We start from the raw sequence: 54,687 nt of genomic DNA on the forward strand, positions 1-54,687 counted from the left end.
CTGAGCTCCTTTCCCCCTTTTCCCCAGGCCCTACGACGGCTGTTTTTGTTTTTTATTTTTTAAATCCATAAGAACCAAACAGCCGAACAGAGGCTCCCGAACCATTGGCCATTGCACTTCCCCTCAGCCTGTGAAACCGTGGGACACCTCAGCGCGCTCAGGTCTTCAGGACGATGAAGGTGGTCTGTTCACAGTCCGAACTGAATAGCGCTCTGCAATTGGTGAGCCGTGCAGTCGCCACACGCCCCACGCACCCGGTTCTGGCCAATGTCTTGCTCACCGCCGATGCCGGCAGCAACCGCCTCAGTCTGACTGGTTTTGACCTGAGCCTGGGAATTCAGACGTCTCTCGCCGCCAGTGTGGACACCAGCGGGGCCATCACACTGCCGGCCCGTCTGCTGGGAGAGATCGTGTCTCGCTTGTCCAGCGATTCTCCGGTCACCCTCGCCGTAGACGATTCCGGTGAGCAGGTTCAGCTCACCAGCCTCAGCGGCAGCTATCAGATGCGCGGCATGAGCGCTGACGACTACCCCGATCTTCCGATGGTGGAGAGCGGCATGACGCTCAAGCTGCAACCTGAACGGTTGGTGCAGGCGCTCAAAGGCACCCTGTTTGCCAGCAGTGCTGATGAAGCGAAGCAACTGCTCACCGGCGTGCATCTCAAGTTCAACCAGCGAGCTCTGGAAGCGGCTGCCACCGATGGTCACCGCCTTGCCGTGCTCAATGTTGAAGATGCCCTGCAGGATGCAGCCGTGACCGATGCGGTGGACGACGAGGGGTTCGACGTGACGCTTCCATCGCGCTCACTGCGGGAGGTGGAGCGGCTGATGGCGTCCTGGCGGTCCGATGAACCGGTCAGTTTGTTCTGTGATCGCGGCCAGGTGGTGTTTCTTGCGGCCGACCAAATGGTCACCAGCCGCACCTTGGAAGGTACCTATCCCAATTACGGCCAGCTGATCCCCGATGGTTTCACCCGCACCTTTGGAATGGACCGTCGCGCTCTGATCGCTGCTTTGGAGCGGATTGCTGTTCTCGCTGATCAACACAACAACGTTGTGAAATTCAGCAGTCAGCCCGAGGACGGTGTTGTCCAGATCAGTGCCGATGCGCAGGATGTGGGCAGTGGCTCTGAATCGCTTCCCTCCAACTTGGAGGGTGACGCCATGCAGATTGCCTTCAATGTTCGCTATCTGCTGGATGGCCTGAAAGCCATGGGCTCTGATCGGATTGTTCTCCACTGCAACGCGCCCACCACGCCGGCTGTGCTTCGTTCCGAGGAAGCGTCCGAAGCCTTCACTTATTTGGTGATGCCTGTTCAGATTCGTTCCTGATGTGTCGCTACCGGATCAGCTGCTCCTCAGTGATCTTCTGAGTCATACGGTTCGTTGTGATCTGGGTCTGGATCACGGGCCTGGGTTCATGGCCTGGATGCATCCGCCGGTGCATCGGCTTCTGGGCTGGGTCAGCCGTCCATCGGCCCTGCGCATGTCACGGGATGTCTGGCGTTTGAACCAATGTTGTGGTTTGAGCGATCAACAGGTGTTTGTGCGTGGCGAGCCGGCGGTCACCGATCAGGTGACCCTTGAGCGCTTGCCCACGCTGATGGATGCGGCCTTGCTGGACCGTGACGGTGAGCGGATCGGCAGCGTTGTGGACCTTGATTTTCGACCTGCCGATGGCGCGATTCTTCACTACCTAATCGCCCGCAGCGACCCGCGGTTGCCGGGGAGTTCCCGATGGCGTTTGGCTCCCGATCGCATCCTTGATCAACAACCGGGTCAGATCCAAACCGGCCTGATGGGATTGGACGATCTGCCCATGGCTCGCGCCAGCGTTCGGCACGATCTGCTCCAACGCACTCAACACTGGCGGGACCAGCTCCGTTCCATGGGTGATCGGGCCGGTGATCGCCTGGAGGGTTGGTTGGACGACTCGCCCATCGATGAGCTGCGATCGGAAAGCGTGCGCTTCAGATCCGACGACGAGGATGAACCAAGAGAGGTGTCTGGACCTGAGGTCTGGGACGATGAAAGCTGGGACGAGACTCCCTCCCGCCGCCGTCACGAGGACGAAGATCCCTGGGTTTGACGGGCGGTCGGCAACACTGGGGGGAGGTGCTCCGCGATTCGTGGTTTCCTCCCCTGCGTACGACATAGCTGCAGCCCTGAAGCAGGAAGGGCTCAAGCCCAGTGACTGGGATGAGATCTGTCGGCGTCTCGGCCGCGAGCCGAATCGAGCCGAACTGGGCATGTTCGGCGTGATGTGGTCCGAACACTGCTGCTATCGCAATTCCCGGCCTTTGCTGAGTGGCTTCCCCACGGAGGGACCACGCATCCTTGTGGGACCCGGCGAAAACGCTGGTGTGGTGGATCTCGGTGGGGGCCATCGGTTGGCCTTCAAGATCGAAAGCCACAACCACCCCTCCGCCGTCGAACCCTTTCAGGGGGCAGCCACAGGGGTGGGCGGCATCCTGCGTGACATCTTCACGATGGGGGCCCGTCCGATCGCGCTGCTGAACGCTCTGCGCTTCGGCCCTCTTGAGGATCCCGCCAACGTTGGCTTGATGGAAGGCGTTGTGGCCGGCATTGCCCATTACGGCAACTGCGTTGGTGTCCCGACGGTGGGTGGCGAGGTGGCTTTTGATCCCTCCTATTCCGGCAATCCGCTGGTGAATGCCATGGCCCTTGGCCTGATGGAGACCGAGGAGATCGTCAAATCCGGTGCGATCGGGGTCGGAAATCCTGTGGTGTATGTGGGCAGCACCACCGGTCGGGACGGCATGGGGGGAGCCAGCTTTGCCAGTGCTGAGCTCAGTGCCGATTCCTTGGACGATCGACCCGCCGTTCAAGTGGGCGATCCGTTTCTGGAGAAAGGGCTGATCGAAGCCTGCCTTGAGGCCTTCGCCAGTGGTGATGTGGTGGCCGCGCAAGACATGGGCGCCGCTGGTCTCACCTGCAGCTGTTCGGAAATGGCCGCCAAAGGGGGCCTGGGGGTGGAACTGGATCTGGACCGTGTTCCGGCCCGTGAAACCGGGATGACGGCTTACGAGTTTCTGTTGTCGGAATCCCAGGAACGGATGTTGTTCGTGGTGAAGGCCGGCCGGGAGGACGCCTTGATGCAGCGCTTCCGTCGCTGGGGCCTGCAGGCGACGGTTGTGGGCAAGGTGCTCCAGGAACCGATTGTGCGGGTGTTGCATCACGGTGCCGTCGCCGCTGAGGTGCCGGCCACAGCTCTTGCCGATGACACTCCAATCGAAAAACATGCCCTGTTGCAGGAGCCCCCGGCGGACCTTCAGGCGCTCTGGAGTTGGACCGAGCAGGAGCTTCCGGAGCTGAGTGATGCCCCAGCAGCTCTGCTGCAGCTTCTGGACGATCCCACCATCGCGAGCAAGCAGTGGGTTCACCGTCAGTACGACCAGCAGGTGCTGGCCAACACGGTGGTGTCGTCCGGTGCCGCAGATGCCGCTGTGGTGCGCCTCAGACCCCAGCAGGGTGATGGGTCCATGGCGGCCTCCAACCGCGGTGTGGCCGCCACGGTGGACTGCCCCAATCGTTGGGTTGCTTTGGACCCTGAACGAGGAGCACAGGCGGCTGTTGCTGAAGCGGCACGCAACCTGAGTTGTGTGGGGGCGGAGCCCCTGGCGGTGACCGACAATCTCAATTTCCCGTCACCGGAAACACCTAAGGGCTTCTGGCAGCTGGCGATGGCCTGTCGGGGGATCTCCGATGCCTGCCGTGCTCTCAACACCCCCGTGACCGGCGGCAATGTCTCCCTCTACAACGAGACCAAACAGGACGACGGCACGATGCAACCGATCCATCCCACGCCGGTGATCGGCATGGTTGGCGGCGTTGATGACATCAGCCGTGTGACCGGCTTGGCTTGGCAACAGCCCGGCGATGCGATCTTCCTCATCGGTGTTCCGCCGCAGGATGTTGCTGATCCCAGCCTTGGTCTGGCGGGCAGTGCCTATCAGCAGCAGATTCTTGGGTCCCTGGCAGGACGTCCGCCGAAGCCTGATCTCGCTGCCGAAGCCGCAGTGGGAAAACTGGTGCGTGAGGCGATTGCTCAGGGTCTGTTGGCCTCCGCCCATGACTGCAGTGATGGCGGATTGGCTGTGGCCTTGGCTGAATCCTGTATCGCTTCTGAATTCGGCATCAACGTGACGCTGACCACAGGTTCGGCCCGTTTGGATCGGGTTCTGTTCGCCGAAGGCGGCAGCCGGGTGATTGTGTCTGTCAACGCAGCCTGCCTGCCTGCATGGGAGCAGTTGATCGGATCCAATCCAGCGCTCCCCGTCACCCCGCTTGGCAGCGTCACCGCGGAGGCTCGATTGGTGATTCGATCCGAATCGGATGTTCAGCTCGATCTCGAGGTGCAACGCTGTGCCGCCGTTTTTCGTGATGCGCTGCCCCGACGGATGCATTCGGAGTGATTGAGTCAGGCGTTGCCTGACGGTCGTTTCTCTTCCTTATCTCTCTGTCTACGGATTCATCATGTGCGGCATTATCGGAATGTTCTGTGTTGACTCAGTCAACCAACAGATCTACGACAATCTGCTTCTGCTTCAGCACCGTGGGCAGGATTCGGCAGGGATTGTCACGATGGACAATCACACTTTCCACGTGCACAAACAACGGGGACGTGTGCGTGAAGCCTTTCGCACCCGAGACATGCGAAAGCTTTTGGGCAATGCCGGGATCGGTCACGTTCGCTATGCCACCCGTGGTGCCGCTGCGTCCGAAGAGGAAGTTCAGCCCTTCTATGTGAATGCCCCCTATGGCATCACTTTTGTTCATAACGGCAATCTCACCAATACGCATCAGCTCGAGCAGGATCTGTTCAAAATTGATCGTCGTCACACCAATTCGACCAGCGATACGGAGATGCTGGTCAATGTGTTGGCCACGGAGATTCAATCTCAGCTCACAGGCCGTGATCTGACTCCAGATCAATTGTTTGATGCGGTGTCATCCCTGCATCACCGCGTTCAGGGTTCTTATGCCGCCATTGCTCTGATTGCCGGTCATGGAATGCTGGCGTTTCGCGATCCCTATGGAATTCGCCCTCTGATTCTTGGTAGGCGTCTGTCTCAACAGGGCCGAGAAGAGTGGATTGTCGCCAGTGAATCGTTGGTGATTGAAAACAGCGGCTACGAGATCGTTCGCGATGTGGATCCTGGTGAAGCCGTGTTCATCGACGTTGATTCCAACTTGCACCAGCGTCAGTGTGCCGACTCGCCTCGGTTGATTCCCTGTGCATTTGAGTATGTGTATCTCGCACGGCCGGATTCCGTCATGAATGGCATCTCGGTGTATGAGTCACGGTTGCGGATGGGTGATCGTCTTGCTCAAACCATTGCCGAAACGTTGCCGGCTGGTGATATCGATGTTGTGATGCCGATTCCTGATTCAGCAAGGCCGTCGGCGATGCAGGTGGCCAAGCAATTGGGTCTTGATTACCGCGAAGGTTTTTACAAGAACCGCTACGTCGGTCGAACCTTCATCATGCCGGGACAGGCTGAACGTAAGAAATCTGTGCGGCAGAAACTCAATGCTCTCGGTACTGAATTTGCTGGAAAGAATGTCTTGATCGTCGATGATTCGATTGTTCGTGGCACAACATCCCGCGAGATTGTTCAAATGGCACGCAGCGCTGGTGCCAACAAGGTGACGTTTACCTCGGCGGCGCCACCGGTTCGCTATCCCAATGTTTACGGGATCAACATGCCGACGCGGGCGGAACTCCTTGCCCACGGCCGAACCAATGATGAGATTTCAGATGTTCTCGGCGCCGATCATGTTGTTTATCAGACCGTTGAGAACTTGCTGGAAAGCATTGTTGAGAACACTGAAATTAAAGATCTCGAGATGTCTTGCTTTGATGGCCACTATGTGACCGGCGGAATCGACGAAGACTATTTCCAATGGCTGGAACAGAACTGCAGCTCCTGATCAGGGTTGCGGTTGGATGGGGTCGATCACATCAACGATGGTCTCTCCCTTCTGAAGAGACGCCTGCTCCGTGGGTTTGTCTCCGGGTTTTGAGACGTTGATGTTTTCCGGATCCAAGCGCCCGTGACGATCCTTGCTGGTGCGCACACCAACAAGACCGCATCCAGTGCTGATGCCCACCAGGCGATCAGATTCCGCATCAATCTGTACCGCCATGCTGCCGAGATCGCCCCGCTGGTTGTAGCGAAGGCCTGAGCAGTCGATTCGCACGATTACCCCCTGCCTGGTGATCAGCATCAGTGGTGTCTGTTCCGTGCAGACGGCTCCAACGATCTGTTCCCCGGGGAGCAATCGCATGGTCATGGGTCCCTGTGCCAATCGACCCATCAACGGAAGTGAATCTTCAGTGACTCGCAGTCTCAGCAGGCGACCGATGTCGCTGATCAACATCAGTGTTCCCTGATCGCGGCAGATCACTGCACTGTTGAGCTCGACGCCCTCTTTCAACTTGAGAACGCTGGTGGCTCGACCGGAAAGGTCCACCACTTCGCTGAGGGGGAGCCGCTTAAAGCGTCCATCGCTGCTGAGCAAGCCCAGACTCAGGTCGTCGATGTTCTGGCTGGGCAGCGACAGCAGCGAAACGATGGGGTCCCCGTCGAGGCCCGTGGGCAGGAATCGGTCAATCGGGCCGGGTTGCTGTCCAGCAAATTCCCAGCGCACCTGGGCGATGCGTCCCCCCGCACTTACTGCCAACAGTCTTGGTGGTGGCTCGATCGGCAGAATCACCCGTGCCGGAGATGGTGCATCACCAATGGGGCAAGGATCATTGAGGTGCAGTCGGCCCAGCACCTGGGGGGTGACGATCTTCACTTGGCCATCGGCCTGGATCAGCACCCGACCATCTCCGGGCAGTGCAGCTAGGGCCTGCTGACGCAGAAGTTCCGTGTTCGGCCGTTGGCTGGCCGCCCGTTCGGCCATCAGGGCATCACCGCCCTCCACCAGGCGGGTTCGACGCGGGGTGCTGAAGCGTTTTTTCAACGCTTTGAGCTCTGTCACCATCGCGTCCAGCAGCTGATCCCGGTTGTTCAGGAGCAACTTCAGGCGTTGACGTTCCGCTCGAAGCTCATCCAGCTCCTGGCGCAGGCTTTCCTGTTCGAGTCCGGTCAGGCGCCTCAGGGGCATGGCCAACACCGCATCCGCCTGCCGTTCGCTGAGGTCGAGGCGCACCATCAGGCTGGCGCGGGCTGAGGCGGCGTCATTCGCCTCCTGAATCATGGCGATCACAGCCTGAAGGTTGTTCAGGGCTGTGATCAGTCCTTCCACCACCTCAAGCCGGTCTTCGGTCTTGCGCAGGGCATGACTGGTGCGCCGGATCAGGGTCAGTTCCCTGAAATCGAGGAAGGTCTGCAGCAGTTGGCGCAGTGACAGTTGCTGGGGTTGTCCATCCACCAAGGCGAGAAGGATGGCTCCGAAGTTGCTCTGCAGTGCCGTTCGTCGTTGCAGATTCTTCAGCACCTTCTCGGGATCTGCATCGCGACGCAGCTCCACCACCACACGCATGCCTTCGCGATCGCTTTCATCGCGGATGTCTGCAATTCCGCCGATTTTTCCGTCGTTGACGGATTCCGCCAGCTTTTCAATCCAGCCAGCTTTGCTGAGTTGGTACGGCAGTTCCGTGACGATCACGGCATTGCGCTTGTGGCGTCCTTTGCCGGGTTGCACCTCTTCGGTGTGGGCGACCCCGCGCATCGGGATGCTGCCGCGTCCATGCAGGTAGGTGTCCCGCAGGCCCGAACTGATCAGCACTTCACCGCCCGTGGGGAAGTCGGGCCCCGGGATCAGTTCCAGCAGTTTCTCGTCACTCAGCTCCGGCTTGCGGATCAGGGCGATCAGGCCATCCACCACCTCTCCCAGATTGTGTGGAGGAATGCTGGTGGCCATGCCAACGGCGATGCCGGAGCAGCCGTTCAGCAGCAGGAAGGGAAGCTGGGCCGGAAGAACAGTGGGTTCCTGTTGGGACCCGTCGAAGTTCGGCGCAAAATCAACCGTGTCTTCACCGATCTCCTCAAGCATCGCCTGATGGGAGATCGGCGCCAAGCGGGTTTCGGTGTACCGCATGGCCGCCGGTGGGTCATCGTCCACCGAGCCGAAATTGCCGTGGCCGTCGAGCAGTGGGTGACGGCTCGAGAAGCTCTGAACAAGCCGCACCAAGGCGTCGTAGACGGCCTGATCACCGTGGGGGTGGTATTTGCCAAGGACGTCACCAACAACCCTGGCGCATTTCCGATAGGGACGGTCTGGGGTGAGCCCCAGTTCCTGCATCGCGTACAGAATCCGCCGTTGGACAGGCTTGAGACCATCGCGGGCATCGGGCAAGGCCCGACCCACGATCACGCTCATGGCGTATTCGAGATAGGAGCGCTGCATCTCCTGATGCAGGGCGATCGGTTGAACGCGCTCCTCAGCCATTCGGTCTGTCGCTCTCCGACCGGAAGGCGCTCAGCCTACAGATGATCACTGGCTTTCTTCCACGTTGCGTTCGCTTGGGCCCGTTCCACGCTGTTGGTGAGTTCCGGTTCGCTGAGCAATTGTGCCGTCGCCTCACGGATCCGAACACCCCAGAGCTGTTCTGCCTGGTGCAACGGCAAGACGTAGTTGGGGTTCTTGGCCAACGCTGTGGAAGCCAGCTGGATCGCCTCGGCCTGCTCACCCCGTTGATGCAGCGCTGCGGCCAGGGCCAGCATCGGTTCCGCGTTGGCCTCCAGCTTCAACACCCGGCGCCAGCGCCGCACTGCTTCCTGACGTTGGCCCATCTCGAAGAGAACGAGGGCTTGGTTGTTCAGGGCTTCCCAGAAGTCCGATTTCAGTGCTGTGGCTTTTTCGAAGGACTCCAGGGCCAAAGGGAGCTCGTCCTGCATGATCCTGGCGTTGCCGAGGTCGAAATAGGCCGCGGCATTGTTCGGATCCAATTGGAGTCCGCGGGCAATTAAAGGCACAGCGTCTTCCGGTCGCTCTGCTCGCAGGGCGATGGCTGCTTCGGCAAACCAGAGGCCGGCCTTTTCAGGATTCAGCTGTTTGGCGCGGGCCAGAGACCGGCTTGCATCCTTGAGGTTGTTGTTGCGGAGTTGAGCCTCCGCCAGGATCGACCAGAACCGTTCATCATTGGGGTTGAGCCGGACCGCCAGAGCAGCGAGTCGCGCTGCATCCTTGGCTTGCCCCAGCTGAAGCAGCTGCGCAGCGGTCCGTCCGATGCCGATTGAAGAACCTTTGAGCTCCTCTTCGCTGGGCAGGTAGATGTAGGGAATGAGGGCGTTGGCGGCCGGGGCGCCGAACCAACCCCCCAGAACGACCAGTGCTGCCGCCAGCGTCCGACTGAAGCGAATTCGACGCAGCACTGGAGTGAAGGTGGAGTCGCTAAAGCGTAGGTGTGGGATCTGCTTGTGCTGCAGCGGCGTTTCGCCGCCACATCCAGGGTTTGATTCGTCGTAGGGCCGACCCCCGCAGGTTCTGGTCCCAGACGCTGTCATCCCAGGTCTGGATGTCCTCCTTGTGCAGATTCAGCAGCCATGGGCGTGGCTGCACCTCTGGATCGCTGCTTTGGGGCAGGGTTCGATGGTTCCAGGGGCAGACGTCCTGGCAGATGTCACAGCCCGCCACCCACGGTCCAAGGGCGGCGCGAATGCTCTTCGGTAAGGCGTCCTCTCGGTTTTCGATCGTGTGAAAGGCCAGGCAGCGCCTTGCATCCACCACAAAAGGTTCGCGGATCGCATCTGTGGGGCAGGCATCGATGCAGGCGGTGCAGCGTCCACAGAGGCTGCGGGCTGGTGGGTCGGCGTCCAGAGGCTCTGTGGTCAGCAGATGGCCAATCACCATCCACGAGCCCCGTTCGGGGTGAATCAGATTGCTGTGTTTGCCGATCCAGCCCAGGCCGGCTTCCTCGGCCCAGGCCTTGTCCAGCAGCGGCGTGGAGTCAACACAGGCGCGCCAGCCACAGTCGGGCCGCTGTTCCGAAAGCCAACGACCGATCCGTCGCAGCCGCTGATCCACAACCCGGTGATAGTCCCGCCCCCAGCCGTAGCGGGCGACTTTGAGGGAGCCGGGGGAGGGTTGAGCGTCGACGTAATAGTTGAGGCCAACGGCGAGCACGCTGTTGGCTCCGTTCAACAGAAGTCTTGGGTCTTGACGTCGGGGGGCCGCCATCCAGGCCATGTCGGCCTGATGGCCATGGTCCAACCAGCGCTGCAGAGCTTTGGTGCGCAGTTGCAGCCTTGGGCTTCCTGGGATCCTGGCAATGCCAACGGGATTGAAGCCCTCTTCAGCGGCGCGGCGCTTCAGAGCCTGACTCAACAGCGTTTGTTGACCGGTGACATGCCCTTGCATCGACCTTAATCTTGGTCGCTCATCAACATTTTCTTCGTGACCGGCACTGAGACAGGACGGTTTGCTCCCTTACTGCGCTGGCTTGGTTTGACCCTCGTGGTGATCCTCGTCCTGCAGATGCTTGCTGTTCTTGTCGGTGTCGACTGGAGTGCGGATGCTCCTCGCCCGCAGGTCACCGGACCGCTGGTGGCCCTTGCTCCTCTGGGATTTGCCGGTTTGTTGATCTGCTTGATCGGGTCACGGCTCGATCAGCCTCAGCAGCAGCGCACTCCTCTTCGCCTGCTGATCGCCGTTCTGTCAGGTCTGTTGGCCCTCGGCATGGTGGTTGCAGTTCCCATGTCCCTCGATGGAGGTGCTGGTGACGTTGCCCGCCTGCGCAATCTTGAACAGGGCCGCGAAGCTTTGAAGGATGCCCGAGCCTTCCGCGCCGATAAAGCACAGGTGACGTCCCTGGGCGAGCAGCTGGCCCAGGCCGGTCAACTCGCTGCCGATGCCACCGATGAAGACAAGCTACGGGCGGCCGAAAAGATGGTGGACGATCAGATCGCCCAGATGGAAGCGCAACTCAAGACCGTTGAGGCCGGTCAGGCCCGTGAATCCCAGCAGCGGTTCATCGGTGGAACCATCACTGCTGTGGTGCTTGCGATTGCATTTGTGCTGCTTGCCTTCACGGCACTGCTCTGACCGCTGGTTAGGTTGGTCAAACTTCATTCAAAGCTGGGCGCAGTAGCTCCTTGGTCCAGTCCAATCCCAGACCCGATCTGCCACTGTCCGCAAGGCTTCGGCAGGATCTGAAAAACGACCTGATTGCAGGGTTGCTGGTGGTCATCCCGCTGGCGACAACGATTTGGCTGTCAACGATCGTCAGTCGCTTTGTTCTGGCGTTCCTGACCTCGATACCGAAGCAGTTCAATCCGTTCATCACCCTGAATCCACTGCTTCAGGATCTGATCAATCTGGCTCTCGGTCTCACGGTGCCTCTGATGGGCATCCTTCTGATCGGCCTGATGGCCCGAAACATTGTGGGTCGCTGGCTGTTGGAGTTCGGTGAAGGCACCTTGAGCCGCATTCCCCTGGCTGGATCGGTTTACAAGACGCTGAAGCAGCTGCTTGAGACCTTTTTCCGCGACAACTCCTCCCGCTTCCGCCGTGTTGTTCTCGTTGAGTACCCACGGGAGGGATTGTTCAGCGTTGGTTTTGTCACCGGTGAAGTGGGGCCTTCACTTCAATCCGATTTGAAGGAGCCGCTGTTGAGTGTGTTCATTCCCACCGCTCCGAATCCCACCACCGGTTGGTACACCCTTGTTCCAGCTGGATCCGTCCGAGAGCTTGAGATCAGCGTTGAAGAAGCTTTCCGAACGATCATTTCGGCCGGCATCGTCAACCCCGACGATCGGGAGGCGCCCGTGAATCGGAGTTTCTCCAGCCTCATGGCCCAGTTACGGGCTTCTGCATCTCCTTCCAGCTGAGTCATGGCCACACGATCCCTTACACGCGAGCTGGCCTTGCTGGTGCTTGGTCAAGTGCCGGAACAGAAGTCAGCCTCAGTTGCTGACCTGGCCCTTGATTCCATCCTGGACCAAGCCCTCGACACCCTGACCCAGCACTGGCGTGAGTCGCTTGATGCCAGTGCTGCCGAGCTCGATCAAGCGCAGCAGTCTCTGCTGGACAGCGAGTTACAGCAGGGCGAACCAGGAACCCATGACACCGTCCGTACCCATCTGCGCGACTCTTTGAGTTCCGCTGAACAGGTGCTGAATGGTTTGTCCGCCAGTCTTGAGTTGCCTCGGCTGTTGCTGCTTGGCGACCAGGAGCAGATTCGCCGCGGCGCCATGGAGCGGGTTCAGAAGGTGCTCACCCAGCGCGAGGGCATCGATAAACGGTTGGATCAGGTGATGGAGGGCTGGAGACTGACCCGGCTTCCGCGGATTGATCGAGACATCCTCCGGTTGGCTGTCGTTGACCTGGAAAGCCTGCGTACTCCCGCTCCGGTGGCGTTCAACGAGGCGGTTGAGCTGGCCAACCGTTACAGCGATGAGCAGGGTCGCCGGATGATCAATGGTGTGTTGCGTCGCTTCCATGACGCTCAATCGAAAGCATCGGTCTGATGGTGTTCAACTGGTTCGAACGACAGGCTGAGGAGTCACCGACGCCGGAACCGACGCCCACCCCCGCGCCGACGCCGGAACCGATGGCTGGTGGGACTGATGCCCCCGTTTCAGCGGCGCCGGAGCCGACTCCAGCTCCTGCAGCTAGTGAGGAAGAGGATGAGGCTCTGGTTTGGGCCCGTGAGGCCTATGCCCGGCTGAAGGCTCAACAACAGGCCGCGGCCTCTGTCGCCGAAGCGGCCCCTCAGCCCACCCCTGCGCCCAGTCCAGAACCAGCGCCTACACCTTCACCAACCCCAACTCCAGGACCGGCACCGTTACCAACGCCGTCCCCGCTCCCGAGTCAGCCACCAAATCCCACACCGACTCCAGCACCAGCCCCCGGACCGTCGCTGCTGGAGCAGGCCGCGGCTCAACGCCAGCAGCGTCAGCAGGATCTTGATGAACGGGCTCTCGAGGCTCCCCCTGCACCCACGCCGGCTCCCACCCCTGTGCCAGCTGTCGAGTCAGAAGAGCCGCAGCTGGGTGACTTTGATCAGGATTTCACCTGGTCTGCCGAAGTGCTTGCAGCCCAGGGCCGTCAGGTTGATCAGGTTTCCCTTGAAGAAATCGATTGGTTGGGTCGGCTCCGCCGCGGCCTTGAAAAGACCCGTCAGGGCTTTGTTACCAGCCTGCTGGAGAATCTCGGTGACGATCCGCTGACGCCAGAGGTTCTCGACGATCTCGAAACCCTCTTGCTGAGGGCGGACGCTGGCGTCCAGGCCACCGATCAGGTGCTGGATGCCCTGCGACAGCGGATGAATGAGGAGGTGGTCGATCCTGCCGAGGGAATTCGCTTCCTCAAGGAACAGCTGCGTGGCCTGTTGGATGCCCCGATCCAGGCCAGTGGTGTTCCTCTGCTGGCGCCCGAACGGGATCGCCTCAACATCTGGTTGATGGTGGGGGTGAATGGGGTTGGTAAGACCACCACGCTTGGAAAACTTGCCAACCTTGCTGTTCGCAGCGGCTATTCAGCTCTGATCGCGGCCGCCGATACCTTCCGGGCTGCAGCTGTCCAGCAGGTTGAGGTCTGGGGAGAGCGCAGTGATGTTCCAGTGGTGTCCAACCCCAGCAGCAACGCCGACCCCGCTGCCGTTGTCTTCGACGCGATTGGTGCCGCTCGCTCGCGCAAGTCTGATCTGCTGTTGGTGGACACCGCCGGACGCTTGCAGACCAAGCACAACCTGATGGAGGAACTCCAAAAAGTCAGAAAGATCATCGACCGTTTGGCGCCGGAGGCGAAGGTTGAATCCCTGCTGGTTCTTGATGCCAGTCAGGGTCAGAACGGGCTTCGCCAGGCCATGGCCTTTGCCCAGGCGGCAGGTCTTACCGGCGTTGTGATCACCAAACTCGATGGCACGGCCCGTGGCGGTGTTGCGCTGGCGGTGTCGTCTGAGGCTGGATTGCCGATTCGTTTCATCGGCGCTGGGGAAGGGATTCGCGATTTGCGCCCCTTCAACAGTTTTGAATTCGTTGAGGCTCTGCTGGCTGGACGCTGAAGCGTTGCTACCTTGCGGACCCTGGGGGTGCGAGGTTGAGCAGCAAGCCGCCCGGACGTCATCCCAGCTCTGCGCAGCGGACCGGGACCCCCTCGCCTGAGGCGATGGCCTCGTTGCGTCAGCTGTTTGACAGCCTCAGCAGCGAACAGCGCCGCAATCAGGATCTGTTGGTCTCCCTGGGGTTTGCCCTCCGCAGCTTCACCAACCTCCAGCGCTTTCTTGAGCTTGTGCCTGTGGTGGCCTCGCGTCTAGTGGGTGTTGAGGGGGCCTTGCTTGTTCCGTTTCAGTCGGATGGTCGCCTCTGGCGTGATCAGCTGCAGGGGACTCCAGCTGAGCCGTCCCAGGACCTGCTGCGGCGTTTGGCAGCCTTTGAACCCGGCTCTGCCGTGGGCTTCGGCAGCGACGATCAGCAGCTGCTGGCGCTCGACCGGCTGGTGCAACGCTGCCTTCCCAAAGCGGCTTTGTTTGCCACGTCTGTGACGGCTCGTGGTCGGACGCGGGGCCGCCTTTACGTGTACGCCCGTAACGGCTCGATGGTCTGGACCGAGGTGCACCGTCGGCACGTTCAGTTGGTGGCGGATCTTGCTGGCGTTGCGATCGAAAACGATCAGATGCTGCAGGACGCCCGCCGGCATGAGCGGGTGGATCGACAACTCAGCATCGGTGCAGAGATTCAGGCCCAGTTGTTGCCGGACCGTTGCCCCGTGATCGAGGGCGTTGATCTGGCCGCGCGCTGTCGGCCTGCATTTCAGGTGGGCGGTGACTACTACGACTTCATTCCCACCCGTCCGGAACTCATCGGTCGACGCCGTGAGCGGGGTCGCTGGGCCCTGGTGATGGGTGATGTCATGGGCAAGGGTGTGCCCGCTGGTTTGCTGATGACGATGCTGCGCGGGATGCTGCGCGCGGAGGTTCTCAGCGGTCTGCCACCGGATCGGATTCTTCACGACCTCAACCAGCTGGCGCAGGAAGACCTGGCGCAGTCGCACCGGTTTGTGACGCTGTTTTATTCCGACCTGGATCCGCGCACGCTGCGGCTGCGTTATGCCAATGCGGCCCACAATCCGCCCCTGCTTTGGCGCGCCGAGCGACGGGTGATCATGCGGCTCGATGCGGCTGGGCTGCTGATCGGTCTCCAACCCGAAGCTGAGTTCGCCCTTGGCGAGATTCGCCTTGAACCGGGAGACGTGTTGCTCTACTACACCGATGGCGTCACCGAAGCACCGGGGATCACGGGCGATCGTTTCGACGAAGCGCGGCTGATTCGTGCCCTTGAAACGGCCTGTCGCAGTGGTCAGGGAGCGCAGGGAATTCTTGAAAGCCTGTTTGAACGCTTGGACCGTTTTGTTGGTCCGGATCGTCAGCTGGAGGACGACGCGTCGCTTGTGGTGCTGAAAGTTCCGGAAGCGGTCACGCTGCCAAGTGTGCAGGGACGGTCAATCGCCTGACAAGCTGAGGAAATCGACGGATGAATTGATGGCTGGTGGGGTGACCGGTGGTGCAGCAGGCACCTGGAGCGATCGTTTTGAGCAGGGTCTGCATCCCTTCATCGAGGCGTTCAACGCCTCCATCGGTTTTGACCTGACCCTTCTTCAGGAGGATCTCGATGGGTCGATCGCCCATGCCCGGATGCTCGCCAGCGTGGGAGTGATCACGGAAGCGGAGGCTGAGCAGTTGGTGGAGGGTCTGGAGACCGTTCGTGCTGAGGCGGCATCCGGCAGTTTCCAGCCCGGCCTGGCAGATGAGGACGTTCATTTCGCCGTGGAACGCCGGCTGATTGCCTTGCTCGGTCCCGTGGGCAAGAAGTTGCACACCGGACGCAGCCGCAACGATCAGGTTGGGACTGACCTCCGCCTCTGGCTGCGGCGACGGCTGGATGGCTTGGATCAGGATCTGCAGCGGTTGCAGGGGGCGTTGCTGACCCAGGCGGATCGCCATCGCCGCACCATGATTCCTGGGTACACCCACCTGCAGCGGGCCCAGCCGCTCTGTCTCGCCCATCACCTGCTCGCCTATGTCGAGATGCTGGAGCGCGACCGTGAGCGACTTCAGGATGTGCGGAAACGCGTGAACATCTGCCCGCTTGGCGCTGCCGCCCTGGCGGGTACGCCGGTTCCGATTGATCGCCAGCGCACCGCGAAGGAGCTCGGTTTTTCAGCGGTTTATGCCAACAGCCTCGATGCGGTCAGTGACCGCGATTTCTGCGTTGAGTTCTCCGCTGCCGCCTCCTTGGTGATGGTGCACCTCAGCCGTCTGGCGGAAGAGGTGATCGCCTGGGCGTCCGAGGAATTCGGCTTCGTGCGGCTCAGCGACCGCTGTGCCACGGGCAGCAGCCTGATGCCTCAGAAGAAGAATCCCGATGTGCCTGAGTTGGTTCGGGGCAAGACCGGACGGGTCTTCGGACATCTCCAGGGATTGCTGACCATGATCAAGGGTCTTCCGCTGGCATACAACAAGGATTTTCAGGAAGACAAGGAGGCGCTGTTTGATGCTTACCGCACAACCCGTAATTGTGTTGAGGCGATGGCGATTTTGTTTGAGGAAGGCCTTGATTTCAGGGTCGAGCGCCTCAATGAAGCGGTGGAGCAGGATTTCTCCAACGCAACGGATGTTGCCGACTATCTGGTGTCTCGCGGTGTTCCATTTCGCGAGGCTTATCAATTGGTCGGTGCTGTCGTCCGGCGCTGTCTGGAGCAGGGATGTCTTTTGCGGGACCTTGATCTGAGTGCCTGGAAGGAACTCCACCCGGCCTTTGAGGCGGATCTGCACGACGCCTTGGCTCCCCGTGCTGTTGTGGCCGCCCGTCGCAGTGAAGGGGGTACAGGATTTGAGCGTGTTGATGAACAGCTTCAGCGCTGGTTACAGCGTTTCAACGGAACTCAGCCGGTGGGATGACTCTCACCCATAACCGGGTCTACGCTTATTCAGCCAGAGGTATGTCACTTCGTTCCGGAGTCATGGCCCGATGGCAATGTTCAAGGCCTCATCGGTCCACTGTTTCGTACCCGGTCCACGCATAACGTGAGCATTTTTGTCGGCAACCTTCCCTTCCGCGCTGAGCAGGAAGATGTGATCGAACTGTTTGCCCAGTTCGGTGAAGTGACCAACTGCGCGCTGCCCCTCGAGCGGGATACAGGCCGCAAGCGTGGTTTTGCCTTCATTGAGATGGCCGATGAGTCCACCGAAGAGGCAGCGATTGAGGGGCTTCAGGGTGCCGAACTGATGGGCCGTCCTCTGCGGATCAACAAAGCGGAGCCTCGCGGCAGCGCTCCCCGTCGTGGTGGCGGCGGTTATGGCGGCGGCGGCGGTGGTGGCTACGGCGGTGGCGGTGGCGGTTATCGCGGTGGTGGCGGCGGCTACGGCGGTGGTGGTGGTGATCGTCCCTCCGGTGCACGGGGCTGGGAAGATCGCAGCTATGGCGCCCGCGATAACGCTGGTGAGGGCAACGCCTACGACGAAGGGCGCAGCCGTCGTCGCCGTGGATCGTCCAGTGGCGGTGGCGATGACTATTCCGGTTACGGCGGAGCTGAGGGCTGACCTCAGCCGTTGATCAGAGGCCTGCATCCTTGAGCTGCTGCCCGGCATTGAGCAGCACATCCAGATCGGCCCCGGGGCGCTGGGCTTTCTCCCCCAGCTCCCGGCGCCAGTGCCGTGCACCCCGGACGCCTTCCACCAGTTGCACCAGGTGACGGCAGAGGTCCCAGATTCGTCCTCCTCGCTCCAGGTGAGCGGCCGCATGGGGAAGCAGCCCATTCACAACGTCTGACGCCAGGATCTGGCGTGATTCCTCCCCGAAAATGAGGGCATCGACGCTGGTCCAGCGCAGGGGATGGCTGTAGGCCGCTCGGCCCACCATGGCGCCATCGCACCCTTCCAGTGCCTGAAGGCAGTCTTCAGGGGATTCCAGCCCCCCGTTGAGTTCAATCACCAGGTCGGGGCGGCGTTGCTTAAGCGCCACCACGCGCTCATGCTGCAGCGGAGGAATCGTCCGGTTCTGCTTGGGATCGAGGCCCTCCAGCCAGGCCTTACGGGCATGAACAGCGAAGCGGCTGGCCCCCGCCAGCGCCACCCGATCCACGAAGTTCGTCAGCAGCGCATCGCTGTCCAGATCGTCAATGCCGATCCGATGCTTCACGGTCACGGGGAGTCCCCCTGCGTCCACCATGGCTTCCACGCAGCGGGCGACCAGATCCGGTTCTGCCATCAGGCAGGCTCCGAAATTTCCGGCCTGCACCTTCTGGCTGGGGCAACCCACATTGAGGTTGATCTCGTCGTAGCCCCAGTCCTGCGCCAGTCGTGCCGCTTCGGCCAGCAGGGCTGGGTCGTCCCCCCCCACCTGCAGGGCGATGGGATGCTCCACCGGATCGAAGTCCAGCAGCTTGTTGCGTCGCTTGCTGTGGTGCAGCGCCTGGGCCACCACCATTTCGCTGTAGAGCAGCGCCCTGCGGCTGATCTGCCGCATCAGCACCCGGAAGTGGCGGTCGGTGCAATCCAGCATCGGGGCCACACTGAAGCGGTAGGCAGCGGTGGATCCGGAGGCAGTCATCAATCCATTAGAACCGCCCGAGATTCCCTCTTCAGCACCGATGAGCTTGAGTGCCGCCGTTCTGTCCCGTCGATCGCTGTTGTTGGCGGCAATGGCCGGGGTGTTTGGCAGTCTCTGGAGACCTCAGCCTGTGCTGGCAGCGTCGAAAGCGGCTGATTCCTCATGGGATCTCAATGCCGACCAGTGGCGTGAGCGGTTGTCTCCCCAGGCCTATGACGTGTTGCGCAATGAGGGAACGGAACGCCCGTTCACCAGTCCGCTCAATGGGGAGAAGCGTTCCGGCACGTATCACTGCGCTGGTTGTGATGCAGCCTTGTTTTCGTCGGAGGCCAAATTCGACAGTGGCACCGGCTGGCCCAGCTTCTGGCAGCCCCTGCATGGAGCCATCGCCACGAAAGTAGATTTCAAACTGATTCTGCCGCGCACGGAATACCACTGCAGCCGTTGTGGTGGGCATCAGGGCCATGTGTTCAATGACGGACCGCGACCCACCGGCAAGCGCTATTGCAACAACGGTGTCGCCCTCCGCTTCCAGCCCGCTTGATCTGATCGTTGTTGGCGGTGGTCCTGCCGGCTATATGGCGGCGATCACTGCAGCCGAGCAGGGGGTTCGGCGGGTGCTGGTGCTGGAAGGTACCCCTGAGCCCCTCCAGAAGGTGCGCATCAGCGGTGGTGGTCGCTGCAATGTGACCCATGCCTGCTGGGACCCCCGTGAACTGGCGACCCATTACCCCCGTGGCAGTCGACCCCTGCGGGGTCCCTTCAGTCGCTTCGCCTGCGGCGATGCGATCGCCTGGTTTGACGAGCACGGGCTCACGCTGGTGGAGGAACCCGATGGACGGATGTTCCCGCAGCAGAACCGCTCCGAGGCTGTGATTCAGTGCCTGCAGAAGGCGGCAAGGGCGTCGGGTGTCCAGCTGCGCACGAAGGCGATGGTTCAGCAGGTGCGCGTTCACCCCGAGGGGGGGTTTGTACTCGAGGGCCGCGGCCTCGAGCCTATGCATGCACGCTGCTTGATGTTGGCCACGGGGGGGCATCCCAGTGGCCGAAACCTGGCGGAAGCCCTTGGCCACCAGGTGGTGCCGCCGGTGCCATCACTGTTCAGCCTCGCCCTGCAGGCACCCGCCCTGACGGCCTGCAGTGGCATTGCCATCGATGATGTGGGCCTTGATCTGAAACTGGGCGATCAGCGTTTCCGTCAGACAGGGCGGGTCCTGATCACCCACCGTGGTCTGAGCGGGCCCGCCACGCTCCGCCTCTCCGCCTTTGCGGCCAGGGCCTTGCATGCGAGCCATTACGAAGGTGAGCTCAAAGTGGATTGGAGTGCAGGTCTGGGCCGTCAAGGGGTGGAGCAGCGGCTGCAGCAGTGGCGCCAAGAGCAGGCCAAGCGCACCCTCGCGGCCGCCAAGCCCTTCGAGCATCTGCCACGGCGGCTCTGGCAGGCTTTCTTGACCATGGCTGAGGTGGAGCCGGATCGGCGTTGGGCCGATTTGCCGATCAAGGCGGAGCGTCAATTGCTGGAACTGCTTTGCGCGCAGCGTTTGTCGATCAAGGGGCGTGGGCCCTTCGGAGAGGAGTTCGTGACGGCTGGCGGTGTCGATCTCGGTGAGGTGAATTTGGCCACGATGGAGAGCCGTTGCGCTCCCGGTCTCTACCTGGCGGGTGAACTGCTGGATGTGGACGGGGTGACCGGTGGTTTCAACTTCCAGGCCTGCTGGAGCGGCGGCTGGTTGGCGGGCCAGGCCATCGCCGCAGTGCTCACTGGATCTGATCAAACACGGTGAACATCGGCAGGTACATCGCCAGCAGGATTGATCCCACGATTCCGCCCACCACCACGATCATCGCGGGTTCGAGCATGGAGGTGAGTGCTTTCACCATGGCCCCGACTTCGTCTTCATAGAAGTCCGCCACTTTGCTGAGCATCTTGTCCATCTCACCGGTTTCCTCGCCGATGGCCAGCATGTTCAGGGCCATCTCCGGCAGCACCTTCTGACGGATCAATGCATTGCTGAGCAGAACGCCCTCCTGCACCATGCTCCGCGAGGCAAGGATCGCATCGGAAATGATCGCGTTGCCGGCGGTTTCGCTCGAGATCTCCATCGACATCAGGATCGGCACACCGGCCCGCGTGAGCGAACTGAAGATTCGGCAGAACTGAGCTGTCGCTGTCATCAGAATCAGTTCACCGAAGAGCGGCAGTTTCAGCATCAGGCGGTCGATCGTTCGACGACCGCTGTGGGTGGCGTAGAACCGGCCAAACAGCCAGATGGAAAGCAGGATGGCTCCAGCTGCGTAGAGCGCTACAGGCGATCGCAGCAGTTCACTTAGGTCGACGAGCAGTTGGGTGAAGGCCGGCAGCTCTGCGCCCAAGTCCTCAAAGATCCCGGCGAAGGTTGGGATCAGAAAGATGGTCATTCCTAGGAACACAAGGATGGCGATCACCAGCACAGCCACGGGATAGCCAAGGGCTCCCTTGATCTGGTTCTGCAGTTTGGCGTTGTCTTCCAGCAACTTGGCCAGTCGCTTCAGGGCTTCATCCAGCACGCCGCCGGCTTCTCCGGCCTCCACCATGGCAATCGTGAGCTGATCAAACACCTTGTTGTTGGCTCTCATGGCGGTTCCCATGGCCACCCCTTGATTCACTTCCGCGCTCAATTCGCTCAAGGCCCGCTGGAACAAAGGCAACTTCTGCTGAGTTGCCATCAAGTCCAGTCCTCGAACGATTGGAACTCCTGCATCCACCAGCGCTGAGAGTTTGCTGGCCCAGACCGCTTTCTCCTTGACACCTGGAGGACGTTCCAGCAGACGTTCAAGGGTTTGCAGGGCTGAGCTCTTCTTTGCAGCGACTCGCGTCTGAGTTTTTGACTCGGAAAGAATCGATGTTGTTATCTCTTTTGTGTTGAGTTCTGTTGGCCTTTTTTGTCTTTCTGCTGGTTCAAGTTTGAGCACGCGCTGACCGCGTCGTCGCAACTGTCGACGGGCGGCAATCTCGCTGACCGCGGTTAATTCAATGGTCGTTTTTGTACCGTTTCTGAGCTGGCATGTGGCGACATAGTGCTGATCCCTTGGTTTGACTTCGCCGGATATGTCGGGTCGTTTGATCTGAATATCGAGAGGTTTTAAGCCACGTCTTCTTAAAAAGTTTTTTGCATTCAGAGGTGATTTGGATTCAACGACCAGATCATCAACCGTGCCATCAGCTTTTCGGACTTTGACGTTGAAAGTCGGCATTGGAAGCTTCAGTTCGTCAGCAGGCGTTCCAGTTCCGCCGGTTTGGAGGCTTTCCCCATGGCTTCCGCTTTGGAGACTTCCCCCCGATTGACGAGGTCTGCCAGGGCTTTCTCCAGCGTCTGCATGCCCTGCTCTCCCCCCGTCTGGATCTGGGAATAGAGCTGGGCTGTTTTCCCCTCGCGGATCAGGTTGGCGGTCGCTGGGGTGTTGATCAGGATTTCCTGCGCCATCACGCGACCGAACTGCCCCTCCGCAGGGTTCTGACGCCGGCAGAGGGTCTGGGAAAACACGGCCACCATGCTGCCCGAAAGTTGCACACGGATCTGCGTCTGCTGTTCCGGTGGGAAGACGTCGACCATGCGGTCCACGGTCTGGGCCGCTGAGCTCGTGTGCAGGGTTCCGAAGACGAGGTGTCCGGTTTCGGCAGCACTGACGGCCAGTTGGATGGTCTCGAGATCCCGCATCTCACCCACCAGGATCACGTCCGGGTCTTCCCGTAGGGCGGCGCGCAGGGCGTTGGCGAAGCTGCGGGTGTCTTCGTTTAGTTGGCGTTGGTGCACCAGGCTTTTGTCGCTCTGGTACACGAATTCGATCGGGTCTTCGATCGTGAGGATGTGTTCGCTGCGGGTGTGGTTGATGTGATCCAACAGAGCCGCCAGGGTTGTGGTCTTCCCTGAGCCTGTTGGACCCGTCACCAGCACCAGGCCCCGGGGCCGCGCGCTGGTCTCCAGAACCACTTGCGGCAAGTCCAGCAGTTCAACGCTGGGAATTGTGCTGCCAAGGGCCCGCAGGCAGGCGGCATAGCTGCCTTTCTGGCGGTAGACGTTCACGCGGAAGCGGGCAACGCCCTTGAGTCCGTAGGCGCAGTCCAGTTCCCAGGTCTGCTCCAGCGTCTTGCGCTGGCTGTTGTTCAGCATCGAGAAAATCAGCTTGTTGCAGTCCTCTTCGGCCAGCGGCCGGTCCGTCATCGGACGCAGTTCCCCACTGAAGCGTCCGTAGGGCGGCTGACCGGTGGCGATGTGCAGATCACTGCCACCGCCCTGCACCAGTTGTTCCATCAGGTCTTCGATCATCAGATCCATGACCGGCTCCTCAGTGGCGTGGTGTCAGGCAATAGGGACACTCAAGCCAGCCTTCCTGCAGGCCGGCTCCGCATCCTTCACAGGTCATTGTGCTGAGGGCACGGGCTCTGCGCTCGGATTCCAGTCCTGAATCCGTCAGCACCATCCGCCCCACTTCCTCCAGTGTGGTCTCGCCCTTTCTCACCAGTTCGAGGCTGTAGCCCAGCAGGGTCACCATCCCTGATTCCAGGGCCAGCTGGCGGATCACATCGGTGCTGGCGCCCTTGGAGATGGCAGTGGCCATGTCCTCCTGAATCCGCAGCACTTCGTAGACCCCGACGCGTCCCTTGTAACCGCTTCCCTTGCAGTGAGCGCAGACCGGTTCGTCAGGGCTGTGATGGTGGGCCTTGAAGAAGGTGACATCCGCTTCCCGGCTTGCCATGAGGCCGAAGCGGCCCAGTTCACGTTCATTCGGCCGGTAGGGCTCGCGGCAGTGAGGGCAGACCCTCCGCAGTAAGCGTTGCGACACGATCCCGATCAAGGAAGCCGACACCATGAAGGGCTCCACGCCCATTTCATCCAGGCGGGCAATCGTGCTTGGGGCATCGTTGGCGTGCAGGGTGCTTAGCACCAAGTGACCGGTCAGGGCAGCCTCAATGGCGGTCTTGGCGGTTTCGAGATCACGGGTTTCTCCCACGAGCAGAACGTCCGGGTCCTGGCGCATGAACGCTCGAAGAGCTGTGGCGAAGTCGAAGCCTTTTTCACGGTTCACCTGGCATTGGGTGATGCCCGGCAGGGTGTATTCGATCGGGTCCTCGACCGTGGAAATGTTGATGCCCGGATCGTTGCGCTCGGCGAGGAGTGAATAGAGGGTGGTCGACTTGCCGGAGCCTGTTGGGCCAGTGACCAGGATCATTCCGAAGGGCTTGGAGCCCAGGTCGCGGACCAAGGCCAAGGCGTCGGAATCGCTGATCAGTTTGTCCAGTCCCAATTGGGTCGCTCCACTGTCCAGCAGGCGCAGACAGACCTTTTCTCCGAAACGGCTGGGCAGGGTGTTGACACGGAAATCAACCACTCGGTCGCGGTATTTGCGCCGAATGCGTCCGTCCTGCGCTTGTCGACGTTCAGCGATATCGAGATCCGCCAGGATTTTGAAGCGGGATGTCACTGCGGGAATGAGCCGGCTGGGCAGCGGCTCCACGTATTGCTGAAGCACACCGTCCTGACGGAATCGCAGCCGTAACCCTTTCTGCTGCGGTTCTACGTGGATGTCGCTGGCATTCACCGACATGGCTTGGAGCAGGATCCGATCCACCAGGGTCACCACCGGCGAGGCTTCCGCATCCTTCAGCCGCGTCTCCAGGTCAATGGCTTCCTGGGCCTGCTGGCCCTCCTCGTCTTCATCGTTCTCGAGCACCCCATCGGTGTTGAATCCTTCGAGAAAGGATTCCGTGCTGACGTTTTCAGGGTTCGTTTGTTGGGTTCCGGTGGTTTCTGTTGAAGCAGGAGCGGGAGCCTCCTCAACCTGCGGCGGTTGGATGACGTCCTCACCCAAAGCCCATTGCAGATCCGCTTCGATGGCGGGGTGCAGGCGGATTGTGCGGTGTTGGTCCGGCAGCTGATCGATCAGCTGCTGCCATTCCTGGTCTCGCCACTGGCTGGGGATCGCGATGTCCAGGTGGTCAGCACCGATGGCGATCGGCATGGCCTGCAGTGCCCGCCATTGATCCGGGCCGACGTCCGGGAGGGCGTCGTTGAGCAGGTTGCGGCTTGCCAGCAGTTGCTCTGGGCCTGGAACCGGTTGCTGCAACAGCAATTCAAGGGCGAAACGCTGCCGTGCCGTGTCGCCGGCATCGGGGGTGGGCAGCGTCAGAGTCATGGATGGCGACCGAGGTGCGGGCTTCCGCAGCTTGTGGGAGGTCAGCGTTGCCCTTCAACATGTCTAAACAGAAATCCCTGAGCGGTCAGCATGAGCGGCGACTCCTCCACCCCAGAGCAGGACCAGACCGTTGCGTCCGGTGCTGTTCCAGCCACGCCGGAGTCCGCTCCTGATGCGCCCGAGGCGACCTCTGAACAGGCTCCTGCAGCGGTGGATCCGGCGGATCGAATGCAGCAGCTCGAGCAGGAATTGAGCGCGTTGAAGCAGGAGCATGAGACGCTCAACAGCCAATACATGCGCATTGCGGCGGATTTCGACAACTTCCGCAAGCGCCAGAGTCGCGATCAGGACGACATGCGTCAGCAGCTGGTCTGCTCGACCCTCACGGAAATTCTCCCCGTCGTCGACAACTTCGAGCGGGCCCGTCAGCAGCTGAATCCTGAAGGGGAGGAAGCTCAGGCGCTGCACCGCAGTTACCAGGGTCTGTACAAGCAACTGGTGGAGGTGCTGAAGCAGCAGGGGGTGGCCCGGATGGAGGTGGTTGGCCAGGAGTTCGACCCCAACCTGCATGAGGCCGTGCTGCGGGAGGAAAGCAGCGAGTTCGCTGAGGACGTGGTGTGTGAGGAGCTCCAGCGCGGATACCACCGCGATGGGCGTGTGCTGCGCCACGCCATGGTGAAGGTGTCGATGGGTCCAGGACCAACCGATCCGGCGTCAGCGCCTGCTGAGGCCGCAGCGGCACCGGATCAGACGGCGGAGGAGGCCTGATGGCCGACTTCTACGACCTGCTCGGCGTCAGCCGGGATGTGGATCCCGACAGCCTCAAGCGGGCTTATCGGCGCATGGCGCGTCAATACCACCCCGACATCAACAAGGATCCGGGAGCTGAAGACCGTTTCAAGGAAATCGGCCGCGCCTACGAGGTGCTCAGTGATCCCCAGACCAGGGCCCGTTACGATCAGTTCGGTGAAGCCGGCCTCGGCGGTGCGGCCGGTGCCCCCGACATGGGGGACATGGGCGGATTCGCGGATCTGTTCGAGACGTTTTTTCAGGGCTTCGGTGGACCCGGGGGTGCTGGAGCTGGTCGGCCGCGGCGTCAGGGCCCTCAGCAGGGGGATGACCTTCGCTACGACCTGACGATTGATTTTGAGCAGGCGGTGTTCGGTCAGGAGCAGGAGATCAAGATCCCGCATCTGGAGACCTGCGACACCTGCGGCGGCAGCGGTGCCAAGGCGGGCAGTGGACCCACCACCTGCGGCACCTGCGCTGGTGCCGGGCAGGTGCGCCGTGCCACCCGGACTCCCTTCGGCAGCTTCACCCAGGTCGCCGAGTGCCCCAACTGTGGAGGCACGGGCCAGGTGATTTCCGATCCCTGCGGGTCCTGTGGTGGCCAGGGTGTCAAACAGGTGCGCAAGAAGCTCCGGATCAACATTCCTGCCGGGGTGGACACCGGAACACGGCTTCGTGTGACCGGTGAAGGCAATGCCGGACCCCGGGGAGGCCCGTCCGGTGACCTCTACGTCTTCCTCACCGTTCGCAATCATCCGCGCTTGCAGCGGGATGGCTTGAACATCTTCTCGGAGGTCAAGGTCAGCTACCTCCAGGCGATTCTTGGCGACACCATCGAGGTGGAGACGGTGGATGGCAGCAAGGAGCTGGACATCCCCGCCGGCACCCAGCCCGGCACGGTGCTCACCCTGCCGAACCTGGGCATTCCCAAGCTCGGGAACCCTGTGGCACGGGGTGATCAGCGCGTGACGGTGACCGTTGACCTGCCGAAGCGGATCAGTGATGTGGAGCGCGAGCTCCTGGAGCAGTTGGCAGGTCACCATTCCGCCCGCGGCAAGCAACACCATCACCACAACAGTGGTCTGTTCGCTCGCTTGTTCGGTCAGAAGGGATGAGCAGGCGTTCCCTGGATCTGCGGGGAACGCCCTGTCCGGTGAATTTCATTCGCTGCAAGCTCACCCTCGAGCAGATGAACAGCGGCGACTGTCTGCAGGTCTGTCTCGATCGGGGTGAGCCTGAGGCCATGGTCCTTCCAGGTCTGAGGGATGCAGGCCATCGTGTTGAGTGCATTGATCAAACGCCGGATGCCGTCACCATCGAGGTGATCTGCGGTGGCTGACACCGCCCGTTCGGTGGCATCCGGGATGGTGGTGGCGCTCCAGGCCAACTATCTGGAGGTTGAACTGGATGTCGCACCTGATGGATGCCCAGGGCGGCTGCTCTGCACCCGCCGCACCCGGCTCAGCCATCGGGGTGAAGCCGTTTACGTTGGCGATCGGGTTCGCGTTGAGGCCATTGATCCAGGCCAGGGGCGTGCCGTGGTGGCAGAGGTCGAGCCACGCCACAGCTTTCTCACACGCCCACCGGTGGCCAACGTCTCTCTGGTGGCTGTGGTGTTGGCGGTGGAACAGCCCAGCTTTGACCCTGATCAGGCCAGTCGCTTCCTGTTGACGGCGGAACGGACCGGGCTGGAGGTGATCCTGCTGCTCACCAAGACAGACCTCCTCTCAGCTGCAGCCCTCGAGCGGCTTGTCACCCGGTTGCAGGGGTGGGGCTATGACCCGCTGGCGCTGTCCAGTGCAGCCGGAACCGGCATTGATGCTTTACAGCAGCGTTTGGCTGGCGCGCAGCTGTCGGTGCTCTGCGGGCCTTCCGGGGTGGGCAAGAGCAGCCTGCTGAACCAGTTGCGTCCTGACCTTCAACTGCGCACGGCTGCGGTGTCTGGCCGACTGCAGCGCGGGCGCCACACCACCCGCCACGTGGAGCTGTTTCCCCTGGGTCCCAGGGCGAGGGTGGCCGACACCCCCGGCTTCAACCGCCCCGATCTTCCGGAGGATCCCCAGGAACTGGGGGTCCTTTTTCCGGAGTTGCGGCAGCAACTCGATCCCTGGCCCTGTCGCTTCCGCGACTGCCTGCATCGCGGTGAGCCCGGTTGCGGTGTGTCCACGGACTGGGAACGCTATGCCCTGTACCAGGCCGCATTGATCGAGCAGAGCAGCCTCAGCCGCCCATCCCGGGGAGGTTGAGGTTCAGGCCACCGGTGAGTTCTTCCATCCGGCCTTTCATCGTGGCTGTGGATTGCTCATAGGCCGCCTGCAGGGCTTCCAGGGTGGCCGTTTCGCTGGCCTGTTGTCCTTCCTGCAGCAGGGCTGGGTCCAGACGCACCCGCAGGGGTTGCTGGTTGCCCGACAGCCAAACGCTGGCACGGCCATCGCTGCTCTTGCCTTCGATCTCCATCCCGTCCAGTTCGTCCTGCAGGGCCTGAGCGTTCTGTTGAATCTCCTGGGCCTTCTTGAAGGCTTCGGTGAGCTGGCCGAAATTGGGGAGTCCGAACCCTGCCATGGCGATCCTGTGGGAGCCGGAAGGTTAAGCCGCCGAAGCGAATCCCAGGCGCTTCACTTCCGGGTGCAGACGAATTCCGTGCACGGCTTCGATGCGGTTCTGCACCAGCTGGATCAACTGGGCGATGTCCTTCGCCTGGGCATCACCAGTATTGACGATGAAATTGGCATGCACGGTTGAGATTTCGGCGCCGCCGATTCGGGTTCCCTTCAGCCCCTGCGCTTCGATTAGCCGTCCGGCCTTGAGCGGTTCCGGATTGCGGAAGACGCTGCCGCAGCTGGGTTGTTGGTAGGGCTGCGTGGTGGTGCGGTGACTGAGGTTCGCAGTGGTAACCCGCTTCAGTTCATTCGGATCATGACCGGGCTGCAAGCGGAACCGCGCCGACAACACCACGAGGTTGTCGTCTTGAAGACGGCTGTGCCGGTAGGCGAAGTCCAGTTGATCCCGCTGCAGCTCAAAGCAGTTGCCCCCCTCCAGAGGCATGACCCGCACGGACTCCAGCCATTCCGCTGTGCAGCCTCCCTGGGCTCCTGCATTCATCACAGCCGCACCGCCAGCGGTTCCTGGGATGCCAACCGACCACTCCAGGCCATGCAATCCAGCGCGTGCAGCGCGTCTTGCCAGTGACGGGATCGGTTCGCCGGCGAGCACCTCCACGGTCCCCGTGGTGGCATCAAGCTGCAGCCCCTGAAGTTTGCGCAGACAGAGCGAGAGCCCCGGCAGGCCGTCATCGTGAATCAGCAGGTTCGACCCAGCGCCGATGACGCGGCAGGGCATGCCCTGGTGAGCGGCCCATTGGATCCAGGCCTGGGTCTCTTCAAGGCTGACGGGTTCCGCGAGCCATTCAGCGGCTCCTCCCACCCGCCAGGTGGTGTAGTCGGCAAGGCTGACTCCGGCCTGGGGCAGGCGGTCATCCGATGGGGTCATGACGTCAGCCTTGACCAGAGCCCATTCACATCGCCAGCGCCCATGGCCAGAACGAGATCCTCTTCGCGGCTGTGCTGGATCACCAGGTCGGTGAGTTCATCGAGAGTCTCCGCGACGGCGATCTCAAGATCCGGCTTCAGATTGCGGACCCGTTCTGCCAGGGCATGGCTGCAGATGCCGTGCAGGGGTTGCTCTCCTGCGGCATAGACGGGAGCCAGCAGCAGCAGATCACAGTTCTGCAGGGCTTGGGCAAAGCCATCGAGGAACTGCCGGGTGCGGCTGTAGCGGTGCGGTTGGAACACCGCCAGCAGCCGTTGCGGTGCTGTGGGGAGTGGACTGCGGCCACTGCTCACCATCAGGCGGGCCATTTCCAGGGTCGCCTTCACTTCGCTGGGATGGTGGGCATAGTCGTCAACGATGTGACGTCCCTTCCAGGTGCCCCGGAGATCGAATCGGCGTCCGGGTGCTTTCAGTCCCGCGAGTCCCTCCACCAATTGGTCAAAGGGGAGACCTTCCATCCGGCAGGCGGCCAAGGCCCCTGTTGCATTGCTCAGGTTGTGCAGCCCGGCCATCGGCAGGGTGAAGTCGCCAACGGGGTGGCCGGCTTCATAGAAACGGGCAATGCATCGATCGCCTTCAAGGCTCAAGGGCAGGGCGGCGAAGTCAACGGATTCAGCGCTCTGGTTGGACCACCAGGCCGTTGGCTGGAAGTGTTCCTGAAGGATCGGGCAGTCGTGATTGGCCAGCAGGCGTTCGCAACCGCCGGCAAAGCGCTTCAGGGTGGAGATCAGCTCGTCGAGGCTGGCGTAGTGATCGGTGTGATCCAGCTCCAGGTTAGTGATCACGCCGAGGCTCGGGCTGAACTTCACCAGGGACCCGTCGGATTCATCCGCCTCGGCCACGAGCAATTTCCCCTGGCCGGAATGGCCGTTGCTGCCGAGGCTGGGAACGATGCCTCCAATCACAGCGGTTGGGTCCTGATCGGCCTCCAGCAGCAAGGTGGTGATCAAGGTGCTGGTGGTGGTCTTGCCGTGGCTGCCGGCGACTGCAATGGAGGGTTGTTGCTCGATCAGAGCCGCCAGGAGATCGGAGCGATGCCAGATCTGCAGCCCCTGCTGCCGGGCCCGCTGCAGTTCCGGATTGCTCTCGGGGATGGCTGTGCTGATCACCACCACCGGCGAGCCAGCGGCAGTTGCTTCCGTGACGGCATCAATGCAGGTGGCGTCCTGCTGACGGAAGACCTTTACTCCGAGGGTCTTCAGCTGTTGTGTTGTCGCATTGTCACGCGGGTCCGAGCCGCTGACCAAGTGACCGCGGTCAACGAGAATCCGGGCTAAAGCCGACATACCAATTCCGCCGACACCGATGAAGTGGACTGGTGTCTGACGGTCGAGCAGGCGCGGCAACGGAGGGCTTCAGTCGGAAGAAAGATAAGTCAGTTGCCGCTGCTTGTCTGCCGTGTTGAGGGACGGATCAAGCGAATTTAATTTGGCCTTGGGCAAGGTATTTCTGCTGATTTCTGTATGATCGGCGCCCAAAACCTTGCGCGGCTTTGCCGCTTCTGCCATGACCCTGCGCGTTGCGATCAATGGATTCGGCCGGATCGGTCGCAATGTTTTGCGGGGATGGATCAGCCGGGGCGCTGACACCGGCCTGGAAATCGTGGGGATGAACTCCACCTCCGATCCCGCCACCAGCGCTCACCTGCTGACCTACGACTCCATCCTTGGACGTCTTGATCCCTCCGTCGACATCAAGACCACGGACAGCTCGATGTTCGTCAACGGTAAGGAGATCAAGTTCTTCGCTGACCGCAATCCCCTCAACTGCCCCTGGAAGGAGTGGGGCGTTGACCTGGTGATCGAGTCCACCGGTGTGTTCAACACCGATGAGAAAGCCAGCATGCACATCCAGGCTGGCGCCAAGAAGGTGATCCTCACCGCCCCTGGTAAGGGTGATCGCGTCGGCACCTTCGTTGTGGGCGTCAACGACGACCAGTACCGCCACGAAGACTGGGACATCCTCAGCAATGCCAGCTGCACCACCAACTGCCTGGCACCGATCGTCAAGGTTCTGGATCAGAACTTCGGCCTCGACTGGGGTCTGATGACCACCATTCACAGCTACACCGGCGACCAGCGGATCCTGGACAACAGCCACCGCGACCTGCGCCGCGCCCGTGCTGCAGCTCTGAACATGGTTCCCACCACCACCGGTGCAGCCAAGGCCGTGGCTCTGGTTTACCCCGAGGTGAAGGGCAAGCTCACCGGCTTCGCCATGCGCGTTCCCACCCCGAACGTCTCCGCCGTTGACCTCACCTTCGGCCCCTCCCGCGCCGCCAGCGTCGACGACATCAAGGCCGCTATCAAGTCGGCTTCTGAGAACGGCATGAAGGGGATCATCAAATACAGCGATCTGCCCCTGGTGTCCACCGACTACGCCGGCACCAACGAGTCCACCATCTTTGATGCCGACCTCACCTACGCCATGGGTGACAAGGCTGTGAAGATCCTGGCTTGGTACGACAACGAGTGGGGCTACAGCCAGCGTGTTGTTGACCTCGCCGAGGTGGTGGCCAAGAACTGGAAGTGATCGCCAGCTGACCGCTTTTTTGATCCCTCCCGACTTGGGGGGGATTTTTTTTGGTCAGGCACGGTCGCTTGGGGGGCCGCTCAGGGCTGGCGAAAGTGATCAAATCCGCTTGTGTCCACTGGCTCGTGGTTGTGGGCCCAGCGGATGACGCCCGCTTCAGCATTGATCTGGCCAATGCGCTGGCTTTCGGGGATGCATCGCTGCCAGACATCGGCCCAGGCCTCGGGAAGGCTCAGCACCAGCTCAAAGTCCTCTCCTCCGGCGAGGCACCAATCCGTCCATCGAGCTCCCTCAGGCCAGCCTTCGGTCGTTGGAAGTTGGTCGTTCTGCAGCACCGCTCCGCAGCCGCTGCTGCTGCAGAGACCTGCGACGGCAGAGAGCAGTCCGTCGCTGCTGTCGGTTCCTCCAGCCCGCCAGGGCAGATGCTTCGGTTTGCAGGCCAGCAGCTGTTGGACTTCTTTCAGCCGTGGTGTTGGGCGTTGGTGGCGTGTGATCGCCTGGTCCCGCAGGGTTGAGCACAAAGCAATGTCACGCACGTTTGGATCGTTCTGGAGGAGGGCGAGGCCCAGTCGGCTGAGCCCATGGGGCCCACTGGTGACCAGCACATCGCCAGGGCGGGCTGCGTTGCGATGCAGACGCAGGGGTCCGAGACGGCCGAGTGCCGTGATCGAGAGCAGCCTCTGTTCTCCTTTGGAGCAGTCACCGCCCAGCAGAACGCCGCCGTACTGCTCCAAGGCGGTACTGATGCCTTGATACACCCCGTCGACCCAGTCCCAACGGGTGTGGCCTGGGGCGACCAGGGCCACAGTGATTCCATCGATGTCGACGGCACCACTGGCGGCCAAATCGGACAGGTTGGCGGCAACGGCGCGCCAGCCCACATCCATGGCCGTTGTGGTGGCATCGCTGAAATGGATGCCATCCACCAGAACGTCGGTGTTGATCAGCAGCGGCCGGGCGTCGGCGGCCAGGGCTGCAGTGTCGTCACTGAGCTGATCGGGCGGAGCGAAGCGAGCCAGCCGCCTGAGCAGTTCCGCTTCAGTCAGCTCCGCCAGGGTTGGGCTCATGCGTGGGCTTTGAGCTGCTCCGCTCCCTCCACCACCTTCACGGCGGTGATCCGGTCATCGACGCCCAATTCCTCCAGAACATCGAATCCCTCCACCACGTAGCCGAAGGCTGCATTGCGGCCATCCACGAGGTTCAGGCCAGCCGGGGTGAGCTCCGCTTCGTAGAGAAACATGAAGAACTGGGAGGACCCGTCATCGAGGGCCTGGTCCGAATGGGCCCAGCCAAGGGTGCCCAGGGTTGCGAACGGAAGGGTTGGTGTGGCCATGAACAGGCCCACGTCTTCAAAGGTTTCGTTGTAGATCGTGTCGTCTTCGCCCGGCACGCGGATCTCCAGGGGTACATGGCGCTCCTGCTTGGTCTTGGGATCCACGTAGCCGATCTCTGGTCCTTCCGGATCACCGCTCTGAAGCACGTAGAAGTCTTCGGCCCGGATGAAGGGCAGTCCGTCATAGAAGCCCTTGAGGGCGAGATCCACGAAGGCGCCTGCAGTGAGTGGGGCGTTATAGCCATCCACCACGGTGGTCAGCTCCCCCTGGGTGGTGCTGATGTTGAGGGTCGCTCGTCCCTGCAGCCGTGGCAGGGCATCGAAGTCTGCGGGGATCTCCCGTTCAAAGCCGTCGGGCACCAGCAGGGCCTCCACATCACCGATGAAGCTCAGCGTCCGGCGTCGATCGGCGATGAAGCCTGGTTTATCGGTGGCTTTGACCTTCTCTTTGAGGTCTTCAAGGCCCTGATCCACGCGCTCAAACAGTGCTTCAGCCGTACCGCGCTTGGTTTCAGGGACCGCGTTCAGGATGGTGTCGCGGCGGGTGTTGAGCAGCGCTTCACTGCGTGACACCGTTTTGCCGAGGGCTGTCCAGCGTTTGGCCCGCAGATCGTCACTGGTGAGTTCCAGCCGATGCTGCAGTTCTCGGATGTCGTCCTGATCGAACGGAAGCGCGTCTCGAAGAATCGCGGCAGGGTCCTTCACAGCATTGCCCTGGGGCAGGGCGGCCCAGGCAGGGGCGGCGATCGTGATCAGAGCAAAGCTGATCAGAGCAGCAAGGACGGCGTTCAAACGCTGATGGACCAAGGGGGAACCCCAGTGCTGACGGGACTTTGGCACAGCCGTATAGTCCGATGAACCGTTCGGTGGGAATGATCTCCAGTAACGACTTCCGCACGGGCACCACGATTGAGATCGATGGGGCCGTTTGGCGCGTTGTCGAGTTCTTGCACGTCAAGCCCGGCAAGGGATCTGCCTTCGTGCGCACCAAGCTCAAGGCGGTGAAGTCCGGCAACGTGGTGGAGAAAACCTTCCGCGCCGGGGAGATGCTTCCCCAGGCGATGTTGGAGAAATCCTCGCTTCAGCACACCTACATGGAAGGCGAGGACTATGTCTTCATGGACATGGCCACCTATGAGGAGACCCGCCTCAGCGCAGACCAGATCGGTGAGAGCCGCAAATACCTCAAGGAGGGCATGGAGGTGAACGTGGTGTCCTGGAACGACACCCCCCTCGAGGTTGAACTGCCCAACTCCGTGGTTCTGGAGATCAAAGAAACCGATCCTGGCGTCAAAGGCGACACTGCCACTGGTGGCACCAAGCCCGCCATTCTTGAGACCGGTGCACAAGTGATGGTGCCGCTCTTCCTTTCTGTGGGAGAAAAGATCAAAGTGGACACCCGCAACGACAGCTACCTCGGGCGCGAAAACGGATGACCATGCAGCTGGATCACGAACAACTGCACCGCTTGCTGGAAGCGCTCGGGGAGAGCGATATCCAGGAGTTCCGGTTGGAAGGGGATGACTTCCGTCTGGAAATCCGTCGGAACCTTCCGGCCCAGGCCGTCATGGCCCCGGTCATGCCCGCCCCTGTTGCTGCTGCAGCACCAGCGCCCGTTGCGTCCGCCGAGCCCGCAGCAGCGCCGCCTGCATCCACCGCAACCCGGAGTGACCTGCTCGAAGTCACGGCTCCCATGGTGGGGACCTTCTACCGCGCTCCCGCTCCGGGCGAACCCGCTTTTGTTGAGGTGGGCAGCCGCATCAATGTCGGCCAAACCGTCTGCATCCTTGAGGCGATGAAGCTGATGAACGAGCTGGAGTCTGAGGTTGGCGGTGAAGTGGTGGAGATCCTGGTGGACAACGGCACCCCCGTTGAATTCGGTCAGGTGTTGATGCGGGTCAAGCCGGCCTGAGTCAGCTCAGGTCCCAGGCGGCCTGAAGGGCTGCCGTCGTGCTTTCAGGGCTGGCAATACCTTCGGCCGCAATGTCGAAGGCGGTGCCGTGGTCGGGGGAGGTGCGTAGGAACGGCAGTTCCAAGGTGGTGTTCACCGCAGCGTCGAAGGCCAGCAGCTTCACGGGAATGAGCCCCTGGTCGTGATATAGGGCCAGGATCCCGTCGGGCCCTGGCTGGTTTGGTGTCTGCCAAGCCCGAGCAGCGCTGATCCAGCAGGTGTCGGGAGGAATGGGTCCCTCCAGCTGGACCTGAGGATGGTCCTTTCGCCATTGATCCAGCAGCGGCAGCAGCCATTCGGCTTCTTCGTGGCCCAGCTGACCGGCTTCACCGGCATGGGGATTCAGGCCGGCAATGCGTAGACGTGGTGTGCTCGTGAAGCGTCGACAGAACCCCTCCAGCACGTTCAGTTTGTGGTGCACCAGGTCTGGGGTCAGCGCCTCAGGGATCTGGTTCAGGGGGATGTGGGTGGTGGCCAGCAAGGTGTTCAGGCGCCAGCCGCTGGTGGGAGAGACGGCGGTGAACAGCATTGAGGAGCGCTGGCGTCCAGCCAACTCAGCCAGCCGTTCGGTCTGCCCGGGATAGCGATGGCCGGCCGCATGCCAGAGGTGTTTGGCAATGGGGGCGGTGACCAGGGCGCGGGACCCTCGTTCCTGCAGCAGTTCGACGGCGCGGGTCAGCCAGCGAAACCCCGCATCGGCCCCGCTGGTGGTGGGTTGTCCTGGCTGAACGCTCGCCTTCAGCGGTTGGTCGTCGATTCTGAGGGCTGAAGGGTCGGTAAGGGGGTGGCTCGTTTGCCGCTGCAGTCGCGCGTGGGTGCTGATCAGCGTGCGTCGGCAACCCACCAGCAGGGGTTGGAGCTCCGGGGGGAGCGTGGGTGAGGCGAGGGCCTTCAGCACCACTTCCATGCCGATGCCCGCGGGATCGCCGAGAGCGATCACCAGCTCATGCCTAGGGTTCGTGGAATCGAGAGGGCCCATCGCTGTGCTGCGCTTGCTGCTGCTGGGGTGTCTGTTGGTGGGATTGGCCGCTGGTTTGAGCAATGGCTGGATCGAACTGCACCTCTCCCGTTTTCTTGAGGATGTGGGGCTTTCCCTGCCGGAGGAAGGCGAGGGTTTCGATGTCAACCGTTGGCTGATCGAGGGGGAGAATCCAGGTCAGGCGAATTGAGTTTGTCCTGGTTCAGGCAATCCTGCAGCCCAACGCGGTAGTTCGGGTGCAGCAGTGCATAACCGAGCTCGTGGCAGAGCTTTTGGTTGCTGACGCGGCGGTTCTCGCTCCAGAACGACTGAGCCATCGGACTCATGCTCTCCACGATCTGGTCGAACGGTTCGAGCGGTGGCAGAGCACAACCCAACAGGTCTGCGGCATGCCGCATCAGTTCGGCGGTGGGAGCGGGCAGGTCATCCACCACATTCACGATGCTCCCATTCCCTGGGCTTGCTGGAGCTCGTTGTTCAGCGCGATGCATGAGGTGCCAGCAGGCCCCTGCGATGTCTTCGACATGGATGCGGCAAAACACCTGGCCGGGCTTGTCGATCAAGCGCGCACGACCTTGCTCCAAGCCGTTAAGCACAGATCGGCCCGGACCATAGATGCCTGGCAGACGCAGAATCTGGATCGGCAGACCTGAGCGCAACCAAGCTTTTTCGCAGTTGAGGCGGCGCATGCTGCGGTCCAGCCCCGGCGCCGGGTCGTCCTGTTCCGACACCCAACCGCCCTGACGATCGCCGTAAACCCCTGTGGTGGAGAGATAGCCCGCCCAGCGCAGCGGCAGGTTTCCGAGCGTTGGCAGCAGCTTCAACAAGACTGGATCGTTGCCTTCGCGATCCGGGGGGATGGTGGACAGCAGATGGGTCACGCCGTCCAGGGCAGCAGGATCGAGCTGGTCCTGACCGTTGCTGTCGAAGAGCAGATCAGCCTCGGCAGAGTCGAGGGAGCGGCGGGTGCAGAGCACCGGTGTTCCTAGGGCTCGGGCCAGGCTGGCCAGACAACGTCCGCTGTATCCGCCGCCCAGCACCAGCAGCTTGGCGTCAGCCGCCAGCGGCTGCGACCGCTTGACAAGATCAGCAAGCATCAGTACACCTGTATTAGATCAAATGTACTGTCGTGACGTCGTCGTCTCTCCATCGCTCCCGCTCCGGATCCATTGTGCTCCGGGCCATCCTGACGGCTGCCCTGCTTGCCGGTGCTGTGGTGCTGGCTCCTGAAGACCCTGGTGTTCAGGCCTCCATCTGCCAGCGTCACCACTCCTCGGATGTCTGCCGGGTTTGGTGAGCTTCAGGCAGCCTGAGCTGCGATTGAGATGTCGTCCGGCTCGTTGATGGGGTGATCCGGTTGGGCCCACTGCAGCAGGCGGACGGCGAGTCGCAGGTCGCCATCCATCCAGGCCCGGATCGCCATGGCGCGGCGTGGGTCATAGAAGCGCTGTCGCCGGTACCAGTCGAAAACGTCGGCGTCGGATTTGCGGCCGTTGCACGACAGACACGCCGGCACGCAGTTTTTAGTAACGCTTGAACCCCCTTTGGCCTGAGGGTGAATGTGATCAATTGATTCGGAAGGTTTTCCGCAGTAAATACAACTTTTGCCGGTAAAAGTGTGAAGAGACTGTCGCCATCTTCGAACGCGTAATTTGGGACAGAGTTCGTCGAGAAAAACTGCGTCCCTGCTATGCATCCGAATGCATCGGTTATGGGAATTCTGCCTTGAGCGAAAAGCCCGTCAATGTGTCGAGCGCTGCATTTTCGATAATTTTTTAGCCTGTGATGTGAATCTTGATCTCAATGCTTGCGCGCTGATCTGGGTTCACTAAAGTGATTGTTTGTGGGGGCCTGTTGGTGCCGCCAAAGCCCACATTGACCTGTTGCCTGGACCTCTCTCCAGCAGGACTGATCCGGGTGGTCAGCCCCTTTGATGCGGTGACCCAGTCCCAGTTGCGGCGGATCAAGCCCCGCGGGCGTTGGAACGGCGGTGGCCAGGGGTGGGATTTCCCCTTGGCTGCAGCCGATGCGCTTCAGCAGGCCCTGGGGCGCCGTTTTCCTGTCACCTCCGCACTGCAGCAGTGGCTCGACTGGTGTCAGCAGCCGCTGCCGCCGCTGCCACCGCACCGGACCCTTGTGGCCGCAGCGGATCTCGACGAAGTCCTGCAGGATGGTCGTCGGCCTCTGCGCCATCAACGCTCCGGGGTCCGCTGGCTCCTGGCCCGTCGCGGCGCAGTTCTGGCGGATGAGATGGGGCTGGGGAAGACCCTTACAGCTCTGTTGGCGGCCCGTGCCCTGATGCGCTGCGCTGAGCTGCGGTTGCTGGTGGTGGCTCCCGTCGGCCTGCATCCCCACTGGCGCCGGGAATCAGAGATTCTCGGGGTTGAGCTTGAGTTGGCGAGCTGGGCTCGGCTTCCCGACACCCTGCCACCAGCGGGAACGCTCCTTGTGGTGGATGAAGCGCACTATGCCCAGTCGCTTCAGGCGCAGCGCACGGCTGCCTTGCTGCGTCTGGCCCGTCATCCCCGTCTGAGGGCGATCTGGATGCTCACAGGAACCCCGATGAAGAACGGTCGCCCGTCCCAGCTGTATCCCCTGCTGGCGGCGATGGATCATCCGATTGCTCGTGATCAACGCCAGTTCGAAGAGCGGTATTGCCAGGGGCACTGGCGGGAGGGTCGATCCGGCAAACGCTGGCAGGCGTCCGGCGCCAGTCAGTTGGAGGAGCTGCGGCGTTTAACTCGACCGTTGATCCTGCATCGCCGCAAGCAGCAGGTGGTGGACCTTCCTCCCAAGCAGCGGCGTCTTCACCCCGTGGCGCTGTCGGAGGCTGAGCTCACGGGTTTCGACCATCGTGTCGAGCTGGTGTTGGATGACTACCGCCGTCGGGCTCAGCTCGGAGAGGTGCGACGGGATGCAGAGCACCTGGCTTTGCTCACCTCCATGCGCCAGATCGCTGCGGAATTCAAATTGCCGGCGGCCCAGCAGCTGGTGGAGTCACTGCGCCGGCAAGGCGAGGCTGTAGTGCTGTTCAGTGGCTTTGTGGCCCCATTGCAGCTGTTGCAGCAAACCCTTGGTGGCGAGTTGTTGACCGGTCGCCAGCGCCCTGCTGAACGCCAGGAGAGTGTGGATCGGTTCCAGCAGGGTCAGAACGATTGTCTGTTGGCCACCTTCGGCACCGGTGCCCTTGGCTTCACCCTGCACCGGGCCCGTCATGTGGTGTTGCTGGAACGCCCCTGGACCCCGGGCGATCTCGACCAAGCCGAAGACCGCTGTCACCGTCTAGGAATGGGAGATGGCCTGACCTGCCATTGGCTGCAGCTCGGCGCAGCCGACCAGTTGGTGGATGGCTTGTTGGCGAGCAAGGCGCAACGGATCGAGGTGTTGCTGGGGCCGCGGCGCTTGTCGCTGCAACGTCAATCACTCCCCGCCATGGTGCGGGATTGTTTGCAATTGCTCTGACGCACCTGGAGTTCGTGCTGCAGCATCGGGTCGACCGGCTGGCTCGACCGCTCCAGCAGCGAAACTGCTATCGCGACGTCGTCGCAGGCTTTGGCTTGATCGCCAAGCAGGGTCAAGACAAGGGCGCGGTCGCGATGCAGATCGGCCTGATCCGGTGTCTGCTCGATGGCCTCATCACAGCGTCTAACGATCAGCTCAAGCTCATCCATGCGGAAGCCACCGAGGCAACTGGAGACGAGTGGCGTCGGTGTGTTGGCAGGCGTCGCGGGTTGCTTGCTCTGGCAGCCAGCCACCAACACGGCAGCCAGAAGCATCAGCCCCAGAAGCCCTGAGGGCTCAGTAGCTGTAGCGCGTGGTGTCGTCGCTGCTCTCGATGCTGCTTTCGGTATCGGATGAGGAGTTTGCAAGGGCGGCAGCGGTGGCTGGTTGAGTGTTCCCGCCGAACAGATCACCAAGGAACTGGCCACAGTCGGGGAAATTGCCGGGGTCCTGGACGACGGCTTCCGTAATCATCACCGAGGCATGCTCCGGGGATGTTTTGAACACGCCGCTGCGCTGCCGCTTGATCACGGCGTAGGCGGCATTCCAGCTCACCTCGTGGTCGTTGCCGCTGGACCGCATGAAGCAATAGATCTTGGCCCCCTTCTCTTCGGTGGCTTCGGCCGCTTGCAGGGGGGAGGTCATGGTGCTGAGAGCGCCGATCAGGGCCGCGGCGGAGAGAACCAGCGATGACCTGATGGGACCCATGACGTCAGTTGTGGATTGATCCCAAGGTATCGATCAGCTTCCAGCTGTCGAGGGCACGATCAGCCGCACCACCAGCGGCAGCACGAGCAGCACGGTGATCAGCCGCACGGCATGGAGGGCGGCCACCGCGGCACCGACGCCGAATTCGGCACCGACCAGGCTCATGCCACTGATGCCACCCGGGGCAGCCCCCAGCAAGGCCACGACGGGATCAATGCCGAGCAAGCGGCTGGTCCAGAGGCCGACGACCAGTCCTGTCAGCACCAGCGCCAGGGTGATCAGAACCGCTGGTTTCCAGAGAAGTTGCAGTTGCTCTAGGGACGCTCGCGTCAGGCCAGTTCCGATCACGGTGCCGATGCCGATCTCCAGAACCGTGCGCGTTCCCGCTGGCCATGTGGCTGGTTCCAGCTGGCCGCTCATGCTGACGATGCCAGCACCCAGCAAGGCCCCTGCCAGAGGTGCGGCGGGAATGCCGCTGAACAGAGCCAGCAGTCCGATGGCGGTTCCAGCCAGCAGGTACAGCGCCAGCGTTGCCAAGGAAGGCATCGGTCTCGATCGCGTCATGTCAGCTTGATCTTGAGACAGCGGCGCTCCTGTGTTGTCATCAGCGCAACCATCAGCTTTCGGTGATGACGTCCTCCGTGTCTTTTCGGATCACCCGCACTGCGGAAGATCTCGCGCAAACCATCACGGCTCTGTCGCAGCGTTTGGTGAAACTGGAACAGCGTCAGCAAGCGATTGAGCTGCAACTGCGCCAGCAGCAGCAGAATCTGAATGCTGTTCCAGACAAAGAGATCTCCACGCTCGAGGGCGTTGAAGCTCTGCTGCGGGAAACGCGGGAGCTGTTGGAGAGCACAGCTCCGATCCCAGAGCCTGAAATGGCTGAAGAGTCTTCCCAGAACCATGCCTGGGGTCAGGAGGCCGAAACAGAAACGAGCCGCGATGTCGCGTAGGGGTGGCGCGCGGTGCCAAAATAAAAAGAAAGGCAACTATGGCGACCACCATCCCTGCCTCCAATGCTTGTGCCTCTCGCACCTTGCATGGCATGACCATCTGGACCCGGTCAGGTTTCCTTGAAGGTGGTCATCAGCTCGAGAAGCTGGAATTCGCGCTCGCCCTCGCTGAAGCCAAAGGCGATCAGCTTCGTTGCTCGCAGTTGCGCGACCGAATTGCCGATCTGGGGGGCAATGCAGAGGAACCGGGTACCTGATCGGAACCCAAGCAATCGACGGGGTTGAACGGTAATCGTGCAGATCGCGTGTGGGATGGCCTAAGTATCAATTAGAGCTACTCTTTTGTTGACAAGGGAATTCGAACGTTGACCCTGACGCTTACGAAAACAAAACAATCGGAGACGGCTGCACAACAACGTCAGGACCATGAATCGGCAGCTCAGGCTCTGTTCATCAAGGCCCGCCACTGCGCAGAAGATGGCCGCATCAATGAGGCGGGCTCGTTGATCTTGCAGGCCCTGGAACACGAGCGCCGTGCTGGGTGCGCTGGGCCTCAGGTTCTCCAGCTCGTCAAGTCTCGTTCTTGATGAGCGTTTGAAATTTGTTCAAGCGGGTGACCGGACTCGAACCGGCGACGTTCAGCTTGGGAAGCTGACATTCTACCACTGAATTACACCCGCAAAGGGGCGAGATCGCTCTCACCACCTGTGTTTTAGCTAAGAGCAGCGGAGGCTGCAGCAACCCCTGCTCCCATGCTGCCTTTGTGCAGACCAAGGGACTGAAGGGTGGATTCGATCGCAGCGACGGCGGTCAGAACATCCCGGTCGCAGACGTAGCCGAGATGGCCGATGCGGAACACCTGACCTTTCAGGTGGTCTTGTCCTCCAGCCAGAAGAATGTCGAACTTCTCCTTCACGGCTTTGCGCAACTGTTCGGCATCGATGCCTTCAGGGGCCACTGCGGTGATGGCCGGGCTGCCGAAACCCTCGGCGGCAAACAGGGGCAGGCCTATTGCCTTCATGCCTGCCTGGGCGGCGGCGCGATGGCGGGCGTGGCGGGCAAAAATCGCCTCCAGGCCTTCCTTCTGCATCATGTCCAGAGCAGCTTCCAGGCCGAAGTAGAGGTTCACGGCCGGGGTGAAGGGGTTGCTGTCCTTCGCCGCTGTTTTCCGGTAAGGGCCCAGATCCAGATAGAATTTGGGCAGATCGGAACGCTCATAGGCCTCCCAGGCCCGTGCACTCATGGCCACAAAACTCAGGCCCGGTGGAAGCATGTAGCCCTTCTGAGCGCCTGATGCCACCACATCCAGTCCCCACTCATCCATCGGGACGTTGGTGGCGCCAAGGCTGGTGACGCAGTCCGCCAGGGTCAGTGCCGTGCCGTGGGCCTTCACGTGACGGGCAATGCTCTCCAGGTCATTGATCACCCCTGTCGAGGTTTCCGAGTGGGTGAGGATCACGGCCTTGATCGCTTTGGCGCTGTCAGCTTCTAATGCTGAGCGGAAGGCCTCTGGATCGAGGGGTTGGCCCCACTCCGCCTTGATCACCTCAACATCGAGTCCGTAGGCGCGGGCCACCTTGACCCAGCGTTCGCCGAACTTGCCGTTGTCACCGCAGAGCACCTTGTCGCCGCGGCTGAGGGTGTTGATGATTCCCGCTTCCATGGCGGCGGTTCCGCTGCCGGTGATCACCAGCACGTCGCTTGTCGTCTGGTGCAGCCACTTGAGCTGTTCGGCGGTGCGCCGCACGATGGCCTGGAACTCCCCGCTGCGGTGGCCGATGGGGTGACGACCCATGGCCTTCAGCACCGTTTCCGGCACCGGGGTGGGGCCCGGAATCATCAGGGTGAGCTTGTCCTGCATGGCGCGGGGGATGCCAATCGGCGACTCTAGAAAACAGCTTGTCCGGTTCCATCGCCCCCTCCAGCCCTGGATTGACCCTGCCGGTGTGGGTGGCGGCGGCGGCCAAGGCGGCCCTGCAGGTGTTGCTTGGTGAGCCGTTTGAGCCTGAGCAGCAGTTGAGTCAGGGGTCAGATCAACCTTCGATGCAGGTGCCTGTCTGCTCGGCGGCTCCTCTGGCACCAGGTGAGGCCCTGGGCATCAGCCGTTGTGATCCAGGGCCTGGCCTTGATCTGACGCGGGATCTTGAGGTCTGGGTGCGGGTGGCCTGGATCGCTGCATCCCAGCCGGTGCTTGAGCTGCAGGCCGGAGAAGGGGTGGGTCGTTTTGGTGCTGAGGGGGACGTCTGTCTCTCCGGTTTTGCCCGTGAGCTGTTGGAGCGGAATCTGCTGCCCCTGCTGCCGCCAGGTCGGGGCTTGCTGGTGCAGCCGATTCTTCCGAGGGGCCGCGTTCTGGCCGAACGCACCAGCAATGCTGCCTTCGGTGTTGTTGATGGTCTGGCGTTGATCGGCACCCAGGCGGAGGTGCAGCGCAGCGCCGCACCGGATCAACTGCAGCAGGTGTTGGCAGACCTGAGGGCGCTCGCTGCGGATGCGGCGTTTCAGGGACGCCTCGTTCTGGTGATCGGTGAGAACGGCTTGGATCTGGCCCGCCAGCAGGGTCTGGGGCCCGTGCTGAAGGTGGGGAACTGGGTGGGGCCCGTGCTGGTGGCCGCGGCGGAAGCCGGTGTTCGCGATCTGCTGCTGCTCGGTTACCACGGCAAGTTGATCAAGCTGGCCGGCGGCATCTTTCACACCCATCACCACCTGGCAGACGGCCGTCTGGAGGTGCTTGTGGCCCTGGGCCTGGATGCCGGTTTGTCGGTGGCCCAGTTGTTGCAACTGCGGGGTGCTGCATCCGTTGAGGAGGCCTTTCAGGCACTGGAGGTTGAGCAAGCCATGGCCCTTGGGCAGCATCTGGCTGCGATCGTGGAGCGGCGCAGCCAGTCCTATGTGGATCGCTACGGCGCCTGGTCCATGCGGATTGGTGCTGCTCTGTTCGACCGAAGCCGCACCCTGCGCTGGTGGGGACCGGAGGGGGAGAAGCGCTTCTTTACATTGAGGGATTGACGCTCGTCCGCGAGCGATACCTCCCAGGATCGATGTCCCAGCCCTCGTCCGACGGTCAGCGTCAGCCGGCCATCGTCATCCTTGATTTCGGCTCTCAGTATTCGGAGCTGATCGCCCGGCGCGTGCGCGAGACCGAGGTCTTCTCGGTGGTGCTCGGTTACAGCACGTCGGCCGAAGAGCTGCGACGCATGGCTCCGAAGGGAATCATCCTCAGCGGTGGTCCCAGTTCCGTGTACGCCGAGCATGCGCCGCTCTGCGATCCCGGCATCTGGGATCTGGGCATTCCCGTGCTGGGGGTTTGCTACGGGATGCAGCTGATGGTGCAGCAGCTTGGGGGCGTTGTGGAAGCCGCCACGGGCAAGGCCGAATACGGCAAGGCGCCCCTGGAAGTGGACGACCCCACGGACCTGCTCACCAATGTCGACAACGGTTCGACGATGTGGATGAGCCATGGCGACTCAGTGAAGGCTCTGCCCGATGGGTTTGTGCGCCTGGCCCACACCGCCAACACGCCTGAGGCGGCGGTGGCGCACCTGCAACGCAAGCTCTACGGGGTGCAATTCCACCCCGAGGTGGTGCATTCCACCTGCGGCATGGCCCTGATCCGCAATTTCGTGTATCACGTTTGCGGTTGTGATCCGGATTGGACCACCGCGGCGTTCATCGATGAGGCCGTTGGCCTGGTGCGGGAGCAGGTGGGCGACAAGCGCGTTCTGTTGGCTCTCTCCGGTGGGGTGGATTCATCCACCCTCGCCTTCCTGCTCAAAAAGGCGATTGGTGATCAGCTCACCTGCATGTTCATCGACCAGGGCTTCATGCGGAAGGGTGAGCCCGAGTTCCTCATGGACTTTTTCGATCGGAAGTTCAACATCCATGTGGAGTACATCAATGCCCGTCAGCGGTTCATCAGCAAGCTGAAGGGCATCACCGATCCGGAGGAGAAGCGCAAGATCATCGGCACCGAGTTCATCCGTGTGTTCGAAGAGGAGAGCAAGCGGCTCGGACCCTTCGATTACCTGGCCCAGGGCACGCTCTATCCCGATGTGATCGAAAGCGCTGGCACCAACGTGGACCCCAAGACGGGCGAACGGGTTGCCGTGAAGATCAAGAGCCACCACAACGTGGGCGGTCTTCCCAAAGACCTGCAGTTCAAGCTGGTGGAGCCCCTGCGCAAGCTGTTCAAGGATGAAGTGCGCAAGGTGGGCCGCAGCCTCGGCCTGCCCGAGGAGATCGTGCGCCGCCATCCCTTCCCGGGGCCTGGTCTGGCCATCCGCATCTTGGGTGAAGTCACCGACGAGAAGCTGGACTGCCTGCGTGATGCCGACCTGATCGTTCGCCAGGAAATCAAGGAAGCAGGGCTATATCACGACATCTGGCAGGCCTTTGCGGTGCTGCTGCCGGTGCGTTCCGTCGGCGTGATGGGGGACAAACGCACCTATGCCTGGCCGATCGTGCTGCGTTGTGTGTCCAGTGAGGACGGCATGACCGCCGATTGGTCCCGCCTTCCTTACGACCTGATGGAGACCATCTCCAATCGGATTGTGAATGAGGTGAAGGGCGTGAACCGGGTGGTTCTCGATATCACCAGCAAGCCCCCCGGCACGATCGAGTGGGAGTGATGGCTTGGGATTGGTTGCGGCCCAAACCGGGCCGCATTTTTTTGATTGGACACAACAAGTGCGGCACGCGGTCGTTCCACAAGCTGTTGTGCAAGAACGGCTACAGCTCGATCCACTACGACAAGGGGCGCTTGGCCCGTCGGATTCAGGCCAACTTCACCTTCTCCAAGCCGCTGCTGGATGGTGTGGATGGCTATTGCGGCTACACGGACATGGAGCTGTGTGGTGAGTTCTACGCCTACCGGCTGTTCCCTTTGTTGGACCTGCAGTACCCAGGCTCTTGCTTCATCTACAACACCCGCGACGTGAGCCGCTGGGTGGACTCACGCATGAACCACCGCAAGGGCAAGTACGCCCGCGCCTATCTGGATCGGATGCGTCGGGCCTATGACGATCCCTCGTTGACCTTGGAGGACCTGCGCCAGCACTGGCAGGAGGCCTGGCAGCGCCATGACCTTGATCTGAAGCGCTATTTTGCCGGACGCAGCAATTTCTTTGAGTTCGACATCAGCGTTCCCTCGGAGCAGGCCGTGCTCTGCCGTTTTCTCAGGCGTCGCGGCTACCGAATCCGCGGCGAGGTGTTGCCCCATGCCGGCGCACGTCCTGCGAAGGCCGCAGGCTGAATCACAGCTGGCGACGGCCCTGCATCATCGATACCTTGGGCCACCGGCCTTTGGGATATGACGGCGACACAACAGCAGGATGTTCAGTTGCAGCGTCGGCTGCAGCAGGACAGCATTCAGCTGGGTGGCCGCACGATCTATCTGAACCCCTTCCTCTACTGGCGGCGGTTCGACAGCAACACCGATCGCTGGCTGCGGGAGCCCGGTCAGCTGACGGAGGATCAGATCACGGCCAACCGCAGCCGTTTCTACCCCGAACTCGACTGGGGCCAGCTGGATGATCACGCCACTGCCGTTCACGATGGCGCTGTGGAGATGTTCCTCAAGAGCCTGGAGCTGATCAGCACCTTCCATCCCGAGCTGGGTTCCGGGCAGATGCTCGAGGTGGAACGCAAGATGACGATCACCAAGAAGCGGGCCTTCGAGCGCTGGGTGGACAAGGCCATCCGGCGGCGTCAGCGCGATGAAAGCCGTGAGCACCGCCGCTTTGAGCGCAGCCGCTTCTGGCGTGCCTGGCGCGAGTGGATCCTGCTGGACACCACCCAGAAAGCCCTGGTGCCTGTGGTGATGCTGATGGTGCTCAGTGGCGTGATGGGCTGGTCCCTGGCGGCGGACCGTTCGGCTTGTCCGACATTGGCGCTGCCTTCGGGACAGACTGGGGTCCGTTGATCTGGCCCCATGGCCGCTGATTCCAACTCCGATAACCCGCTCGACCAGTTGCGTCTGTCCTTGATGCAGGACGTGCTCCCTGTGGGGCTGGCCGTGCTGGAGCGGGCCCGGCAGGGGGGGCCCGGCAAGGTGGTGGAGGCGTTCACCGCCGGCTCGGAGGACCCCATCGCTGATTTGCGTCAGGAAGGGGAGCCCGTGGCGCGCGGCGTCCGAGACCAGCTGGATGCCGTGAGCCCTGGGCTGGGCAATCCGGTGATGCCTGTCTCGGTTTCTGTTGATGAACCGGCAACGGTTGAACAGGACGGCCCCGACGACTTGCTGCCGACCTTGCGGCGGATCGAAGAGCGCCTCGAGGAGTTGCGCCGCCGTTTGCCAGAGCCGCAACAGTAATGACCCGTTCCGTCCAGCAGCGTCAGACCGGTCTGCGTCAGCAACCCCTGGTGCTGCTGATGCTGGTGTTGCTGTTCTGCAGCGCCATGGTCAGTCGCCTGGTCTGGATGCAGCTGCTGGAGGGCTCACGCTTCCGTGAACTGGCGGACGAAAACCGCATCCGTCTTGTGCCTCGCTCGCCGATCCGAGGTCGGTTGCTTGATCGCAAAGGGCGGGTGCTGGCCACGAGCAAGCTCACCTATTCCCTGTACCTCGAGCCACGTCTGGTCAGCGATGACGACTGGCCTGATCTGCGGGATCGCCTGGCAAGGCTGCTGAATCTGGAGCCTGATCTGCTGGATCAGCGCCGTCAGAAGGGTCTGGATCGGGATGGTTACCGCACCACATTGGCCCTGGATCTCAAGCCGGAGCAGGTTCTGCGCTTCCGTGAACAAGCTCTTGGGTTGCGGGGTGCTCAGGTGGATGTCGACATCCTGCGCTCCTATCCCAACGGAACCCTGGCGGCCCATGCCCTCGGGTACACCCAGCCGATCACTGAAAACGAATTCGAAATCCTGGCGGAGAAGGGCTACAAGATCCGCGACCGCATTGGTCGCACCGGTGTTGAAGCGGCCTATGAGCGCCATCTGCGGGGCAAGTGGGGCGGCCAGATGCTCGAGGTGAATGCCATGGGCGAGGTGCAGCGCAACCTGGGCGATCGTCCCTCAGAAGCAGGCAAGGATCTGGTGCTCACCCTCGATTTGGATCTGCAGCGGGTGGCGGAGCAAGCGCTGGCGGATAAGCCTGGCGGTGCCGTGGTGGCGCTGGAGGCGGCGACGGGTGCTGTGTTGGCCCTGGCCAGCCGTCCCAGCTTTGATCCGAATTTTTTCTCCAAGCTGATCACCACCCAGAAGGAGTACGACGCCCTCTTCTCCAATCCGAAGAAACCGTTGCTGTCCCGGGCCATGAATCCCTATGACCCCGGCAGCACCTGGAAGCCGGTGACGGCGATGGCGGGCATGGAATCCGGCAAATTTCCGCCCGACACCAAGCTGCGCACCACGGCCTGCATCACCTACGGCGGCCACTGCTTCCCGGACCACAACGGCAAGGGTTTCGGCACCATCGGCTATGCCGATGCCCTGCGCCACTCGAGCAACACGTTCTTTTATCAGGTGGGCGTCGGGGTTGGGTCCCTGGCGTTGAAGCAGGCTGCTGATCAGCTTGGGTTTCAGCAGAAAACCGGCATTGAGATCGGCTGGGAAGAGAGTGTTGGGTTGGTGGGAGATGAGCCCTGGGCCGATCGTGGCCGGGGTTGGGCGGAGCCCGGCACGGTGCCTTGGATTCCTGAGGACATGGCCAGTGCTTCCATCGGTCAGTCGGTTGTGCAGATCACCCCCCTGCAGTTGGCCCGCGCTTATGCGGTGTTTGCCAATGGCGGTTGGTTGGTGACGCCGCATCTTGCCGCCGGTGACATCGACTGGCTGAGCTCGGAGCACCGCACCAAAGTGCCGATGAAGCCATCAACGTTGCAGACGATCCGGGAGGGCCTGCGCAAAGTGGTGGAGGCCGGCACCGGTGCTGGCCTCAATGGCCCTGGCATTCCTGCGGCGGCGGGCAAGACCGGAACGGCAGAAGACAGCACGGGAGGGCCTGATCATGCCTGGTTCGGCTGCTATGCCCCCTATCCCGACGGCAAGATCGTGGTGGTGGCCTTTGCCCAGAACACTCCTGGAGGTGGGTCGGTCCACGCTTTGCCGATGGCCAAGAAGGTGCTGGCGGAGTGGGAGCGCACCCGGCAGCGCTAGGCGGCCGTGAGTTGAGGCGTTGAAAGCACCGTGCGGTAGTAGGTCCGCAGCTGTTCGGTGGCACCGGCCCAGCCCCAGCGCTCGGCTTCGGCGCGGGCAGCACTGCGCAGGGCATGGCGTTCCAGGTCGTTGCCCAGCAGGCGGCGGGTGGCTTCGATCAGGCTTGCAGCTCCACCATCGGCGCCGTCGGGTTCGTAGAGGCAGCCGTTGACGCCGTCGGTGATGATGTCGGGGATGCCTCCACGGTTGGCGCCGACCACTGGACAGCCGGCTGCCATGGCTTCCAGCAGCACCAGCCCCAGGGTCTCCGTGCTGGAGGGGAAGAGGAAGGCATCGCCGCTGGCGTAGGCCCCTGCCAGGTCGTCCCCGGCGAGGTAGCCGACGAAGGTGGTGGCGGTTCCCTCGAAGTGCTTCTCCAGTTGTTGGCGGTGGGGACCATCGCCCACCAGGGCCAGTCGTGCATCGGGAAGGGCCTCCAGCACGGGGCGGATCCGTTCGATCTGCTTCTCCGCCGAGAGGCGGCCGACGTAGAGCAGCAGCGCTCCGCGGTCGTCATGGCCCCCGAGAAGCCGCTGGCGCAGTTCCTCACTGCGTAGCTCGGGACGGAACAACTCCGTGTCCACACCCCGCTGCCACAGATCAGTGTGCTGAATGCCTTTGTCGCTGAGCTCCTTCACCATGGCGGTGGAAGTGCACAGATTCAGCAGGGCCTGGTTGTGGGCGGCTTTGAGCATTTCCCACAGCAGCGGCTCCAGCATTCCCAGGCCGTAATGCTCGAGGTATTTGGGGAGATGGGTGTGATAGCTGGCGACTAGGGGAATGCCCTTGTTCTTGGCCAGCCAGATGCCTCCTAAACCCAGCACCGCCGGGTTCACCACATGGATGAGATCGGGTTGAAACGCATCGATCGCGTCTGACACCGCTGGGCGCGGCAAGGCCAGTTTGAGCTCGGGGTAGAGAGGTAGCGGCATTGCCGGTACGCCAATCAGGCGTGCCCCCATGTACTTCTCGGGACAGCCCTCCGGGCAGAAGACCACCACCTCATCGCCGGCGTCCACCAGATGCTTCACCGTTTTGGTGAGACGGGTGACGATGCCATCGACCTTCGGCAGGAAGGTTTCGGTGAAGAAGGCGATTTTCAAGGATGAAGCTCGATCAGGACGCGGTGCCGATGGCCTGCGCTTGGGTTTTGGTCCAGGCGGAGGTGCAGAGGATGCGGTTGCGGTCGCAACGGTCGGCGTAGCGGGTGGCGATCTCCACAACTTCCTTCAGCAGGCCGTCATCGAGGGTTGTGGGGTTGAGGCCAAGCTCGATGAAGCAGCGGTTGTCCACGATCAGATCGTTTTCAACGGCCTCGTTGCGGGGGTTGGGCAGGTTGTTGACCTGAGCGCCGGTGAGTGCGGCCACCTTCTTGGCCAGTTCGCCCACCTGATGGCTCTCGGTCATTTGGTTGAAGATTTTCACCCGCTCCCCTTGTTCGGGAGGGTTCTCCAGCGCCAGCTGGACGCAGCGCACGGAATCGCGGATGTGGATGAACGCCCGGGTCTGGCCTCCGGTGCCATGCACGGTGAGTGGGTAGCCGATCGCGGCCTGCATCAGGAAGCGGTTCAGCACCGTGCCGTAGTCACCGTCGTAATCGAAGCGATTGGTGAGCCGCGGGTCCCGATCGGTGGCGTCGGTGTTGGTGCCCCAGACGATGCCCTGGTGCAGGTCGGTGATGCGGACCTTGTCGTTCTTGTTGTAGTAGAGGAAGAGCAGCTGATCCAGCGTCTTGGTCATGTGATAAACGCTGCCGGGGCTTGCCGGGTGGAGGATCTCCTCCTCGAAGCGGCTGCCATCGGGCTGGGGCACTTCCACCTTGAGATAACCCTCGGGGATGGTGGCGCCGCGGTGGGAGCCGTAGCCGTAGACCCCCATGGTGCCGAGGTGCACCACGTGGATGTCCTGACCGCTTTCAACGATGGCGGCCAGCAGGTTGTGGGTTCCGTTGACGTTGTTATCGACGGTGTAGCGCTTGGTGGCGCTGCTCTTCATCGAGTAGGGGGCGGCCCGCTGTTCCGCGAAGTGGACCACGGAATCCGGGCGCTCGTCCTGAAGCAGATCCAGCAACCGCTGGTACTCATGGGCGATGTCCATGTGGACAAACCGCATCGGCTTGCCGCCGGTCTCCTCCCAGGCTTTGAGGCGCTCGCCGATGCTCACGATCGGCGTCAGCGACTCAACTTCAAGGTCGATATCGATCTTGCGACGGCTGAGGTTGTCCACGATCAACACGTCGTGGCCCTGATCAGCCAGGTTCACCGCACAGGGCCAGCCGCAGAAGCCGTCACCGCCGAGAACGAGAACTTTCACCCCAAACTCCTGCTGGAACGAGCGTGATGCTCAATCCTGGCAAGCTACTACAGGGATTTTCAGTGTGAGCCGTCTCAGCTGATGGCTACGGTCACCGCCACCATGGCGGCCACAATCAATCCACCGCTGACCAGCATCATCATTGAGCTGCGGTTGCGGCTCTGGCTGGTGGCGACGTCCATCACCTCCATGCGTGGCTCCTTGGCGAAGGCGTTGAGACGACCGCCGTCTTCCGTGGTAACCGACATGGGTCCAATGCGACTGGTCGGACCTTATGAGTCCAAATGCTCATTGCCTGCCTTTGTGAAGCAGGCTTCACCTGACTTCACGACTCTTCACTTTATTTGGGTGACTGCACCAAGCCCGTGGTCGGTGAGCTGGCAGAGGCCTGATCCTTCCGTGGCAAGCGCCCGGAGAGGTGGGCGGTCCGCCCGGCCTTCACCGCCTGACCCATGGCCTCGGCCATGGCGGCGGGGTCGCCCGCGAGGGCGATGGCGCTGTTGACCAGGACGGCATCGGCGCCCATTTCCAGGGCCTGTGCTGCTTCGCTGGGCACACCAATGCCGGCATCCACTACCACCGGAACGCCGGCGTTCTCGATGATCAGCGCGATGTTGGCGGCGTTGTTGAGGCCCTGGCCAGAACCGATTGGTGAGCCCAGCGGCATCACTGTGGCGCAGCCGACGTCTTCCAGCCGTTTCGCCAGGAGGGGATCTGCATTGATGTAGGGCAGCACCGTGAACCCTTCTTTCACCAGGCGTTCGGCGGCGTTCAGGGTGCCGATCGGATCGGGCAGAAGGTGCCGGGCGTCAGGAATCACCTCCAGCTTCACGAAGGTGTTGTTCTCCTGTCCCGCCAGCTTGGCCAGCTCCCGTCCAAGCCTGGCGACACGCACCGCTTCCTCGGCATCGGTGCAGCCCGCGGTGTTGGGCAGCATCCAGATCCGCTGCCAATCAATGGCTTCCATCAGGCCCTCATGGCCTGCCGCCACGGTCTGCACACGGCGCACGGCCACCGTGACCATGTCGCAGCCGGATCGCTCGATGCTCTGCTGCATCGATGTCATGGATGGGTACTTGCCGGTGCCCGTGAACAGGCGGCTGTTGAACTGACGCCCGCCAATGGTCAGGGGGTCGGTGCTGAGGGAGGGCGAATCCATGACGCGTCTGAGCAAAAGGGCCTACCGTTCCTTCATCATCCATCGTCTTCCATGCCGTTCCTGCTTGCCATGGATCTCCCGGCTGGCAGCCAGGTGCCGTTCCAGACCAATCCCCAGTTGCCTCTGGATCCGATTCAGTTAGCGGTTCCTCTGGAGCTCAATGAACTCGAGGTTGAGAGCTTCGATCCGGTCGCACGCGCTGCAGAGCTGGCGGAATCGTTGCCCCGTCAATGGTGCGGCACATTTGAGCCTTTTGATGGCAATCCCACCGTCGATGTCACGTTGCACATCACCCAGATGACGGCGATGGGCCAGATGGTGGATGTTCGGGGAACGATGACCCTTGGGTCTGTCATTACACCGGTCCAAGGCAATCTCCATGCCAAGTCGGATCAGCTGGATCTCATCCCTTTGGCGGATCCCCTGATTGCGGGCGTTGAGCCTGGCGGCGTCTTCCTCGGCCTGCAGATGTTCAGTCCCACCAGCTGGCAGGCACCTCGATTGATCAATGTGGCCGACCCCAGCACTGGAGTGGGTGGACGCCTGGCGATGAACCCCAGCTGCCAGGAAGAACCTCCGGTTCAGCCGCTCTGGTGACCTCAATTTTTGGGAGTACTCAGGGGATCTGAAAGAACTCAGCTGTTTCGACGCTTGAGTTTTTTCAATCCTTTCTTGGCGGTGGAGTTGTCGGGTTCCAGTTGAAGCGTCTTCTCATAAAGGGAGATCGCTTCAGCGTCCTTCAAAAGTTTTTCCTGGGCAAACGCCAGGTTGTTAAGGGCGACGGGGTAGTCCGCTTTTGCCTTCAGTGCCAGCTTGTAGTGCTTGGTGGCACCGGAATAATCCTTCTGTGCGGCCAAAGCAAAGCCAAGTGCGTTTTCGATCAGCGCACGGGCTTCATCAGGCTCACCACTCAGGCGTTTCAGGGCCTGCTTCAGGGTGGCAGCCGCCTGTGGGTACAACCGCTTGCGCAACTGAACCGATCCGAGCTCGTAGAGGTCAGAGGCCTGTCGTGACGAGGCCGTGTCGGATTTCTCGAGCTCAATCAGGCGTGCTTCATCGCGACGCACACGAAAAAATTGTCGACCCACCACCACCGCAACGATGGCAAGCAGGCCGACCAGGCCCAGCAGGTAGGTCTGGGGCAGCAGGTTCACGGTTGAGAAATTCAGCTCTTGGCTGCAGCCACGACGTTGATGAAGCTACCGGGGTCAACCACGGCCAGCTGAGCCAGCATCTTGCGGTTCAGGCGCACATCGGCTTTCTTGAGACCGCCCATCAGACGGCTGTAGCTCACACCATTCAGGCGGGCAGCGGCGTTGATGCGAGCAATCCAGAGGCGACGGAAATCGCGCTTACGACGACGGCGATCGCGGTAGGCGTTGCAGAGGGCTTTCATCACCCGCTGGTTTGCTGTACGGAACAGGGTTCCGTTGCCACCACGGAAGCCACGGGCCAGCCGCAGGATCTTGTTGCGGCGTTTACGGGCGACGTTGCCTCTCTTGACGCGGGCCATGAGGTTGGAAGGGTTTGGATCAGGTCTTGTTGAACGGTCTCGTCCGAGCTGTTTTGCTCAGGCGTAGGGCATCATCAGGGTCACGCGCTCCTCATCGGTGCGGTCCACCACAGCCTTGGTGGCCAGATGACGCTTCTGCTTGGGGGTTTTGTGGTCCAGCAGGTGGTTCCGGAAAGCGCGACGACGCAGAAATTTGCCAGTGCCGGTTGCTTTGAACCGCTTTGCGGCAGCTTTGCGGGTCTTCAGCTTGGGCATTGGTCTGCTCGTTCGGACACAAACGACAACAATACGTCCTGATGTGCCCCCCGTTGAATGATTCGGCTCTTGACGCTCACATTGCTGCTTTGCGTGGGTCTTGGCTGCCGCGCCCGTGAGCAGAGCGATCCTCTCCAACCCGCAGTGGTGGAACCGGTTCAACGGGCGATGCACCGTTCCGTCGCTGACCCACCGCCGGTCGAGGGCCATGAACCGGTGCTCTGGGTGGCCTTGGAGGATCATCTCGGTGCTGCACAAACGGCAGCTCCTTTGCATCTGCAGGCCTTTGCTGGATCGCTCAGCCTTCGCGACGCCACCG

General features: G+C 61.8%; 60 protein-coding genes and 1 tRNA gene (1 of these 61 only partly in view). 33 read left to right on the forward strand and 28 right to left on the reverse strand.

Annotated elements, in window-relative coordinates:
- The first annotated feature begins 173 nt into the window (after positions 1-173).
- The 4 genes from dnaN to purF all read left to right on the forward strand — a co-directional run bounded on the left by dnaN (position 174) and on the right by purF (position 5,954).
- The gene (dnaN, locus tag SynA1544_RS00005) at positions 174-1,331 is read left to right on the forward strand and encodes a DNA polymerase III subunit beta (RefSeq protein ID WP_186514364.1); all 1,158 of its coding nucleotides are present in this window, start codon (positions 174-176) and stop codon (positions 1,329-1,331) included.
- Position 1,332: 1 nt separating this feature from the next.
- On the forward strand, positions 1,333-2,088 hold the full coding sequence (locus tag SynA1544_RS00010) for an RNA methyltransferase (protein ID WP_186514365.1): 756 nt from the start codon (positions 1,333-1,335) through the stop codon (positions 2,086-2,088).
- Positions 2,089-2,128: 40 nt separating this feature from the next.
- Positions 2,129-4,435 carry a phosphoribosylformylglycinamidine synthase subunit PurL gene (gene purL, locus SynA1544_RS00015; RefSeq protein ID WP_186514366.1) on the forward strand — a complete coding sequence of 769 codons (2,307 nt, stop codon included), beginning with the start codon at positions 2,129-2,131 and terminating at the stop codon, positions 4,433-4,435.
- Positions 4,436-4,496: 61 nt separating this feature from the next.
- Positions 4,497-5,954, forward strand: a complete 1,458-nt coding sequence (gene purF, locus SynA1544_RS00020) for an amidophosphoribosyltransferase (RefSeq protein WP_186514367.1) — start codon at positions 4,497-4,499, stop codon at positions 5,952-5,954.
- On the opposite strand, the gene SynA1544_RS00025 is transcribed toward purF, so the two are convergent.
- From SynA1544_RS00025 to queG, 3 genes are read right to left on the reverse strand one after another with little or no spacing between them, the layout of a single operon-like run.
- Positions 5,955-8,423, reverse strand: coding sequence for a DNA topoisomerase (ATP-hydrolyzing) subunit A (locus SynA1544_RS00025; RefSeq protein WP_186514368.1), 2,469 nt, complete (start codon positions 8,421-8,423; stop codon positions 5,955-5,957).
- A 35-nt stretch (positions 8,424-8,458) separates the two neighbouring features.
- A complete protein-coding gene (locus SynA1544_RS00030) occupies positions 8,459-9,349 on the reverse strand; it encodes a tetratricopeptide repeat protein (RefSeq protein ID WP_186514369.1) in 891 nt (296 codons plus the stop codon).
- 19 nt (positions 9,350-9,368) lie between these two features.
- Positions 9,369-10,334 carry a tRNA epoxyqueuosine(34) reductase QueG gene (gene queG / locus SynA1544_RS00035; RefSeq protein WP_186514370.1) on the reverse strand — a complete coding sequence of 322 codons (966 nt, stop codon included), beginning with the start codon at positions 10,332-10,334 and terminating at the stop codon, positions 9,369-9,371.
- Between the two features lie 36 nt (positions 10,335-10,370).
- Between queG and SynA1544_RS00040 the strand changes: the two genes are divergently transcribed.
- The 7 genes from SynA1544_RS00040 to SynA1544_RS00070 all read left to right on the forward strand — a co-directional run bounded on the left by SynA1544_RS00040 (position 10,371) and on the right by SynA1544_RS00070 (position 17,517).
- A complete protein-coding gene (locus SynA1544_RS00040; RefSeq protein ID WP_186514371.1) occupies positions 10,371-11,018 on the forward strand; it encodes an HpsJ family protein in 648 nt (215 codons plus the stop codon).
- A 50-nt stretch (positions 11,019-11,068) separates the two neighbouring features.
- Positions 11,069-11,803: a DUF502 domain-containing protein gene (locus tag SynA1544_RS00045; protein WP_006849770.1), complete on the forward strand. Its 735-nt coding sequence runs from the start codon at positions 11,069-11,071 to the stop codon at positions 11,801-11,803.
- Between the two features lie 3 nt (positions 11,804-11,806).
- Positions 11,807-12,442, forward strand: a complete 636-nt coding sequence (gene nusB, locus SynA1544_RS00050) for a transcription antitermination factor NusB (protein WP_186514372.1) — start codon at positions 11,807-11,809, stop codon at positions 12,440-12,442.
- The gene (gene ftsY, locus SynA1544_RS00055; RefSeq protein WP_186514373.1) at positions 12,442-13,980 is read left to right on the forward strand and encodes a signal recognition particle-docking protein FtsY; all 1,539 of its coding nucleotides are present in this window, start codon (positions 12,442-12,444) and stop codon (positions 13,978-13,980) included. The genes nusB and ftsY overlap by 1 nt, the downstream gene beginning before the upstream one ends.
- A 35-nt stretch (positions 13,981-14,015) precedes the next feature.
- Positions 14,016-15,428, forward strand: a complete 1,413-nt coding sequence (locus SynA1544_RS00060; RefSeq protein WP_186514374.1) for a PP2C family protein-serine/threonine phosphatase — start codon at positions 14,016-14,018, stop codon at positions 15,426-15,428.
- A gap of 28 nt (positions 15,429-15,456) precedes the next feature.
- Positions 15,457-16,875: an argininosuccinate lyase gene (argH, locus tag SynA1544_RS00065; protein WP_186514375.1), complete on the forward strand. Its 1,419-nt coding sequence runs from the start codon at positions 15,457-15,459 to the stop codon at positions 16,873-16,875.
- A 126-nt stretch (positions 16,876-17,001) separates the two neighbouring features.
- Positions 17,002-17,517, forward strand: a complete 516-nt coding sequence (locus tag SynA1544_RS00070; RefSeq protein ID WP_186514376.1) for an RNA-binding protein — start codon at positions 17,002-17,004, stop codon at positions 17,515-17,517.
- A gap of 13 nt (positions 17,518-17,530) precedes the next feature.
- Here the strand turns inward: SynA1544_RS00070 and dusA are convergent, their stop codons facing one another.
- Positions 17,531-18,526, reverse strand: coding sequence for a tRNA dihydrouridine(20/20a) synthase DusA (dusA, locus tag SynA1544_RS00075; RefSeq protein WP_115009719.1), 996 nt, complete (start codon positions 18,524-18,526; stop codon positions 17,531-17,533).
- 40 nt (positions 18,527-18,566) lie between these two features.
- On the opposite strand from dusA, the gene msrB reads away from it, so the two are divergent.
- A complete protein-coding gene (gene msrB / locus SynA1544_RS00080; RefSeq protein WP_186514377.1) occupies positions 18,567-19,070 on the forward strand; it encodes a peptide-methionine (R)-S-oxide reductase MsrB in 504 nt (167 codons plus the stop codon).
- Complete coding sequence (locus SynA1544_RS00085) at positions 19,042-20,310, forward strand: NAD(P)/FAD-dependent oxidoreductase (RefSeq protein ID WP_186514378.1); 1,269 nt, start codon at positions 19,042-19,044, stop codon at positions 20,308-20,310. Before msrB ends, SynA1544_RS00085 begins: the two co-directional genes overlap by 29 nt.
- Here the strand turns inward: SynA1544_RS00085 and SynA1544_RS00090 are convergent.
- The 3 genes from SynA1544_RS00090 to SynA1544_RS00100 form a co-directional block, all read right to left on the reverse strand.
- Positions 20,285-21,352, reverse strand: coding sequence for a type II secretion system F family protein (locus SynA1544_RS00090; protein WP_255477813.1), 1,068 nt, complete (start codon positions 21,350-21,352; stop codon positions 20,285-20,287). The two genes, SynA1544_RS00085 and SynA1544_RS00090, sit on opposite strands and share 26 nt — an antisense overlap.
- A gap of 416 nt (positions 21,353-21,768) precedes the next feature.
- The gene (locus SynA1544_RS00095) at positions 21,769-22,842 is read right to left on the reverse strand and encodes a type IV pilus twitching motility protein PilT (RefSeq protein WP_186514380.1); all 1,074 of its coding nucleotides are present in this window, start codon (positions 22,840-22,842) and stop codon (positions 21,769-21,771) included.
- Between the two features lie 10 nt (positions 22,843-22,852).
- A complete protein-coding gene (locus SynA1544_RS00100; protein WP_186514381.1) occupies positions 22,853-24,700 on the reverse strand; it encodes a GspE/PulE family protein in 1,848 nt (615 codons plus the stop codon).
- Between the two features lie 90 nt (positions 24,701-24,790).
- Here SynA1544_RS00100 and grpE point away from each other — a divergent pair, with 90 nt between their 5' ends.
- The 4 genes from grpE to rsgA are packed head-to-tail and all read left to right on the forward strand — an operon-like array spanning position 24,791 to position 27,735.
- Positions 24,791-25,468, forward strand: a complete 678-nt coding sequence (grpE, locus tag SynA1544_RS00105; protein ID WP_186514382.1) for a nucleotide exchange factor GrpE — start codon at positions 24,791-24,793, stop codon at positions 25,466-25,468.
- A complete protein-coding gene (dnaJ, locus tag SynA1544_RS00110; protein ID WP_186514383.1) occupies positions 25,468-26,604 on the forward strand; it encodes a molecular chaperone DnaJ in 1,137 nt (378 codons plus the stop codon). Before grpE ends, dnaJ begins: the two co-directional genes overlap by 1 nt.
- Entirely contained in the window at positions 26,601-26,828 is a 228-nt protein-coding gene (locus SynA1544_RS00115) for a sulfurtransferase TusA family protein (protein WP_186514384.1), read from the forward strand. Before dnaJ ends, SynA1544_RS00115 begins: the two co-directional genes overlap by 4 nt.
- 25 nt (positions 26,829-26,853) lie before the next feature.
- The gene (gene rsgA, locus SynA1544_RS00120; protein WP_186515378.1) at positions 26,854-27,735 is read left to right on the forward strand and encodes a ribosome small subunit-dependent GTPase A; all 882 of its coding nucleotides are present in this window, start codon (positions 26,854-26,856) and stop codon (positions 27,733-27,735) included.
- Here rsgA and SynA1544_RS00125 read toward each other — a convergent pair.
- From SynA1544_RS00125 to SynA1544_RS00140, 4 genes are read right to left on the reverse strand one after another with little or no spacing between them, the layout of a single operon-like run.
- Positions 27,710-28,051: a YbaB/EbfC family nucleoid-associated protein gene (locus SynA1544_RS00125; RefSeq protein ID WP_011363068.1), complete on the reverse strand. Its 342-nt coding sequence runs from the start codon at positions 28,049-28,051 to the stop codon at positions 27,710-27,712. The genes rsgA and SynA1544_RS00125 overlap by 26 nt on opposite strands.
- Before the next feature lie 24 nt (positions 28,052-28,075).
- Positions 28,076-28,978 (reverse strand): UDP-N-acetylmuramate dehydrogenase, encoded by a 903-nt coding sequence (gene murB, locus SynA1544_RS00130; RefSeq protein WP_186514385.1) that lies wholly within the window; start codon positions 28,976-28,978, stop codon positions 28,076-28,078.
- The gene (murC, locus tag SynA1544_RS00135) at positions 28,975-30,384 is read right to left on the reverse strand and encodes a UDP-N-acetylmuramate--L-alanine ligase (protein ID WP_186514386.1); all 1,410 of its coding nucleotides are present in this window, start codon (positions 30,382-30,384) and stop codon (positions 28,975-28,977) included. Before murC ends, murB begins: the two co-directional genes overlap by 4 nt.
- A 9-nt stretch (positions 30,385-30,393) precedes the next feature.
- Entirely contained in the window at positions 30,394-30,546 is a 153-nt protein-coding gene (locus SynA1544_RS00140; protein WP_186514387.1) for a hypothetical protein, read from the reverse strand.
- Between SynA1544_RS00140 and gap the strand changes: the two genes are divergently transcribed.
- Positions 30,545-31,570 (forward strand): type I glyceraldehyde-3-phosphate dehydrogenase, encoded by a 1,026-nt coding sequence (gene gap / locus SynA1544_RS00145; protein ID WP_038556735.1) that lies wholly within the window; start codon positions 30,545-30,547, stop codon positions 31,568-31,570. The genes SynA1544_RS00140 and gap overlap by 2 nt on opposite strands.
- An 80-nt stretch (positions 31,571-31,650) precedes the next feature.
- Here the strand turns inward: gap and thiL are convergent, their stop codons facing one another.
- Together thiL and SynA1544_RS00155 are read right to left on the reverse strand one after the other, a co-directional pair.
- Positions 31,651-32,637, reverse strand: a complete 987-nt coding sequence (gene thiL, locus SynA1544_RS00150) for a thiamine-phosphate kinase (protein ID WP_186514388.1) — start codon at positions 32,635-32,637, stop codon at positions 31,651-31,653.
- Complete coding sequence (locus SynA1544_RS00155) at positions 32,634-33,743, reverse strand: peptidylprolyl isomerase (protein WP_255477663.1); 1,110 nt, start codon at positions 33,741-33,743, stop codon at positions 32,634-32,636. The genes thiL and SynA1544_RS00155 overlap by 4 nt, the downstream gene beginning before the upstream one ends.
- A 32-nt stretch (positions 33,744-33,775) precedes the next feature.
- Here SynA1544_RS00155 and efp point away from each other — a divergent pair, with 32 nt between their 5' ends.
- Together efp and accB are read left to right on the forward strand one after the other, a co-directional pair.
- On the forward strand, positions 33,776-34,339 hold the full coding sequence (gene efp / locus SynA1544_RS00160) for an elongation factor P (RefSeq protein WP_011363074.1): 564 nt from the start codon (positions 33,776-33,778) through the stop codon (positions 34,337-34,339).
- A complete protein-coding gene (gene accB / locus SynA1544_RS00165; protein ID WP_186514389.1) occupies positions 34,336-34,815 on the forward strand; it encodes an acetyl-CoA carboxylase biotin carboxyl carrier protein in 480 nt (159 codons plus the stop codon). The genes efp and accB overlap by 4 nt, the downstream gene beginning before the upstream one ends.
- A 1-nt stretch (position 34,816) precedes the next feature.
- On the opposite strand, the gene pdxA is transcribed toward accB, so the two are convergent.
- Complete coding sequence (gene pdxA / locus SynA1544_RS00170) at positions 34,817-35,833, reverse strand: 4-hydroxythreonine-4-phosphate dehydrogenase PdxA (RefSeq protein ID WP_186514390.1); 1,017 nt, start codon at positions 35,831-35,833, stop codon at positions 34,817-34,819.
- Here pdxA and SynA1544_RS00175 point away from each other — a divergent pair.
- Positions 35,814-36,023: a hypothetical protein gene (locus tag SynA1544_RS00175; RefSeq protein ID WP_255477664.1), complete on the forward strand. Its 210-nt coding sequence runs from the start codon at positions 35,814-35,816 to the stop codon at positions 36,021-36,023. The two genes, pdxA and SynA1544_RS00175, sit on opposite strands and share 20 nt — an antisense overlap.
- On the opposite strand, the gene SynA1544_RS00180 is transcribed toward SynA1544_RS00175, so the two are convergent.
- Positions 35,977-36,930: an SDR family oxidoreductase gene (locus SynA1544_RS00180; protein WP_186514392.1), complete on the reverse strand. Its 954-nt coding sequence runs from the start codon at positions 36,928-36,930 to the stop codon at positions 35,977-35,979. The two genes, SynA1544_RS00175 and SynA1544_RS00180, sit on opposite strands and share 47 nt — an antisense overlap.
- A 32-nt stretch (positions 36,931-36,962) precedes the next feature.
- On the opposite strand from SynA1544_RS00180, the gene SynA1544_RS00185 reads away from it, so the two are divergent.
- Positions 36,963-37,130 carry a serine protease inhibitor gene (locus SynA1544_RS00185; protein WP_255445678.1) on the forward strand — a complete coding sequence of 56 codons (168 nt, stop codon included), beginning with the start codon at positions 36,963-36,965 and terminating at the stop codon, positions 37,128-37,130.
- A gap of 3 nt (positions 37,131-37,133) precedes the next feature.
- On the opposite strand, the gene SynA1544_RS00190 is transcribed toward SynA1544_RS00185, so the two are convergent.
- Positions 37,134-37,529: an HNH endonuclease gene (locus SynA1544_RS00190; protein WP_186514393.1), complete on the reverse strand. Its 396-nt coding sequence runs from the start codon at positions 37,527-37,529 to the stop codon at positions 37,134-37,136.
- Positions 37,530-37,690: 161 nt separating this feature from the next.
- Here SynA1544_RS00190 and SynA1544_RS00195 point away from each other — a divergent pair, with 161 nt between their 5' ends.
- On the forward strand, positions 37,691-39,295 hold the full coding sequence (locus SynA1544_RS00195) for a DEAD/DEAH box helicase (protein WP_186514394.1): 1,605 nt from the start codon (positions 37,691-37,693) through the stop codon (positions 39,293-39,295).
- Here SynA1544_RS00195 and SynA1544_RS00200 read toward each other — a convergent pair.
- The 3 genes from SynA1544_RS00200 to SynA1544_RS00210 are packed head-to-tail and all read right to left on the reverse strand — an operon-like array spanning position 39,250 to position 40,588.
- Positions 39,250-39,609 carry a hypothetical protein gene (locus SynA1544_RS00200; RefSeq protein ID WP_255477665.1) on the reverse strand — a complete coding sequence of 120 codons (360 nt, stop codon included), beginning with the start codon at positions 39,607-39,609 and terminating at the stop codon, positions 39,250-39,252. The two genes, SynA1544_RS00195 and SynA1544_RS00200, sit on opposite strands and share 46 nt — an antisense overlap.
- Positions 39,610-39,631: 22 nt before the next feature.
- Positions 39,632-40,042, reverse strand: a complete 411-nt coding sequence (locus SynA1544_RS00205; protein WP_186514395.1) for a DUF6554 family protein — start codon at positions 40,040-40,042, stop codon at positions 39,632-39,634.
- 33 nt (positions 40,043-40,075) lie between these two features.
- Positions 40,076-40,588: an AbrB family transcriptional regulator gene (locus SynA1544_RS00210; protein WP_114988843.1), complete on the reverse strand. Its 513-nt coding sequence runs from the start codon at positions 40,586-40,588 to the stop codon at positions 40,076-40,078.
- A gap of 83 nt (positions 40,589-40,671) precedes the next feature.
- On the opposite strand from SynA1544_RS00210, the gene SynA1544_RS00215 reads away from it, so the two are divergent.
- Together SynA1544_RS00215 and SynA1544_RS00220 are read left to right on the forward strand one after the other, a co-directional pair.
- On the forward strand, positions 40,672-40,995 hold the full coding sequence (locus tag SynA1544_RS00215; RefSeq protein WP_186514396.1) for a chemotaxis protein: 324 nt from the start codon (positions 40,672-40,674) through the stop codon (positions 40,993-40,995).
- A 38-nt stretch (positions 40,996-41,033) separates the two neighbouring features.
- On the forward strand, positions 41,034-41,252 hold the full coding sequence (locus SynA1544_RS00220) for a hypothetical protein (RefSeq protein WP_186515381.1): 219 nt from the start codon (positions 41,034-41,036) through the stop codon (positions 41,250-41,252).
- Between the two features lie 351 nt (positions 41,253-41,603).
- Here SynA1544_RS00220 and SynA1544_RS00225 read toward each other — a convergent pair.
- Both SynA1544_RS00225 and SynA1544_RS00230 read right to left on the reverse strand, forming a co-directional pair.
- Positions 41,604-41,675: transfer RNA gene (locus SynA1544_RS00225), tRNA-Gly, on the reverse strand.
- Between the two features lie 32 nt (positions 41,676-41,707).
- Complete coding sequence (locus tag SynA1544_RS00230; RefSeq protein ID WP_186514397.1) at positions 41,708-42,856, reverse strand: alanine--glyoxylate aminotransferase family protein; 1,149 nt, start codon at positions 42,854-42,856, stop codon at positions 41,708-41,710.
- A gap of 38 nt (positions 42,857-42,894) precedes the next feature.
- Here SynA1544_RS00230 and cbiD point away from each other — a divergent pair, with 38 nt between their 5' ends.
- The 6 genes from cbiD to mrdA are packed head-to-tail and all read left to right on the forward strand — an operon-like array spanning position 42,895 to position 49,089.
- Positions 42,895-44,001, forward strand: a complete 1,107-nt coding sequence (gene cbiD / locus SynA1544_RS00235) for a cobalt-precorrin-5B (C(1))-methyltransferase CbiD (protein WP_186514398.1) — start codon at positions 42,895-42,897, stop codon at positions 43,999-44,001.
- A gap of 32 nt (positions 44,002-44,033) precedes the next feature.
- Positions 44,034-45,620, forward strand: coding sequence for a glutamine-hydrolyzing GMP synthase (guaA, locus tag SynA1544_RS00240; RefSeq protein WP_186514399.1), 1,587 nt, complete (start codon positions 44,034-44,036; stop codon positions 45,618-45,620).
- Positions 45,620-46,243 (forward strand): sulfotransferase, encoded by a 624-nt coding sequence (locus SynA1544_RS00245; RefSeq protein ID WP_186514400.1) that lies wholly within the window; start codon positions 45,620-45,622, stop codon positions 46,241-46,243. The genes guaA and SynA1544_RS00245 overlap by 1 nt, the downstream gene beginning before the upstream one ends.
- Before the next feature lie 57 nt (positions 46,244-46,300).
- Positions 46,301-46,912 carry a hypothetical protein gene (locus SynA1544_RS00250; protein WP_115081413.1) on the forward strand — a complete coding sequence of 204 codons (612 nt, stop codon included), beginning with the start codon at positions 46,301-46,303 and terminating at the stop codon, positions 46,910-46,912.
- A gap of 9 nt (positions 46,913-46,921) precedes the next feature.
- Entirely contained in the window at positions 46,922-47,302 is a 381-nt protein-coding gene (locus tag SynA1544_RS00255; RefSeq protein WP_186514401.1) for a hypothetical protein, read from the forward strand.
- Positions 47,302-49,089, forward strand: a complete 1,788-nt coding sequence (gene mrdA, locus SynA1544_RS00260; RefSeq protein ID WP_186514402.1) for a penicillin-binding protein 2 — start codon at positions 47,302-47,304, stop codon at positions 49,087-49,089. Before SynA1544_RS00255 ends, mrdA begins: the two co-directional genes overlap by 1 nt.
- On the opposite strand, the gene SynA1544_RS00265 is transcribed toward mrdA, so the two are convergent.
- The 4 genes from SynA1544_RS00265 to SynA1544_RS00280 all read right to left on the reverse strand — a co-directional run bounded on the left by SynA1544_RS00265 (position 49,086) and on the right by SynA1544_RS00280 (position 52,600).
- Positions 49,086-50,231: a glycosyltransferase family 1 protein gene (locus SynA1544_RS00265; protein ID WP_186514403.1), complete on the reverse strand. Its 1,146-nt coding sequence runs from the start codon at positions 50,229-50,231 to the stop codon at positions 49,086-49,088. The two genes, mrdA and SynA1544_RS00265, sit on opposite strands and share 4 nt — an antisense overlap.
- Positions 50,232-50,244: 13 nt before the next feature.
- A complete protein-coding gene (locus tag SynA1544_RS00270; RefSeq protein ID WP_186496650.1) occupies positions 50,245-51,441 on the reverse strand; it encodes an NAD-dependent epimerase/dehydratase family protein in 1,197 nt (398 codons plus the stop codon).
- 74 nt (positions 51,442-51,515) lie between these two features.
- On the reverse strand, positions 51,516-51,689 hold the full coding sequence (gene psb34, locus SynA1544_RS00275) for a photosystem II assembly protein Psb34 (RefSeq protein WP_114988853.1): 174 nt from the start codon (positions 51,687-51,689) through the stop codon (positions 51,516-51,518).
- A 92-nt stretch (positions 51,690-51,781) separates the two neighbouring features.
- Positions 51,782-52,600, reverse strand: a complete 819-nt coding sequence (locus SynA1544_RS00280) for a thiazole synthase (protein ID WP_186514404.1) — start codon at positions 52,598-52,600, stop codon at positions 51,782-51,784.
- A 51-nt stretch (positions 52,601-52,651) separates the two neighbouring features.
- On the opposite strand from SynA1544_RS00280, the gene SynA1544_RS00285 reads away from it, so the two are divergent.
- Positions 52,652-53,197, forward strand: a complete 546-nt coding sequence (locus SynA1544_RS00285) for a hypothetical protein (RefSeq protein WP_186514405.1) — start codon at positions 52,652-52,654, stop codon at positions 53,195-53,197.
- Between the two features lie 38 nt (positions 53,198-53,235).
- Here the strand turns inward: SynA1544_RS00285 and SynA1544_RS00290 are convergent, their stop codons facing one another.
- The 3 genes from SynA1544_RS00290 to rpmI are packed head-to-tail and all read right to left on the reverse strand — an operon-like array spanning position 53,236 to position 54,368.
- On the reverse strand, positions 53,236-53,754 hold the full coding sequence (locus SynA1544_RS00290; RefSeq protein ID WP_186514406.1) for a hypothetical protein: 519 nt from the start codon (positions 53,752-53,754) through the stop codon (positions 53,236-53,238).
- Between the two features lie 11 nt (positions 53,755-53,765).
- Entirely contained in the window at positions 53,766-54,113 is a 348-nt protein-coding gene (gene rplT / locus SynA1544_RS00295) for a 50S ribosomal protein L20 (RefSeq protein WP_186514407.1), read from the reverse strand.
- A 57-nt stretch (positions 54,114-54,170) separates the two neighbouring features.
- Positions 54,171-54,368: a 50S ribosomal protein L35 gene (gene rpmI / locus SynA1544_RS00300; RefSeq protein WP_006852081.1), complete on the reverse strand. Its 198-nt coding sequence runs from the start codon at positions 54,366-54,368 to the stop codon at positions 54,171-54,173.
- A gap of 57 nt (positions 54,369-54,425) precedes the next feature.
- Between rpmI and SynA1544_RS00305 the strand changes: the two genes are divergently transcribed.
- Positions 54,426-54,687, forward strand: partial view of a SpoIID/LytB domain-containing protein gene (locus SynA1544_RS00305; RefSeq protein ID WP_186514408.1) — the 5' portion only. Its footprint extends 1,283 nt past the window's final position; the window shows 262 of its 1,545 coding nt (coding positions 1-262); its start codon is at positions 54,426-54,428; its stop codon lies beyond the right edge, outside the window.

It is taken from the genome of Synechococcus sp. A15-44 (genome assembly GCF_014280115.1).
GTDB lineage: Bacteria > Cyanobacteriota > Cyanobacteriia > PCC-6307 > Cyanobiaceae > Parasynechococcus.

Excerpts from the sequence above, each read along its gene's own strand:
- dnaN (WP_186514364.1), top strand. The coding sequence starts at position 174 with ATGAAGGTGGTCTGTTCACAGTCCGAACTGAATAGCGCTCTGCAATTG.
- purF (WP_186514367.1), top strand. The coding sequence starts at position 4,497 with ATGTGCGGCATTATCGGAATGTTCTGTGTTGACTCAGTCAACCAACAG.
- SynA1544_RS00025 (WP_186514368.1), bottom strand. The coding sequence starts at position 8,423 with ATGGCTGAGGAGCGCGTTCAACCGATCGCCCTGCATCAGGAGATGCAG.
- queG (WP_186514370.1), bottom strand. The coding sequence starts at position 10,334 with ATGCAAGGGCATGTCACCGGTCAACAAACGCTGTTGAGTCAGGCTCTG.
- nusB (WP_186514372.1), top strand. The coding sequence starts at position 11,807 with ATGGCCACACGATCCCTTACACGCGAGCTGGCCTTGCTGGTGCTTGGT.
- ftsY (WP_186514373.1), top strand. The coding sequence starts at position 12,442 with ATGGTGTTCAACTGGTTCGAACGACAGGCTGAGGAGTCACCGACGCCG.
- argH (WP_186514375.1), top strand. The coding sequence starts at position 15,457 with ATGGCTGGTGGGGTGACCGGTGGTGCAGCAGGCACCTGGAGCGATCGT.
- dusA (WP_115009719.1), bottom strand. The coding sequence starts at position 18,526 with ATGACTGCCTCCGGATCCACCGCTGCCTACCGCTTCAGTGTGGCCCCG.
- msrB (WP_186514377.1), top strand. The coding sequence starts at position 18,567 with ATGAGCTTGAGTGCCGCCGTTCTGTCCCGTCGATCGCTGTTGTTGGCG.
- SynA1544_RS00095 (WP_186514380.1), bottom strand. The coding sequence starts at position 22,842 with ATGGATCTGATGATCGAAGACCTGATGGAACAACTGGTGCAGGGCGGT.
- SynA1544_RS00100 (WP_186514381.1), bottom strand. The coding sequence starts at position 24,700 with ATGACTCTGACGCTGCCCACCCCCGATGCCGGCGACACGGCACGGCAG.
- grpE (WP_186514382.1), top strand. The coding sequence starts at position 24,791 with ATGAGCGGCGACTCCTCCACCCCAGAGCAGGACCAGACCGTTGCGTCC.
- dnaJ (WP_186514383.1), top strand. The coding sequence starts at position 25,468 with ATGGCCGACTTCTACGACCTGCTCGGCGTCAGCCGGGATGTGGATCCC.
- SynA1544_RS00115 (WP_186514384.1), top strand. The coding sequence starts at position 26,601 with ATGAGCAGGCGTTCCCTGGATCTGCGGGGAACGCCCTGTCCGGTGAAT.
- rsgA (WP_186515378.1), top strand. The coding sequence starts at position 26,854 with ATGGTGGTGGCGCTCCAGGCCAACTATCTGGAGGTTGAACTGGATGTC.
- SynA1544_RS00125 (WP_011363068.1), bottom strand. The coding sequence starts at position 28,051 with ATGGCAGGGTTCGGACTCCCCAATTTCGGCCAGCTCACCGAAGCCTTC.
- murB (WP_186514385.1), bottom strand. The coding sequence starts at position 28,978 with ATGACCCCATCGGATGACCGCCTGCCCCAGGCCGGAGTCAGCCTTGCC.
- gap (WP_038556735.1), top strand. The coding sequence starts at position 30,545 with ATGACCCTGCGCGTTGCGATCAATGGATTCGGCCGGATCGGTCGCAAT.
- SynA1544_RS00140 (WP_186514387.1), bottom strand. The coding sequence starts at position 30,546 with ATGGCAGAAGCGGCAAAGCCGCGCAAGGTTTTGGGCGCCGATCATACA.
- thiL (WP_186514388.1), bottom strand. The coding sequence starts at position 32,637 with ATGAGCCCAACCCTGGCGGAGCTGACTGAAGCGGAACTGCTCAGGCGG.
- efp (WP_011363074.1), top strand. The coding sequence starts at position 33,776 with ATGATCTCCAGTAACGACTTCCGCACGGGCACCACGATTGAGATCGAT.
- accB (WP_186514389.1), top strand. The coding sequence starts at position 34,336 with ATGACCATGCAGCTGGATCACGAACAACTGCACCGCTTGCTGGAAGCG.
- pdxA (WP_186514390.1), bottom strand. The coding sequence starts at position 35,833 with ATGGGCCCTCTCGATTCCACGAACCCTAGGCATGAGCTGGTGATCGCT.
- SynA1544_RS00180 (WP_186514392.1), bottom strand. The coding sequence starts at position 36,930 with ATGCTTGCTGATCTTGTCAAGCGGTCGCAGCCGCTGGCGGCTGACGCC.
- SynA1544_RS00190 (WP_186514393.1), bottom strand. The coding sequence starts at position 37,529 with ATGCATAGCAGGGACGCAGTTTTTCTCGACGAACTCTGTCCCAAATTA.
- SynA1544_RS00200 (WP_255477665.1), bottom strand. The coding sequence starts at position 39,609 with ATGCTTCTGGCTGCCGTGTTGGTGGCTGGCTGCCAGAGCAAGCAACCC.
- SynA1544_RS00205 (WP_186514395.1), bottom strand. The coding sequence starts at position 40,042 with ATGGGTCCCATCAGGTCATCGCTGGTTCTCTCCGCCGCGGCCCTGATC.
- SynA1544_RS00210 (WP_114988843.1), bottom strand. The coding sequence starts at position 40,588 with ATGCCTTCCTTGGCAACGCTGGCGCTGTACCTGCTGGCTGGAACCGCC.
- SynA1544_RS00215 (WP_186514396.1), top strand. The coding sequence starts at position 40,672 with ATGACGTCCTCCGTGTCTTTTCGGATCACCCGCACTGCGGAAGATCTC.
- SynA1544_RS00220 (WP_186515381.1), top strand. The coding sequence starts at position 41,034 with ATGGCGACCACCATCCCTGCCTCCAATGCTTGTGCCTCTCGCACCTTG.
- SynA1544_RS00230 (WP_186514397.1), bottom strand. The coding sequence starts at position 42,856 with ATGCAGGACAAGCTCACCCTGATGATTCCGGGCCCCACCCCGGTGCCG.
- guaA (WP_186514399.1), top strand. The coding sequence starts at position 44,034 with ATGTCCCAGCCCTCGTCCGACGGTCAGCGTCAGCCGGCCATCGTCATC.
- SynA1544_RS00245 (WP_186514400.1), top strand. The coding sequence starts at position 45,620 with ATGGCTTGGGATTGGTTGCGGCCCAAACCGGGCCGCATTTTTTTGATT.
- SynA1544_RS00250 (WP_115081413.1), top strand. The coding sequence starts at position 46,301 with ATGACGGCGACACAACAGCAGGATGTTCAGTTGCAGCGTCGGCTGCAG.
- SynA1544_RS00255 (WP_186514401.1), top strand. The coding sequence starts at position 46,922 with ATGGCCGCTGATTCCAACTCCGATAACCCGCTCGACCAGTTGCGTCTG.
- mrdA (WP_186514402.1), top strand. The coding sequence starts at position 47,302 with ATGACCCGTTCCGTCCAGCAGCGTCAGACCGGTCTGCGTCAGCAACCC.
- psb34 (WP_114988853.1), bottom strand. The coding sequence starts at position 51,689 with ATGTCGGTTACCACGGAAGACGGCGGTCGTCTCAACGCCTTCGCCAAG.
- SynA1544_RS00280 (WP_186514404.1), bottom strand. The coding sequence starts at position 52,600 with ATGGATTCGCCCTCCCTCAGCACCGACCCCCTGACCATTGGCGGGCGT.
- SynA1544_RS00285 (WP_186514405.1), top strand. The coding sequence starts at position 52,652 with ATGCCGTTCCTGCTTGCCATGGATCTCCCGGCTGGCAGCCAGGTGCCG.
- rplT (WP_186514407.1), bottom strand. The coding sequence starts at position 54,113 with ATGGCCCGCGTCAAGAGAGGCAACGTCGCCCGTAAACGCCGCAACAAG.
- rpmI (WP_006852081.1), bottom strand. The coding sequence starts at position 54,368 with ATGCCCAAGCTGAAGACCCGCAAAGCTGCCGCAAAGCGGTTCAAAGCA.